Source organism: Peribacillus acanthi (assembly GCF_003073175.1).
In the GTDB taxonomy this organism is placed as follows: domain Bacteria; phylum Bacillota; class Bacilli; order Bacillales; family DSM-1321; genus Bacillus_BN; species Bacillus_BN acanthi.
In genome coordinates this window covers 144,103-201,773 of the sequence record NZ_QBBX01000001.1, presented here as the reverse complement: position 1 = coordinate 201,773, position 57,671 = coordinate 144,103, and the positions used below count along the sequence as shown (strand labels likewise).

At 37.9% G+C, this 57,671-nt stretch carries 54 protein-coding genes, 1 pseudogene and 1 riboswitch (1 of these 56 running past the window's edge); of the genes and pseudogenes, 16 read left to right on the top strand and 39 right to left on the bottom strand.

Translation table 11 applies throughout. The features are described from left to right. The 3 genes from DBX25_RS01080 to DBX25_RS01070 all read right to left on the bottom strand — a co-directional run. Nucleotides 1-524, bottom strand: the beginning of a protein-coding gene (locus tag DBX25_RS01080) for a glycosyltransferase family 4 protein (protein ID WP_108668933.1). Its footprint begins 565 nt before the window's first position; the window shows 524 of its 1,089 coding nt (coding positions 1-524); its start codon is at nucleotides 522-524; the stop codon falls past the left edge of the window. A gap of 113 nt (nucleotides 525-637) precedes the next feature. Continuing rightward, a complete protein-coding gene (locus tag DBX25_RS01075; protein ID WP_108668932.1) occupies nucleotides 638-1,354 on the bottom strand; it encodes a WecB/TagA/CpsF family glycosyltransferase in 717 nt (238 codons plus the stop codon). Next, nucleotides 1,354-2,637: a nucleotide sugar dehydrogenase gene (locus DBX25_RS01070; protein ID WP_108668931.1), complete on the bottom strand. Its 1,284-nt coding sequence runs from the start codon at nucleotides 2,635-2,637 to the stop codon at nucleotides 1,354-1,356. Before DBX25_RS01070 ends, DBX25_RS01075 begins: the two co-directional genes overlap by 1 nt. 184 nt (nucleotides 2,638-2,821) lie before the next feature. Here DBX25_RS01070 and csaB point away from each other — a divergent pair, with 184 nt between their 5' ends. The 3 genes from csaB to murJ all read left to right on the top strand — a co-directional run bounded on the left by csaB (nucleotide 2,822) and on the right by murJ (nucleotide 6,979). Continuing rightward, nucleotides 2,822-3,928, top strand: a complete 1,107-nt coding sequence (gene csaB / locus DBX25_RS01065) for a polysaccharide pyruvyl transferase CsaB (RefSeq protein ID WP_108668930.1) — start codon at nucleotides 2,822-2,824, stop codon at nucleotides 3,926-3,928. A 15-nt stretch (nucleotides 3,929-3,943) separates the two neighbouring features. Further along, nucleotides 3,944-5,119 carry a glycosyltransferase family 4 protein gene (locus DBX25_RS01060; protein ID WP_108668929.1) on the top strand — a complete coding sequence of 392 codons (1,176 nt, stop codon included), beginning with the start codon at nucleotides 3,944-3,946 and terminating at the stop codon, nucleotides 5,117-5,119. Between the two features lie 327 nt (nucleotides 5,120-5,446). Continuing rightward, the gene (gene murJ / locus DBX25_RS01055) at nucleotides 5,447-6,979 is read left to right on the top strand and encodes a murein biosynthesis integral membrane protein MurJ (protein ID WP_108668928.1); all 1,533 of its coding nucleotides are present in this window, start codon (nucleotides 5,447-5,449) and stop codon (nucleotides 6,977-6,979) included. 396 nt (nucleotides 6,980-7,375) lie between these two features. Here the strand turns inward: murJ and DBX25_RS01050 are convergent, their stop codons facing one another. From DBX25_RS01050 to DBX25_RS01015, 8 genes are all read right to left on the bottom strand, one after another. Then, nucleotides 7,376-7,780 carry a hypothetical protein gene (locus tag DBX25_RS01050; RefSeq protein ID WP_108668927.1) on the bottom strand — a complete coding sequence of 135 codons (405 nt, stop codon included), beginning with the start codon at nucleotides 7,778-7,780 and terminating at the stop codon, nucleotides 7,376-7,378. Nucleotides 7,781-7,799: 19 nt separating this feature from the next. Continuing rightward, complete coding sequence (locus DBX25_RS01045; RefSeq protein WP_108668926.1) at nucleotides 7,800-9,788, bottom strand: S-layer homology domain-containing protein; 1,989 nt, start codon at nucleotides 9,786-9,788, stop codon at nucleotides 7,800-7,802. A 237-nt stretch (nucleotides 9,789-10,025) separates the two neighbouring features. After that, complete coding sequence (locus tag DBX25_RS01040; protein WP_108668925.1) at nucleotides 10,026-11,021, bottom strand: C40 family peptidase; 996 nt, start codon at nucleotides 11,019-11,021, stop codon at nucleotides 10,026-10,028. A gap of 216 nt (nucleotides 11,022-11,237) precedes the next feature. Beyond that, nucleotides 11,238-11,621: a hypothetical protein gene (locus DBX25_RS01035; RefSeq protein ID WP_108668924.1), complete on the bottom strand. Its 384-nt coding sequence runs from the start codon at nucleotides 11,619-11,621 to the stop codon at nucleotides 11,238-11,240. Nucleotides 11,622-11,818: 197 nt separating this feature from the next. Continuing rightward, nucleotides 11,819-12,172, bottom strand: coding sequence for a hypothetical protein (locus DBX25_RS01030; RefSeq protein ID WP_108668923.1), 354 nt, complete (start codon nucleotides 12,170-12,172; stop codon nucleotides 11,819-11,821). A gap of 40 nt (nucleotides 12,173-12,212) precedes the next feature. After that, entirely contained in the window at nucleotides 12,213-13,106 is an 894-nt protein-coding gene (locus tag DBX25_RS01025) for a helix-turn-helix domain-containing protein (protein WP_108668922.1), read from the bottom strand. Nucleotides 13,107-13,320: 214 nt separating this feature from the next. Beyond that, nucleotides 13,321-15,264, bottom strand: coding sequence for a S8 family peptidase (locus DBX25_RS01020; RefSeq protein WP_108668921.1), 1,944 nt, complete (start codon nucleotides 15,262-15,264; stop codon nucleotides 13,321-13,323). Nucleotides 15,265-15,331: 67 nt separating this feature from the next. Further along, a complete protein-coding gene (locus tag DBX25_RS01015; RefSeq protein ID WP_108668920.1) occupies nucleotides 15,332-16,720 on the bottom strand; it encodes an N-acetylmuramoyl-L-alanine amidase in 1,389 nt (462 codons plus the stop codon). Between the two features lie 350 nt (nucleotides 16,721-17,070). Here DBX25_RS01015 and DBX25_RS01010 point away from each other — a divergent pair, with 350 nt between their 5' ends. The 5 genes from DBX25_RS01010 (at nucleotide 17,071) to DBX25_RS00990 (ending at nucleotide 22,030) form a co-directional block, all read left to right on the top strand. Next, nucleotides 17,071-19,338, top strand: coding sequence for an S-layer homology domain-containing protein (locus tag DBX25_RS01010; RefSeq protein WP_240620112.1), 2,268 nt, complete (start codon nucleotides 17,071-17,073; stop codon nucleotides 19,336-19,338). Nucleotides 19,339-19,486: 148 nt separating this feature from the next. Next, entirely contained in the window at nucleotides 19,487-20,485 is a 999-nt protein-coding gene (locus DBX25_RS01005; protein WP_108668918.1) for a copper resistance CopC family protein, read from the top strand. After that, nucleotides 20,482-21,183, top strand: coding sequence for an Ig-like domain-containing domain (locus DBX25_RS01000; protein WP_108668917.1), 702 nt, complete (start codon nucleotides 20,482-20,484; stop codon nucleotides 21,181-21,183). The genes DBX25_RS01005 and DBX25_RS01000 overlap by 4 nt, the downstream gene beginning before the upstream one ends. A gap of 29 nt (nucleotides 21,184-21,212) precedes the next feature. Beyond that, the gene (locus tag DBX25_RS00995; RefSeq protein WP_108668916.1) at nucleotides 21,213-21,512 is read left to right on the top strand and encodes a hypothetical protein; all 300 of its coding nucleotides are present in this window, start codon (nucleotides 21,213-21,215) and stop codon (nucleotides 21,510-21,512) included. 197 nt (nucleotides 21,513-21,709) lie between these two features. Continuing rightward, the gene (locus DBX25_RS00990) at nucleotides 21,710-22,030 is read left to right on the top strand and encodes a helix-turn-helix domain-containing protein (RefSeq protein ID WP_108668915.1); all 321 of its coding nucleotides are present in this window, start codon (nucleotides 21,710-21,712) and stop codon (nucleotides 22,028-22,030) included. A 130-nt stretch (nucleotides 22,031-22,160) separates the two neighbouring features. Here DBX25_RS00990 and DBX25_RS00985 read toward each other — a convergent pair whose 3' ends face one another. From DBX25_RS00985 to DBX25_RS00955, 7 genes are all read right to left on the bottom strand, one after another. Continuing rightward, nucleotides 22,161-22,295, bottom strand: a complete 135-nt coding sequence (locus DBX25_RS00985; protein WP_108668914.1) for an anti-repressor SinI family protein — start codon at nucleotides 22,293-22,295, stop codon at nucleotides 22,161-22,163. A gap of 31 nt (nucleotides 22,296-22,326) precedes the next feature. Next, nucleotides 22,327-22,414: riboswitch (cyclic di-GMP riboswitch) on the bottom strand. A 270-nt stretch (nucleotides 22,415-22,684) separates the two neighbouring features. Beyond that, entirely contained in the window at nucleotides 22,685-23,740 is a 1,056-nt protein-coding gene (locus DBX25_RS00980) for an LPXTG cell wall anchor domain-containing protein (RefSeq protein ID WP_157950826.1), read from the bottom strand. A gap of 126 nt (nucleotides 23,741-23,866) precedes the next feature. Next, nucleotides 23,867-24,664, bottom strand: coding sequence for a TasA family protein (locus tag DBX25_RS00975; protein ID WP_157950824.1), 798 nt, complete (start codon nucleotides 24,662-24,664; stop codon nucleotides 23,867-23,869). Nucleotides 24,665-24,743: 79 nt separating this feature from the next. Next, nucleotides 24,744-25,259, bottom strand: a complete 516-nt coding sequence (locus tag DBX25_RS00970; RefSeq protein WP_108668911.1) for a TasA family protein — start codon at nucleotides 25,257-25,259, stop codon at nucleotides 24,744-24,746. Between the two features lie 80 nt (nucleotides 25,260-25,339). After that, complete coding sequence (gene sipW / locus DBX25_RS00965; RefSeq protein ID WP_108668910.1) at nucleotides 25,340-25,906, bottom strand: signal peptidase I SipW; 567 nt, start codon at nucleotides 25,904-25,906, stop codon at nucleotides 25,340-25,342. A 68-nt stretch (nucleotides 25,907-25,974) separates the two neighbouring features. Continuing rightward, nucleotides 25,975-27,126, bottom strand: coding sequence for a hypothetical protein (locus DBX25_RS20450; RefSeq protein ID WP_157950822.1), 1,152 nt, complete (start codon nucleotides 27,124-27,126; stop codon nucleotides 25,975-25,977). Between the two features lie 133 nt (nucleotides 27,127-27,259). Then, nucleotides 27,260-27,562: a hypothetical protein gene (locus tag DBX25_RS00955; protein WP_108668908.1), complete on the bottom strand. Its 303-nt coding sequence runs from the start codon at nucleotides 27,560-27,562 to the stop codon at nucleotides 27,260-27,262. Nucleotides 27,563-27,856: 294 nt separating this feature from the next. Here DBX25_RS00955 and DBX25_RS00950 point away from each other — a divergent pair, with 294 nt between their 5' ends. Together DBX25_RS00950 and DBX25_RS00945 are read left to right on the top strand one after the other, a co-directional pair. After that, a complete protein-coding gene (locus tag DBX25_RS00950; RefSeq protein ID WP_108668907.1) occupies nucleotides 27,857-28,189 on the top strand; it encodes a helix-turn-helix domain-containing protein in 333 nt (110 codons plus the stop codon). Next, nucleotides 28,176-28,778 (top strand): class D sortase, encoded by a 603-nt coding sequence (locus DBX25_RS00945; RefSeq protein WP_108668906.1) that lies wholly within the window; start codon nucleotides 28,176-28,178, stop codon nucleotides 28,776-28,778. The genes DBX25_RS00950 and DBX25_RS00945 overlap by 14 nt, the downstream gene beginning before the upstream one ends. A gap of 68 nt (nucleotides 28,779-28,846) precedes the next feature. On the opposite strand, the gene DBX25_RS00940 is transcribed toward DBX25_RS00945, so the two are convergent. Together DBX25_RS00940 and DBX25_RS00935 are read right to left on the bottom strand one after the other, a co-directional pair. After that, on the bottom strand, nucleotides 28,847-30,307 hold the full coding sequence (locus DBX25_RS00940; RefSeq protein ID WP_108668905.1) for a magnesium transporter CorA family protein: 1,461 nt from the start codon (nucleotides 30,305-30,307) through the stop codon (nucleotides 28,847-28,849). Nucleotides 30,308-30,692: 385 nt separating this feature from the next. Further along, a complete protein-coding gene (locus tag DBX25_RS00935; protein WP_108668904.1) occupies nucleotides 30,693-31,343 on the bottom strand; it encodes a nuclease-related domain-containing protein in 651 nt (216 codons plus the stop codon). A gap of 654 nt (nucleotides 31,344-31,997) precedes the next feature. Here DBX25_RS00935 and DBX25_RS00930 point away from each other — a divergent pair. From DBX25_RS00930 to DBX25_RS00920, 3 genes are all read left to right on the top strand, one after another. Further along, nucleotides 31,998-32,879, top strand: a complete 882-nt coding sequence (locus tag DBX25_RS00930; RefSeq protein WP_170110106.1) for a helix-turn-helix domain-containing protein — start codon at nucleotides 31,998-32,000, stop codon at nucleotides 32,877-32,879. A gap of 114 nt (nucleotides 32,880-32,993) precedes the next feature. Beyond that, on the top strand, nucleotides 32,994-34,577 hold the full coding sequence (locus tag DBX25_RS00925; protein ID WP_108668902.1) for an SWIM zinc finger family protein: 1,584 nt from the start codon (nucleotides 32,994-32,996) through the stop codon (nucleotides 34,575-34,577). After that, nucleotides 34,570-37,380, top strand: a complete 2,811-nt coding sequence (locus DBX25_RS00920; protein WP_108668901.1) for a DEAD/DEAH box helicase — start codon at nucleotides 34,570-34,572, stop codon at nucleotides 37,378-37,380. Before DBX25_RS00925 ends, DBX25_RS00920 begins: the two co-directional genes overlap by 8 nt. Before the next feature lie 18 nt (nucleotides 37,381-37,398). Here DBX25_RS00920 and DBX25_RS00915 read toward each other — a convergent pair whose 3' ends face one another. Beyond that, nucleotides 37,399-37,791 (bottom strand): hypothetical protein, encoded by a 393-nt coding sequence (locus DBX25_RS00915; RefSeq protein ID WP_108668900.1) that lies wholly within the window; start codon nucleotides 37,789-37,791, stop codon nucleotides 37,399-37,401. A 247-nt stretch (nucleotides 37,792-38,038) separates the two neighbouring features. Between DBX25_RS00915 and DBX25_RS00910 the strand changes: the two genes are divergently transcribed. Further along, a complete protein-coding gene (locus tag DBX25_RS00910; protein WP_157950820.1) occupies nucleotides 38,039-38,431 on the top strand; it encodes a helix-turn-helix domain-containing protein in 393 nt (130 codons plus the stop codon). Nucleotides 38,432-38,995: 564 nt separating this feature from the next. Here the strand turns inward: DBX25_RS00910 and DBX25_RS00905 are convergent. The 3 genes from DBX25_RS00905 to ssb form a co-directional block, all read right to left on the bottom strand. Further along, entirely contained in the window at nucleotides 38,996-42,787 is a 3,792-nt protein-coding gene (locus tag DBX25_RS00905; protein ID WP_240620099.1) for a S8 family serine peptidase, read from the bottom strand. 269 nt (nucleotides 42,788-43,056) lie between these two features. Next, on the bottom strand, nucleotides 43,057-43,308 hold the full coding sequence (locus DBX25_RS00900; protein ID WP_108668897.1) for a hypothetical protein: 252 nt from the start codon (nucleotides 43,306-43,308) through the stop codon (nucleotides 43,057-43,059). Nucleotides 43,309-43,322: 14 nt separating this feature from the next. Next, entirely contained in the window at nucleotides 43,323-43,679 is a 357-nt protein-coding gene (gene ssb, locus DBX25_RS00895; protein ID WP_108668896.1) for a single-stranded DNA-binding protein, read from the bottom strand. 310 nt (nucleotides 43,680-43,989) lie between these two features. On the opposite strand from ssb, the gene DBX25_RS00890 reads away from it, so the two are divergent. Then, nucleotides 43,990-44,424: a YwpF family protein gene (locus tag DBX25_RS00890; RefSeq protein ID WP_108668895.1), complete on the top strand. Its 435-nt coding sequence runs from the start codon at nucleotides 43,990-43,992 to the stop codon at nucleotides 44,422-44,424. 56 nt (nucleotides 44,425-44,480) lie between these two features. Here DBX25_RS00890 and DBX25_RS00885 read toward each other — a convergent pair whose 3' ends face one another. The 9 genes from DBX25_RS00885 to DBX25_RS00840 form a co-directional block, all read right to left on the bottom strand. Continuing rightward, nucleotides 44,481-44,873 (bottom strand): hypothetical protein, encoded by a 393-nt coding sequence (locus tag DBX25_RS00885; protein ID WP_108668894.1) that lies wholly within the window; start codon nucleotides 44,871-44,873, stop codon nucleotides 44,481-44,483. Between the two features lie 254 nt (nucleotides 44,874-45,127). Further along, nucleotides 45,128-45,349, bottom strand: coding sequence for a hypothetical protein (locus DBX25_RS00880; RefSeq protein ID WP_240620098.1), 222 nt, complete (start codon nucleotides 45,347-45,349; stop codon nucleotides 45,128-45,130). A gap of 433 nt (nucleotides 45,350-45,782) precedes the next feature. Then, on the bottom strand, nucleotides 45,783-46,220 hold the full coding sequence (gene fabZ / locus DBX25_RS00875) for a 3-hydroxyacyl-ACP dehydratase FabZ (protein WP_108668892.1): 438 nt from the start codon (nucleotides 46,218-46,220) through the stop codon (nucleotides 45,783-45,785). Between the two features lie 27 nt (nucleotides 46,221-46,247). Continuing rightward, nucleotides 46,248-46,508: a DNA-directed RNA polymerase subunit beta gene (locus DBX25_RS00870; protein ID WP_108668891.1), complete on the bottom strand. Its 261-nt coding sequence runs from the start codon at nucleotides 46,506-46,508 to the stop codon at nucleotides 46,248-46,250. A 20-nt stretch (nucleotides 46,509-46,528) separates the two neighbouring features. Next, nucleotides 46,529-47,365: a flagellar hook-basal body protein gene (locus tag DBX25_RS00865; protein ID WP_108668890.1), complete on the bottom strand. Its 837-nt coding sequence runs from the start codon at nucleotides 47,363-47,365 to the stop codon at nucleotides 46,529-46,531. 39 nt (nucleotides 47,366-47,404) lie between these two features. After that, on the bottom strand, nucleotides 47,405-48,244 hold the full coding sequence (locus tag DBX25_RS00860; RefSeq protein ID WP_108668889.1) for a flagellar hook-basal body protein: 840 nt from the start codon (nucleotides 48,242-48,244) through the stop codon (nucleotides 47,405-47,407). 697 nt (nucleotides 48,245-48,941) lie between these two features. Beyond that, nucleotides 48,942-49,943 carry a rod shape-determining protein gene (gene mreB / locus DBX25_RS00850; protein ID WP_108668887.1) on the bottom strand — a complete coding sequence of 334 codons (1,002 nt, stop codon included), beginning with the start codon at nucleotides 49,941-49,943 and terminating at the stop codon, nucleotides 48,942-48,944. A gap of 278 nt (nucleotides 49,944-50,221) precedes the next feature. Beyond that, complete coding sequence (gene spoIIID / locus DBX25_RS00845) at nucleotides 50,222-50,488, bottom strand: sporulation transcriptional regulator SpoIIID (protein WP_108668886.1); 267 nt, start codon at nucleotides 50,486-50,488, stop codon at nucleotides 50,222-50,224. A 575-nt stretch (nucleotides 50,489-51,063) separates the two neighbouring features. Beyond that, nucleotides 51,064-51,942, bottom strand: a complete 879-nt coding sequence (locus tag DBX25_RS00840; RefSeq protein WP_108668885.1) for a stage II sporulation protein SpoIIQ — start codon at nucleotides 51,940-51,942, stop codon at nucleotides 51,064-51,066. 162 nt (nucleotides 51,943-52,104) lie between these two features. On the opposite strand from DBX25_RS00840, the gene DBX25_RS00835 reads away from it, so the two are divergent. After that, complete coding sequence (locus tag DBX25_RS00835; RefSeq protein WP_108668884.1) at nucleotides 52,105-52,527, top strand: VanZ family protein; 423 nt, start codon at nucleotides 52,105-52,107, stop codon at nucleotides 52,525-52,527. A 211-nt stretch (nucleotides 52,528-52,738) separates the two neighbouring features. Here the strand turns inward: DBX25_RS00835 and spoIID are convergent, their stop codons facing one another. The 6 genes and pseudogenes from spoIID to DBX25_RS21010 form a co-directional block, all read right to left on the bottom strand. Then, entirely contained in the window at nucleotides 52,739-53,773 is a 1,035-nt protein-coding gene (spoIID, locus tag DBX25_RS00830; RefSeq protein ID WP_108668883.1) for a stage II sporulation protein D, read from the bottom strand. 142 nt (nucleotides 53,774-53,915) lie between these two features. After that, the gene (murA, locus tag DBX25_RS00825) at nucleotides 53,916-55,220 is read right to left on the bottom strand and encodes a UDP-N-acetylglucosamine 1-carboxyvinyltransferase (protein WP_108668882.1); all 1,305 of its coding nucleotides are present in this window, start codon (nucleotides 55,218-55,220) and stop codon (nucleotides 53,916-53,918) included. Nucleotides 55,221-55,252: 32 nt separating this feature from the next. Beyond that, nucleotides 55,253-55,975, bottom strand: a complete 723-nt coding sequence (locus DBX25_RS00820) for a YwmB family TATA-box binding protein (protein ID WP_108668881.1) — start codon at nucleotides 55,973-55,975, stop codon at nucleotides 55,253-55,255. Nucleotides 55,976-56,117: 142 nt separating this feature from the next. After that, entirely contained in the window at nucleotides 56,118-56,357 is a 240-nt protein-coding gene (locus tag DBX25_RS00815) for a DUF1146 family protein (protein WP_108668880.1), read from the bottom strand. A 127-nt stretch (nucleotides 56,358-56,484) separates the two neighbouring features. Further along, entirely contained in the window at nucleotides 56,485-57,270 is a 786-nt protein-coding gene (trpA, locus tag DBX25_RS00810; protein ID WP_108668879.1) for a tryptophan synthase subunit alpha, read from the bottom strand. Continuing rightward, nucleotides 57,267-57,671 (bottom strand): annotated as a pseudogene (locus DBX25_RS21010) (tryptophan synthase subunit beta); the annotation flags it as partial. The pseudogene DBX25_RS21010 and the gene trpA, both read right to left, overlap by 4 nt.

The window sequence follows — 57,671 nt, the reverse complement described above, 5'->3', positions numbered from 1 at the left end:
GACAGCAATGGTTCGACAAAGTCTATTCCATTATATATGACGGAGATTTTGTTTGAATAGATTCCCAGTTGAATTAAATTATTTTTAAATCGTTCGGTAACCGCAAAAAAATGGTCGATTTTGCTGAAGGTGAATAGATTCAGTTTTGTAAATATCCGACCTTTGATGCCGCCTTTCATGAAATCTAGGGTCGGATCACTATGGATGGTTGTTACCCAAGTGGCTTTAATAGAAGACTTTATTAATGACATATAGAGATTCGATCTCGGTCCATGAGAGTGGACAATATCAAAGCCTTCTTCGTTGATAAAGTTAGTAAGGCGCTTTAATACACGGATATCGTAACGAGAGTATTGAGATAATAGTTCGACTCGGACACCTAAATCACGCGCTTCCTGTGCAAGCGCTCCTTCCTGGAAGACAAGTAGGCAAACTTGGTCACGAGGAAGTTTATCGAGTAAAGTTGTCACGTGCTTGCGTGATCCCCCAGTTTCTCCTCCGCTGATGATGTGTAAAACTTTCATGGTACACCTCCTATTTAAAAAGCGTTAATCGGGATAATGGCTGAAAAAGACTGTATTCAAAACAATAACCCTAGAGGAATTCCCTCATAGGGTTATTCAAAGACCGTTCATTATTATTTTTTCGAAACAAGTACTTTCAACAAAAATTTCGGAAGTGCCATTTGTCGTTTGAGACGGTGTGGCTCCTTCATTAAACGGTAAAACCATTCTAAGCCGAGGTTTCGATAAAATTCAGGCGCGCGTTGAACATGGCCGGCGAACACGTCAAAGCTTCCTCCTACACCTTGGAAGACCTTTACGTTTAACTTAGGCATATGTTCACGAATCCAAAGCTCTTGTCGTGGGCTACCCATGGCAACGAATAGCATATCAGCTTGTGATTCGTTAATTTTATGGACTAGAGCATCCATATCCTTAACGTACCCATTTTCATAGCCAGAAATGGTGATGGTCGGATATTTTTCTTCTATTTTTTCTTTTGCCTTTTTTACGACTTCTTCTTTGGCCCCGTAAAGGAAAACTTTATAGCCTTTTTGGGACGCAAATTCAAGAAGTTTATCCATCATATCGACGCCTGTGACTCGGGATGTGATATTTCCTTTTTTTAGCTTCGATGCCAGTAAAATACCAATCCCGTCTGGAATTTGATAGGTGGAATTATTGATTAATTCACAAAGCTGTTCATCTTCTTGAGCTTTCATCACTTTTTCTGGATTTACGGCAATGATGGTCGATTGTTCATTTTTTAACATGCGACCTTCAATATCCTGCAGAATTTCATCGTAGCTGAGTGGAGACACATTGACTCCAAAATACGTTTCCTTCTGCATTACTCAACCTCTTGAATTGCTTGTAGGTTTGTTAGGTTTCCGATTCTGTGGACTACAAATTGAGTGTCGTGAATCGTTGCACAGTTACGCGTATCGAAAATAACAGGCGTTTTCATGTTTTCCAGTAAGAATGGCTCGTCCCATTGCTTGAATTCATTGTGGTCAACAAGGATGACTAATAGATGAGCACCTTTCACGGCTTCTTCTAATGAAGACAGCTTGAAGTTCACTTGCTCGTCTCTTACATGTGGATCATGAATGCGCACATCGTAACGAGAGTTAGCCATTAACATTTCTGCGATTTCGATGGCAGGACTTTCACGAACATCATCAATATTTCCTTTGTATGTTAAGCCACAAACAGCCAATACAGGCTTGTCTAATTCACACGTCATGCGCTCGATTTGGTTGGTTACGAAATGAGGCATAGAGTTGTTAATTTTGCGCGCTTCTTGAATCAACGGTGATTCTTCTGTCGCTTTTTCAATAATGAAATACGGATCGACAGCTAAACAGTGACCCCCAACACCTGGTCCTGGTAAATGGATATTTACACGAGGATGCTTGTTCGCAAGCTCGATTACTTTATGAGCATTCACGCCAAGACGTGCTGAAATTTTTGCCAATTCGTTTGCAAGTGCAATGTTTACGTCACGGAATGTATTTTCCATTAACTTAGACATTTCAGCCGTAACAGCTTCTGTTTCTAGAACATCCCCTGTTACAACGGCACGGTATACGTCACCGGCTTTTGTAGCTGCTTCTGGTGTTACTCCACCGACGATTCGTGTGTTTTCAATTAACTCAATTAAGATGCGTCCTGGTAATACACGCTCAGGACAGTGTGCAAGGTATACATCCTGGTATGGATCGATGCCTGCTTCTTTTAAAATTGGAGCAACTACGTCATCCATCGTTCTTGGTGGAATCGTGGACTCAACGATTACTACGTTTCCATTTTCTAAGTAAGGAACGATTGCTTTCGTAGCTGATTCTACGTAATCCACGTTTGCAGAGTAGTCTTCATGAATTGGAGTTGGAACGGCAATAATAAAGACATCCGCTTGTTCTGGATGTGTGGAAGCTTTTAACTTTCCTTTTTCCACCACCTGTTTCACAAGCTCTGGTAATCCAATTTCTTCTATATGAATTTCACCTTTATTTAATAAATCAACAACTTTTTGATTTACGTCTACACCTAATACATCATAACCCGCTCTTGCGAATACGGCTGCAGTCGGTAATCCGATGTATCCTAAACCGACGACACAAATCTTTTTCATATGTTAAAGACCTCACTTAACTTTTTATATTATCTTTTGCAACTTTTCAATTTCTAAAATAGTATAACAAAAGAAATCCATCGTTGCATTAATTACGTTGATAGGGGTATTGTGGAATGATAAAATAGATGGGTCGTGGGGGAGTTTTTATTTTCTCTACATAACAAAAAGGAGGAACTCTTACTTGAAAATCGTTATTTCTGGCTTTTATGGACTAGGTAACACTGGTGACGAAGCCATCCTGGAATCTATTATAGATAATTTACGCGCGGAGCTTCCGTCTCCTGATATCACAGTATTTTCTCTTTCTCCAGAGCAAACGGCAAAGGAACATAATGTTAAAACGGTATACCGTGGCTGGAGACATGATAATAAAGGAAAAATTAAAGCATTGAAGGATGCAGACTTATTGATTAGCGGCGGTGGCGGATTGTTACAGGATGCTTATCCGACGAAGTTCTTATTCGGCCCGCTTCCTTATTACTTATTGATTGTTTTACTTGCAAAGCTTTGCGGGGCGAAAGTTATGTTTTTCTCTCAAGGGATTGGTCCTGTAACCTCCACTTGGGGAAAAATTTTGATGAAGCTTGCGAACTTAGCTGACTTTATTACGATTCGTGATCAATACTCTAAGGACTATTTGCACAAACTTGGAGTCAATCGTCCTGAATCCGTAGTGACTTCCGACATTGTATTTGCTTTTAAACCGAAAAAAGATGATGCTTGTATCAAGAGCTTGCCTTTACAGGGTGACGAGAAGCTCGTAGCTGTATCGATGAGACCTTGGTTCGAGCATGTGAAGCAATTTGAACAAACGGCTCACATTTTAGACCGTTTAATAGAAGAAAGAGGCGTAACGCCCGTATTCGTTCCGATGGAAGGACACCATGATACGACTGCAAGTAACCATGTCATGTCTCATATGAAGCATGCGGACAAATGTATTATGTTGGGTGAAAAATTCACACCTAATCAATTCTTGAACTTTATCAGCGAGTGTCAGTTAACAATTGGGATGAGATTGCACGCCCTTATTTTCTCTACTCTTTCAGGTGTTCCCCATATTGGAATGAGCTATGATAAGAAAGTAGAAAGCTTATTGAAGCGCAGTGGAATGTGGCCATACTCTTCGGATCTATTTGAAATTAATCCAGACAAATTGACTGAAAATGCGATTATGATGCTGGACAAGCATGATGAGTTTGAAGCGATTGTGAAGCAAAATGCAGAAGTGATGCGTCAGGAAGCATTGCGTAATGTGTACTTATTAAAAGAGAACTTTGAAAAATAAAGGAGGCTGTATCGCATGAAAATTTTAATTGCAACTGCCTACGATTATCCGCATGCTGGTGGCTTGTCCACGCATGTCGCGACACTTCAAGCAGGACTTGAAAGCATGGGCCATGAAGTCGATGTCCTTTCCTTCTCGGACGTCTCGCCTTTATCTCGTAAAATTTTGGCTCAAGGACCTAGTTTTTTACTAAATAAAATGAAAAAAGGTAAAGGAATCATCTGGAGCCATAAAATGCGCCAGCGATTCCTTAAAGCCTTGATTGAGAAAAATAAAGATAAGAACTATGACATTATTAATGCTCAAGATCCGTTTACGACTTTGGCTGCGTTGGAAAGTGGAATTCCGACAGTTTCGACAGTTCACGGATATATGACGTTTGAATCCATTAGTAAAGGTTCGATGGATGAAGGCAGTGCTGAAGCGAACGAAATGCAACGCGTAGAGGTTGAAGCGTATAAAGGCACTCGTAAAATTATTACGGTGGATACTCGATTGAAGAATTACGTGAAAGACTTATCTGGTGTTGAAGGAACAGCGATTCGTAATTTTATCGATATTCATTCCTTTAAGCCTAATGCAGCTCAGAAAAATGAGTTTCGTCGTAAACATGGCATTGCTGAAGATGCGAAAGTGTTGTTCTGTCCACGTCGTTTGACGAAGAAAAATGGGGTTATCTATCCTGCTCTTGCGTTGCCGGCTGTTGTGAAGAAATATCCGGATGTTCATTTGATTTACGCGGGTAGCGGTGAGGCGATGAACGAAATTAAGGAAATCGTCGCGCGTGAGAAATTAGAAAAGAACGTGACGTTGCTTGGTGCAGTTGCCCACGATTTAGTAAAAGAGTATTATGCGTTGTCAGACGTTGTACTTGTTCCAAGTGTTTACTCCGCTGGGGTTGAAGAAGCGACTTCAATCTCCGCTTTAGAAGCAATGGGTTCTGGATCTCCGTTAATCGCCTGTGCGGTTGGTGGGTTGAAGGAAATCGTCGATCCGGATGTGGATGGCATTTTGGTTGAGGAGAAAAACGTCGAGCAGCTTTCTGACGCGATTATCCGCTTGTTGGACAACCCTGCAGAAGGCGCAGATATGGCGGCAAAAGCCCGCACGAAGATTGAACAGGAATATTCCCATATTGCTGCTGCGAAAAAGTACTTAGAAATCTACGAAAGCGCCCTATCTGGACGTTAAGTTTGACAGGCCCTGCTCTCTTATGAGGGTTAGGGCTTTTGTTTTGGATGGATTTGCGGGCTTTTTGAAGCTTTTCATTGATTCACTTTGATTTTTCTTTTGATTTGTATTTGTTTTTCGGATTTTCGATTCTTAGTGATGATTTACGTTTTTTAGAGAAAATTTCCGCTTCATACTGGGTTTTTTCGTTTTTACTGGAGATTTGCGTTTTTTTAGCTTAGGTTTTCTTTTTTGATTTGCGCTTTTTATGTGTCTTTATATTACTGGTTTCGATTTTTAGCACTCGATTGTGCTTTTTACCTTACTAAAAGAGAGGTGCGATTGCACTTGTCCACTTTAAAAAAGACGGCCATATGGATTACCTTATTGGCCTTGTTTCTAAAGCTTTCTGGCTTTTTGCGTGAAAGCATTGTTGCACGTCAATTTGGTGCAACGGAGTTTACGGATGGTTATTTATTGGCATTTTCTTTCATTACTTTAATTGTTGCGATGATATCTGGCGGATTTAATAACGTTTTCCTGCCGATGTATGTGAAGCATAAAAAGGATCGTGCGGAGGAAACGGAACGGAATGCAAATGGCGTTATGAATGCGACTGTAATGATCTTTTTAGTCGTTTCAGTAGTTGGTGCGATTTTCGTTCCTTATTTCGTTCCATTTATCTTTGGTAATATGAGTCCTACGACAGAAGAAGTAGCTGTCAAAATGACTCGCTTATTCTTTTATGCGATGAGTGGGATTGCGTTGAACGGGATTCTAGAGTCATACTTGCAGGGTCGTAGAATTTTTGTACCAGCACAGATTTCTAAGATTTTAGCAACTCTGATGGGTGCAGTATTTGCGATTTTGTTCTCGGAGCAGATGGGGATTTATAGCCTTGGATATGGTTTTATTTTCGGAACTGTCGTTGGGATTTTCATTCAATTTTATTATTTATTGAAGAGCGGATTTAGTTGGTCACCTACTTTACTAGTAGAGACTGACTTCAGAAAAGCCTTCATTGCATTGATCATTCCATCTTTATTGAATTCTGTCGTTGGACAAATCAACATGTTCGTCAACAAAGCTTTTGCTTCAGGAACTGGTGATGGCGCCGTTACGTATTTGAATAATGCTTCATTACTTGTGGCGATTCCTAATACCATTTACGCTACCACGATTGCGGCAATCATTTTCACCTTGTTATCTGAACAAGTCGATGACAAGAAAAAGTTCCAGAATACGATGCATATGGGGATGATGATTTCCCTGGTTACATTACTACCAATTGCGGTTGGATTGTTCTTGCTTGGTAAAGAGGCACTAACCTTCATCTATCAAGGTGGAGAATTTACAGCGGCTGATACGCAAAATACGTATATTGCACTTGTATTGTACTTGCCGATGATTGTGGCTCAAGGGCTGCAGTTTATTGTATCAAAATCAATGTATGCACGTGGAAAAACGGCTACAATCTTTAAGATTTCTGTTACGACGATTGCGTTGAATGCATTGCTGAATTGGTTGATTGTAGATGATCTTGGATACCCCGGACTTGCGGTGACGAGCTCAGCCGTAGCCATTTACTATTTAACGATTTCCAGCATTGTAGTTTATAAGGACTTTGAGCGAAGTGAAATTACTCGTTTGCTGACACTTTTCGTTCGAGTATTAGTACCAACACTTCTAATGGCTGTACCGATCTATTTATTGAAGGAGTTCACGATTGTTGGAGAACTTCATTACTTGATTCGTCTTGTTGGTTTAGGATTGTTGGGAGTTGTGCTTTATGTGGCAGGTTTATACCTGTTCTATCGTGAGGCGTTCCGACAATTGTTAGCATTGGTTAGACGGAAAAAGGGACAACCAAATAAGTCCTAGAGGTGTAAGCGCGGGGTTTAGGATCCCGCGCTTTTTTCGTTTCGGGGGGCTATTTGGTAAAATATAGTGCTGGTTCGGTAATAAATGGGGACGGTTCGGTAATAAAACTGCTTGGTTCGGTAATATATCTAGTGGGTTCGGTAATTTCCAAGTCCCTTCATGGATATTGCACAGTCAAATAAGTCACAGAGGTGTAAGCGCAGGGATTTAGACCCCGTGCTTTTTTCGTTCCGGGGGGCTATTTGGTAAAATATAGTCCCCGTTCGGTAATAAATTGCGACTGTTCGGTAATAAAACTGCTTGGTTCGGTAATATATCTAGTGGGTTCGGTAATTTCCAAGTCCCTTCATGGATATTGCACAGTCAAATAAGTCACAGAGGTGTAAGCGCAGGGATTTAGATCCCGTGCTTTTTTCGTTCCGGGGGGCTATTTGGTAAAATATAGTCCCGGTTCGGTAATAAATGGCGACCGTTCGGTAATAAAACTGCTTGGTTCGGTAAATTATCCAGTGGGTTCGGTAATTTCACCGTTCCTTCATGGATATTGCACTCAAATAAGTCATAGGGGTGAAAGCACGGGGTTTTGGATCCCGCGCTTTTTTTGTTCTGAGGGCTATTTGGTAAAATATCGTGCCAGTTCGGTAATAAATAGCGTCCGTTCGGTAATAAAACTGCTTGGTTCGGTAAATTATTCAGTGAGTTCGGAAATAACCTCGCCCATAAATCGAAAAAGGTCCCCAAAGCCAAGCTTTCGGGGACCTTTTCTACAATTTTTGACAAAATTCGGGTGGTGACAGGCACCTACAAGGGCACCTAAAAATTACTTCACATACGAAAGCTCTTTTACGTATAGAGAATATGTGTATCCGAATTCATTTTCGTTTGAGTCGGATAGGATTTGGTGCCAGATTGAGCCGTCTGATCTTGTTTCGTTTGCCAGTATTGCTACTGGATATCCAGGAGTTGGGTAGGCAAATTGGATGTTTCCAGTTTCAACAACAGGAGTATTTCTCACTTTTAAGTCATTGGCTGTTGTTAAACCGATTTTGTATGGAGTTGGATTGTTTAATAGATCCTTTCCACCTAGTTCTTTATCTAGTTTGAAGATGTGTCCTGCTGCTTTTTGTCCCCAGTACGGGTCAGACGCGTAGCGAACATTAATACCTTTAGCTTTATTTCCTAGCATTCCACCGTTTGCGTAAGCACCTGTTAGTGGAATGTAGTTTTTGTTTAAGAAGCTTGTAGCTAGTGTAGTTATATTTTCTTGAATCGAAGTGAAGTACTTACCAGTAGGATCACTATCATATACGTATAAACCTATGATGTTGTTTTTCACCTGAGCCTGAGGCGACATCCCAAAATCACTTTCATTGATGGCAATTCCCAGAACCATTAATCCATTGATTTTATACGTTTTTTCGAACTCTTTTAAGATAGAGCCGATTCCGATTAACTTACTTAGCTTGGTAGCATCCTTATAACGGATGTATGCAACTGGGTCACTATTGTAAAGGTTTTCTTTTTCAATCAGCTTTTGAGCAATGTAAGTATCGATTTCTTCAGCTGTATAGTTGGTTTTTGTACGAGCAGGAAGCATGCTGAAGTATTGATATACTTGCGTTCCAACCGCTGCTCCATTTTCATTAGTAAAGTTTGACCCATCCCAGCTATAGTATTTTTTCCCTTGTTCTAAGAACGATGGTGCTTTTCCAAATACATAAGCTACATAGTTATTTTTTTGCTCTTGATATAAATGATGAACTAATTCCCCACTAGCATTCACAGAATAGTATGAGCGTCCCTTCATCATTGCCTTAGGAACAAGATTCGCTTCTTCGTGCTTGATATAAGCCGTTTTTCCTGCAATTTTTACAACTACTTTTTTTTCATCAGAGCTAATGTATTGCAACTCAGTGCCTTTTTCTACACCGCCATTATGAGTCTTTAAAGCATCACTTGTATAAAGTAAAGTCACTTTTTCTTTTACTGTTGGAACGGAAATGACAATTCCACTCGACATTTTGATAATTTTGTCATTATATGTAATGACCTGAGTGCTCGCATTTGTTATGGCTTTATCAGCTTCTGCGAACGTCCCGTATTGCTTTGTACCGATTGTTATTTTCCCATCTGAACTGACAGTCGATACACGATATGTATTTAATCCATAATCAGGATTAGATTCCTCATCATCCTTCTCAGCAGCTGTAATCATACGTGCAATAAAAGCGGCCGCTTCTGCTCTTGTAGCAGTCTTTTTAGGAGCAAAACGGAATGTTCCATCTTCATTTGGGATACCCATAATAATCCCAGATCCAACCATATATGTAATTGCCCATTTAGAAATGGAGGAAGTTATTTCGTGATTATCTGAAAAATTCATGGTTCCTGCAGTTTTGGAAATCTTAAGGTAATCCAAAGATTTATTAATCATTACCGCCATTTGTTCACGTGTTACAGGTTGATCAGGTCCAAATTTCCCTCCTGATAAGCCTGTTACGATACCTGATTGTGCCGCAGCATTTATGCCGAATGCAAGATTAGATGTAATCGCCACGTCTGTAAAAACATGGGGTCCTTCCGGAAGCTTTAATGCACGTGCTAAAAAAGTGGCAAACTGCCCTCTTGTTACTTCGTCTCCAGGTGCATATTTATCGGGTCCATACCCATAAATGATGCCTGCCTCAATCATGGCGCGCATTTCTTTCTCAAGCTTGATTCCTGTAATATCATCTGCAAATGCTGACTTAGCCGGCAACAGTGAAAGTAATAGAGCAAAACTCAGAAACAATGAAGCTAGTTTTCTCATTTCCTTCTCCCTTCATGAAGCTTTCTCTTTTTTTATAACGTTGTCATTCTATTTTTCTATCGACAAAGTTCTACTACTATTTTAACAAAAATTCCATTTCTGGTAATAGTAATTAATGGAATTTATCAGAAAATGAGGTAAATAATACTATATTCGAATAAAAAAGAATGCCAATGAATGGCATTCTTTTTAGGTCAGGCTTTATTATTTTACGAGTTTACGAAGGTGGTTTTTTTATTAATGGACACTTATAGCATTGTAAATCCCCGCAGAGAATTCTCCACGTAATGCAGGATCCGTTACACGGAATGTTTCTGTTTTGAAGCCATTTGTTTTATCAATATAATTCATGATTACGATAGCGTTATATGCCCAATAGTTTGGGTTGATGTCGGAATATGTATTTGGCATCGATGATATCGTAACAATTTCATTTAAATTAAAAGCATTTTGGATAATGACTGCCATTTGTGCTCTTGTCATAGTTTCGTTAGGACGGAATGTTCCATCTGGGAAACCATTAATCACACCTAATTCTTTAATGGCTGCAATGTCGTTTGCAAAACGATTGGAGCTTGGAACATCTGGGTAAGAAACTGAGTTCTTAGGTTTGTGATTTAAAACTCGATTGATAATGGCAGCAGCTTGTCCCCTTGTCACTTCAGCTTCAGGGCGGAAAGTTTGATCTTCAAATCCACCAATGATTTCTTGGGAACTTAATACTTTCACTGCTTCATATGCAAAATGTTCAGACGTTAAATCTTTGAATTCTCCACTAATATTGCCGTTTAGTGCTAACACTCTCTTTGCACCTGTATACTTTGGACCCCAGTAGGAGTCATTCAAGGATGCAATAGAAACACCCTTACTTGTTGTTGCACTAATAAATTTATTATCTCCCACGTACATTCCAGAGTGGGAAATTCCTGCTTTGTATGTATTAGAGAAAAATACTAAATCTCCAGGCTTTAAATCCTCTTTTTCTACTTTTGTACCTACTGTGAATTGATCAGCAGCTGTTCTAGGTAGTTTTATCTCTAATTGTTTGAATACGTAAACTAAATATCCGGAGCAATCAAAACCACTCGTAGTTGTTCCCCCCATTTGATAAGGAACACCTAAATATTGTTTTGCGAGAGTTACTACTTCATCCTCTGTGTTCGCCTGTGTAACGATTGGTAGTTGTGCTAGTAAGAATACGACGGCAAGAATCGCATACAGATGTTTTTTCATAGTATTTTTTTCACTCCGTTTTTTATCAATAATTTTCCGTTTATGTAGAAATACATTGAATTGTACTATTATTCTATCAAATGATGTATGTCGATTACTTTACGTTTGTGTTACAAATAGTAGAATTAGGATTATTTATAGTAAATGCGGGTAATTGTTTTATTTATTTTAGAAAAAAATAAAAACCACGCTTCTAACTTCTTCGTGGCGCACATATCATTCCGCTCTTACCAATTTAAAGAAGCTCTTAAATCTAAATCCTAGCTTTTTTCTCATATCGACAATTTCGGAAGATTCAGCGTGTAAGTATCCACATGAAAAGCAGCATCCTTTAAAATCGATTACTTGTATCATTTTATTGATCAAATCATTCTCATTTTTAAAATTCAAGCTCATTTCATTTTCCACTGTCCTTCTAATCTTCATCAACAAATCTAATGGGGCATTTCTCAGAAGTAAAATATCTTCTACATTGTATAAAAAATCCGCATGATTTGATTGGATTTGATATTTAATAGAATGAACACTCTCTTCAAAATCACTTTTCCGAAACAAGACATCATAACATTGTGGACAATACTTTTCATGGAGACTACTCAACCGTCACCCTCCTACCCAACTAATTCGATGTGAACAATTTCATAATAAATCATATTTCCTAATTTATTCTAGGTAAAATTGTCCTATTATTTTAAAATTCTGATAATAAAAAGGGTAACTCTTCCCAGTATCTGACCTCACTTGATCAAACACCTTAGAGTCACCCTCAATAAATTTCTTCTAAAAAATACAGACTATTAAACTAGAGTACTAGCTATTGAAATACTATGACGCGTTGGCATTTCTGCTAGTTGAATGCTTGGTGTTATGCTGTGGCGTGTCGGCATTTCTGCTAGTTGTATACTTGGCGTTATGCTATGGCGTGTTGGCATCTCTGCTAGTTGTATACTTGGCGTTATGCTATGGCGTGTTGGCATCTCCGCTAGTTGTATGCTTGGCGTTATGCTGTGGCGCGTTGGCATCTCTGCTAGTTGTATGCTTGGTGTTATGCTATGGCGTGTCGGCAATTCTGCTAATTCCACTCGACTCGTACTTGCTGTTCCTAAAATACCTAATGCAAGTGTGGAAACTAATAATATCTTTTTCTTCATAAAAAAATCTCTCCTTTTTTTAAAAAAATGAATTTAATTACTATTTAACTAGGTTTTCTAAATCTTGTTTAACTATATTGCCCAAATTTTCATTTTGTTGTAATTCAAAGACTTGAAGAGATTTTGTGAAATTCTCCCTTGCTTTGTCTATATCTTGGAGATTGACAAAATTCAGTCCTGATTGATAAAGGAATTCACCAAACAGATACAGGTCTTCATCGTCAATGCATTGAATAATTCCTTTTTCACTATAGATAAGTGACTCTTCAAATCTAGTCATTCTAGATAGAGACTGAGATAAGCCAAAAAGTGCCCTTAATCTTATTCGAGGATCTGATAATCCTGGAATCATCTCCATGTTATCTAGTACTTGTTTAAATATATTAATAGCCTTTTCAAAATTGGAGTCGTCTTTTTCAATCAGTGCTATCGCCAATAAAATCTCATTTTCTCTTTCAGTTAGCCCTTTTTTATGGGGGTTTGTGATTTCTATGGCATCGTATAGCATTTTAATTGAATACTCTTTATCCCTTTTTCCATGCTCTGAAAGATAATACAAACAAATCGCTTCATGCCATAAGAGAAATTGCTTATTAGATGGTATTCCGAATAAAGGGTTCTCTTTTTCTTTTTGGACAATTTCATTAATCGCATAATAATTACGTTCTCGCTTATACTTAAAAATTAAATTTATAACGGCAGTTACATAATTAATAGAGCTTGCAGAGGCATATACAAAAAAGTCTGTAATTTCGACATTTAATTTATTCGCGAACTTAAACAGCTGTTCAATGGTTGGATCTTTTTTTCCTTTTTCAAACCATTCAAGTTCGTCTTCTTCACAAATTCCTTCTGCTAGCTGTGGTCTGCCTATTTGCTTATACTCTCTTAATGACCGTAGTATTTCACCAATGTTCCCGTAGTTTTCATTCATTAAGTTTTGCTCCTTTTTCAAAGATTAGATAGTCGGAACAATTACTAGTCTTTATTGCTTTAATATTCAAAACTTTAAATCTATTTTATCATACCTTTTCCCTATCGCTACCGCCATTTGGACTATTATTTGGAATCTTATATACAAAATGACTAAGTCTTTATACCTATTTCAATACAACAAAAAGGACCCCTTACACTAGGGGTCTCTCTAACTATTTAAATACGGGTTCTATCGCTTTTGATAAAAATACCGCATAAGTCGAACGAGTCATATATTCGTATGGTCGGAATGTTCCATCCGGATAACCTAGTGTAATGCCTGCCGATGCGATTTTTTTGATAGACTCATTTCCTGACACTTTTTCATTTACGTCTGAAAACGAAGCTGTTCCTTCTGACAGTTGAAAGGCATTTGCAATGAGTATACTCATTTCCGCTCTTGTCACGTAACTATTTGGACGGAATGTTCCATCTGGGAAACCATTAAGAAGTCCCTCTTCAAATGCGGACTGGATCATCCCCGAAGCAAAGCTTTCAGAAGATACATCTTTGAAGTTTGTGTTACGTTTTGTCCCATCATATTTTAAATGATTACCCAGCATCATAACCGCTTCTGCACGAGTCACGTTCTTATAAGGAGCAATTTCTCCATTTTGATATCCGTTCATGATTTTCATTCCGTTTAAAAATACGAGATTCCTTGTGAACCATAAATCATTTGTCAAATCTGGAATGAATGGATCATCAAGCGCTACAGTCAGATTACGGGTTTGTGATTTCATTTCTCCACTTTGATTTACTGGTACAACCGAATAATTAACGCTGCCCTTCACACCATAATCCAGAACCTCTTGATCTTCATTATTTTTATATATCATTTGTCCATTTCGATAGAGATTATAAGAGAATGCATCTTCTGGTAACGCTGTGATTGTAAGCTGGATTTTTCCATTAGGACTTAAGGTTGCTGCAGCATTTGTTATTAGTTCTTCTTTAACCTTTGTATCTGGTTGAACCAAGCCAAATCCATATTTCACATCACGTCCAGGGCTACCTAAGTCTTGTGCATTGTTTTGTAATAATTGACGAATCTGTATATTCGTAAACTCGGGATATTTTTCACTATATAATGCTGCCATCGCAGTAACAAAAGGTGATGCCATGGAAGTCCCTGTCATTCTAGCATATCCGTCTACTGGTCCACTATCATCTACATTTAATGGAACGGTACTGATAATACCGGAACCTGGTGCTGTCAATTCTACTTCTTTACCTACTGAAGAAGATGTTAGAATTTGCTTATTTGAATCAATAGCCGATACACCGATTACTGACTCAAATTTAGCAGGATAAAGAACATTTTCTTCTTTTCCCGTTGTATGTTCTTCGTTCCCTACTGCTGCAATGACTAGAAGCCCTTTTTGGTAGGCCTTATCAATCATTGTTTTCATCGCACGATCTTGATTGGGTGTTGTTAAGCTAAGATTAATGATATCCATTTCATTTTTTATAGCCCAATCGATTCCTGCCATGATGGTCGAACCGCTACCTATTCCCTTCTTGTCTAACGCCTTTATTCCATATATGCTCGCATTAGGGGCAACGCCAACGATACCAATCTCATTGTTCTGCGCTGCAATAATGCCAGCCACATGTGTTCCATGACCATTTTCATCCATGTATGAATTGTCACAAGCAGAAGGTGTAAGGACTGTATCCAACACACAGATTCCACCTGCAATTTTCAGATCTGGATGGTTATAGTCAACTCCTGAATCAATGATAGCAATTTTGACACCTTTTCCCGTTAAATTTGCGGGAACCATACTCTTGACGTTTATCGCAGTATGCCCCCACCCAACGGTTTGTCCTTCTATTTGAACAAGCTGATCTTCTTTAATCTCTATAATAGAATTCTCGTTCTTTAGATTTTCCCAATACAATATAGGTACATCAGCTGTCACAGCACTGATAGACTCATATTCATTCAGTATAGTAGCGTTATATTTTTGTAACAATTCATGATTGATACTTTGTTTAAAAAGGATGTTTGCTCGAATCGTATCCTGTTCTGCAGATAGAGCTGGAGCGGGTATTAACGATAGCAAAAGCAATAAACAAAAGTTGATTAGGATGCATTTAGACTTTTTCATCATCTATCTTATCCTTTCATGGCGATTACAGAAAAAGGAGCCTATTATAGTAGACTCCTTTTCTTTCATTTTATTGTACTACATTATAAAGTTTTGAAACATCATGTCCATTATATTTATAGTAATCTAGTATTCCTAAGTAAATGCCTTCAGCTGCTCGCTGTCTCCATAGAGGTGAGCGTAGCTTGTCATTATCAGGCTTGTAGTCGATGAAACCAAGCTCGGTTAAAACAGCTGGCATTGTATTTTCACGTATGACATGGAAATTGCCTCTTTTTACACCACGATCATTTAATTCTAGTGCTACTAGCAATCTTTTTTGGATAAATGTAGCTAACACTTTGCTGTCCTCTGCATATGGATTAGTAGCTGCAGCGCTATAATAATAAGTCTCGGTTCCATTTGCACTTCCGTTATACGCATTTGCATGAACGCTTACAAAAATATCTGCATTGACTCGTTTCGCAAATGCTACACGGTCATTTAATTCAACCTTTTCATCCGTTTCTCGTGTTAATTTTACAGGGAAAGGCGTTTGTAACAGAAGCTCTTTTAATCGTAAGGAAGTATCTAAAACAACATTACTTTCAAATATACCAAAACCTACAGCACCTACATCCGGATATCCATGGCCAGGGTCAATAACGATGGTTTTCTTTGCAATTGCTTGTTCATAGTCATCCGCCAAGTATGCTCCATGAGCAAAACCTTCACCGGATTCCGTTTTAATATACAGCCATTCTCCTACTTTATATGCCACTTCAACCTTTGTTTTTGCTAAAATGTTCGTCACCTTTGGATATTTCGTTGAAGGGCCCGTACGAACATTCAAATCAGAAGAGATGACATATTTTTCACTTGAAAATGAAACCGTAGGGACGAGTCGTAATTTGTAATCTATCGATCTAGCTAAAAACACCGAGAAATCCCCACGGACGATGGGCATGTCTGCACCAAATGAACCGTCGACCATTCCTTGAGCAATTCCTCTCGTTTTTAGGGCCGAAGCTGCACCTGAAACCGTGTTATTAAATGAGTAATTGAAAGCTTTGCTAATCATAATTGCCATTTGACCTCTGTTGACTGGGTCATTGGGATGGAAGGTTCCATCTTTATAGCCTGTAATGATTTTTTTCTCAACAGCTGATTGTATGTAACCAGAGGCAAAGTTTCCAGGACCGACATCTTTGAACTGAGTAGTTCTAGGGTCTCCATTCAAATTGAGCGCTCGCCCAATCATTGCCGCTGCTGCAGCTCGTGTGACGATGCTATTTGGCTTAAAATAGCCACTCGTATTTCCAGTGACAATTGCACCTTGGGACAAATACATAATTTCCTTGTATGCCCGATGAGTTGTGCTCACATCTTTAAAAGTTGTGGCGGCCTTTGACGAGTTATTGAACGACAGAGATAGTACTGCAGCAAGAAGAAAGCACAGTAGTAGTCTTGCAGTTTTCATCTGTTTATCTTTTCCTCCCTTAACTATTTGTTTCCATCATAGCACAGGAATTGCCGGAAAAAATGTACCTTTTTGGCTATATATGTCTCATTATGTCTATTAATGGGTAATTTACCACTGAAAATTAGTATCATAGGAAAGTAATTTTGGTGGAATTTGTTAGAGTTATAGTTAATTAATTCTATTTTATAATAGTTTTAAGGATTCTATTTTACTAAACATGTAATTATTACCAGTCTAGTTTTATTGGAATAATTTTCACATATAATAATACTCTTCCATCTATTAAACTGTGATTAGACCTTGTCATAGAGGGATTTTATTTGAGGGAGAGAGAGCAAGTGCGCCACATGCGATTGTTTTGGTTATCGCTTTTTATCTTAGTTGGTTTTACGCTTCCCATGCCAAATGACGAAGCGAAAGCAGCTAATAACCAGTTTATTGATGTAAAAACGTTTAGGGATGAAATTCTGTACTTAGCGGATAAAGAGGTTGTGTACGGCTATGATCATGGCCTGTATTTTAAACCAAACGATCCAATCAAACGAGTACATGCTGTATATATGCTATTGAGGGAATTAGGTATTACTCCATCCAACCCTAAGGATCCCGGGTTTTCGGATGTAAGACCAGGAAGTCCAGGGTATGAGGAAATTGCTACTGCCGCAAACCTTGGCATTATCAATGGTCTACCTGATGGAAGATTCAATCCGAATGGTACATTGACACGCGGGCAAATGGCTAAAATCGTTACGGATGCCTACCATTTAAAAGGAACATACCATACTAATTTTAAAGATGTGAGCACTTCCCATCGTTTCCATTCTTATATTCAAGCTTTAGTAGCCCATAATATTACGGCCGGGTATCCAGATGAATCATTCAGACCGAGTGCGAACATAACCCGCGGGCAGTTTTCTGCATTTTTAGCTAGACATTTAAACGATGAGTTCAAGCCTGTCGATTTTACAGGTGCACCTACTCTATCGTTGGAAGATGTGATTCAAAAAGAACAAAGCGTTGTTATGGTTGAGGTGTATGATGCTGAAGGTGAAGTTATTTCACAAGGAAGCGGATTTATTGTGGCTAATGATTTAATTGCGACTAATCTACATGTTGTGCAAGGTGGAACGAGAGCAGTTGCAATTACACCCGATGATCAAGAGATTGACATCAAAGGTGTTTATGCGTTTGATGAGTATGCGGATTTGGCTATTTTGAAACCGGAAAAACAAACGGGCCTTCCAAGATTGCAAATCTCACCTTTTGAGCTTGTGAAAAAAGGACAGAAAGTCGTTACAATCGGTAGTCCGCTTGGATTGCAAAATACGGTTACCGATGGGATTGTCTCTGGTTTACATGACTTTGGTGAAGACGACGAAGAGCTGAACGTATTACAGATTACGGCACCGATTACATTCGGTAGCTCGGGCGGTCCTTTATTTAATATGAAGGGGTATGTTATCGGAGTCAATTCGTTTGGTATAGAGGATACAAACTTTGCTGTGTCAGCTGACTATGTATATGGAATGGTTTCAGACGTTTTCGGTATACCATTTAAGGATATTCCAGCTGACGATTTAAGTGTGCTTCCAGCTCTACCGGAAGAGGAAGAACCCACTCCAGAAGAAGAGCCTGACTGGACGGACGACGTGATTGAAGAAGAAATTTTTAAGAATGCGGTTGAACTGCCTTTAGATGGTGAGCGATTCTACTTCGACGATTCGATTTATGAAGCAGTCCAGCATCCAACTGAGCCTATCATTTTTGCGATTAATGATGATGGGAAAGTGGTAAGAATTAATTATGCAACCAAACAAATAGATCGACTGGATTTAGGATACCCTGCAGATAAAATGGTTTATTCGAAAGGTGAATTACTTGTCACATTGATAAAACAAGAGCCTCATTCGAATCGTCCGGAAAATTTCCAAAAAGGCGGCGTGGCTATTATTGACACTGCTACTTTTACAAAAAAGAACGTGTTTGATGTTTCGATTGATCCTTATAGCATTGCCGCAGATGATCAGTATTTCTATGTATCTTCTGCTTCAAATCAATGGACGTATGTTATGAGTTTTGATCGTGCAACTGGCGTAAAAAAATCTCAGTCATCTATTAGACAGCAGAGCATGCTACAAATGCACGCTTCTCAAAATAAAATCTATGCGATTACTTCGGATTCAACGCCGATTGATATGAGTGTCTATACCATTGAAGATGGAGTCTTTACATCGACATACGATTCCCCTTATCACGGAGAGTACGAATTGGAAGAATGGATTCATACTTCGCCGGATGGTAAGTATTTGTTTAATACTATTGGAGCGGTATTTAAAACGACCAGCTTACGTGAAACGAATATGCAGTTCGTGACAAACTTAGAAACAGACTTCTATGGCCTAGCGTTTAATGGAAATCGATTCTACACTTCATGGGGTAACTATATTACCTCCTATGATTTGAATACGTTTGCGCCTATCGAACATTATAAAACTAGTGCCGAAGTGTTTCACCTATTCTATCAAAACGACCAACTTGTTGTAGTAGGAGAAGCTAAACCAACTGGCAGTAACATCTACAAATCTTATATCCAGCTTGCTGGAAAAGGAATATAAAAGGAACCTAGGCAGCTTTCGACAACGGAGCTGCCTTTTCTTTGTCGAAAATTGAAAATTTATATTTGGAAAATACTAGTTTTTATGGATTATTCAGCTAGCATTCCCTATAATTCAAGTTAGAAAGTACTAGAAAGGATTGAAATCCGTGAAAGCTTCGAGGTTTTTTTCATCTATTGTCATGACGTTTGTGCTAGTTTTTGCTATTTTGATTCCAAATGCTTTACCTGCCTATGCACTCAATGGAATCCTTGTTAAATCATTTCCGCAAAATGGTGCTACAGTAGTTTCGAATGGTGCCGAAATTCGTTTAACATTTAATGCGGATGTATTGAAAGTTGAACCAAGTTTAATCTATGTTTATTTTACACGTAGCGGCATGTCTGTTCCGGTAGAACTGGAAACACCGGATATTGTGGATGCTAAAACCGTGATTTTGACCCCTTCCGAGGATTTGCTAGGAGATAAGAATTATACGATTCAAATTAGACCTGGAGCCGTTACATTTAAAAACGGGGTTTATTCATATCCCTCTTATACTACATATCTAGGATTCAAAACAAACTATCATTCTTTCTATGATTTATTTGTGAAGTATGAGTCTAGATTGACAGGGTTGTTATCTACTCACTTACCACGTGAGATTACTGTTTCAGCTCCAAAAAGATACATTCAAGAAATCAATGTTTTACATAAGAAAAAAGGCAAGTTAAATCAAGCTTCCACCCAAACTTCAACAGGATCTGTCACCAACTTTGACATCATCACAGAAGAAAAAGACGTTTCTTCTGTGGAATTAAGAGTTTCAGTCAAAGGAAGAGACATCAAAAAGACCAATGCTAGAGATTATATCGATGTCGATGGCGGGGACAGCGATGAAAAACTATTTTCACTTGGATTGAATAAGTTACCAGATATATATGATCTACATATAACGGTAAAAGATTCGGAAGGTAAGATTTTAGATAAAAAGACTTTAAAGGTTGTTTCAAACGAACCCATTACGGAAGTGGAACAGCAATACGACTATGAAACGGCTGGGAATACCTATACTCTATATGAACTGTTGAGCGACTCAGGTACTTTTAATACGTTACTTGAGGAAAACGAGATGAGTACCCTTATGGTTCAGGAGTATAAAAGATGAGGAAAAGGTTTGGCATTTTCTTGATTATGGTCTTGGTTGTTTTGTTCGGTTCTCCAGCCAGCATTCCTTTTGCTGAGAAAACCTTGGAGAAAAAAGTCATCTCAAACCCTAAAAAGACTTGGTCCATTACCTTTAACGATCCCGTTGACGAAAAGACAGCCAAATCTACCACGATTTATATTGTAGACTCATCCAATCGAAAGCATCCTACAAAGTTAAGTGTAGAGGGAAAAGGGAGAAACATCCTGACAGTTACACCTGCTCAATCTTATAATTACAAAAAGAATTATACCCTTGTCATTAAAAAATCTCTCCGCTCATCCGATAAAGAGTATTTACGTGAACATATTTATTTGCCTTTTGAGGTGCAAGAAAAAAAGAGCATAGCCAATAAAGAGGTGCGGAATTCGGAAAAGGTAGTTTTGAAGAATGGTAAAGAAAAGACTGAAAAAAAGAAGACTAAAGAAAAAGTAAAACAACTAAAAGTGTCTGTCACCACTCGCTCTTATGTCACCCAAATTAACGTGACCGCACCAGAAACAGTAACAGAACTAAAAGTAAATGGATACAAGCTCCATTATATGGGGAATAATACATTTTCCCTTGGATTGTCCGATGTTGATAAGGGAGCCGAACTTTCATTCGAAGCTTTTACAGGGAAAGACTTAGCATTTGAAGAATTACACCAAGTACCTTAATTCGAACTACATAAAGTAGGTGACAACCATTGAAAAAGAAGGCTCTTTCTAATTTTTTTATTTTTTCTCTATTAATTTCTAATATCATAATATGGCCAGTGCTACTGTCGAAAACAGGAATCATTGATCCGCAGGAATTTCTGGCAGAGAAAAATAATAATAATAATATCCCTTTAAAAGAAAGTGATAAATTTGATATTAGAAGTATCTTAGCTAAATATACTTCCAGGAAAGAAGAAAAATCTAATTCCAACACAAACCGAGATATGGAATCTACCAGTAATTCTTCATCCAAAAAAAATGTGTTTCAAGTAATAGATATACGTTAGAAAGAAAAGTGCTTATCTTGTCATCTTTTATGGCCTTCTAAGCACTTTTTTCATTTCAAGACATAGAGAAAGCCACAATAACATTGTGACCATTGTAAAAAAGAAGTTATTTCTGTTAATATAAAATTAATAAATCTAAAAAAATTTAATGTATAAATACTTTCATTTATATGTGTCACTTTTAGGATGTGATAAATGTGATTGGCGATCGTGTAAAGAGACTTAGAGAAGAAAAAAAGATGTCTATGTCTGAGCTAGCAGATAAGGCTGGCGTAGCGAAGTCTTACTTAAGTTCGTTAGAAAGAAACCTACAAACCAACCCATCTATTCAATTCCTCGAAAAAATTTCTGGAGTATTAGAGGTACCAGTGGATTCCTTGTTACATGATGAACCCAACAAGGATAGTCTGGATGCCGATTGGATGAAAATTGTTCAGGAAGCTATGAAATCCGGGGTTTCAAAGGAACAATTCCGTGAGTTCATAGAGTTTAATAAGTGGAAACTAAAGAAAGATTGAATTATAAAGCAAGGAGCAACTGCTTCTTGTTTTTATTTTATGTCGGCAAAATGAAAATACCTTAAAGAAAAGAAAATAAAACTTAATCTTTTCTTTAAGGAGGAGTTGTATTATTGGTATTATTGAAGATTTATATCGCCTCTTTTTGAATCGATTGTTGCTTTAAGAACTCCATTATCTCTTCTTTTTTTATTCCATTTTCTTTTGCTTGAACAATCAGCTCAATCCATTCATGATCAAGGTCAGAGTTAATAAATGAATTCACCCTATTCTCCTCCTAAAATACCTAGTGTATTTCAGGTAGTCCAGCCATCATAGTAAATACCCTACCTTAGACCCGTGACTTTGCGTCCTTATTTTTCAATAAGTTTGCCCTTTTCTGCTATTAACAACTTGTTTATAAGGTTAGTATATAGCAGCCACTAGGTATATATTTGTCATTTCCTGTCAATCAAATAAAAAATGTTCAAGCTTTTAAATAGCACAAACCCATTAAATTCTACAATATTTTGAAATTTCTTCGGAATATCCTAAACTTTTATTGTAAAAAAACAGGATAAACTATCGAACTTCCCCGAACTAATAATTATAATTTTCAGAATTCGTGGTTGTTTTAATATATGATTACTTATTCCTATTTGTACAGACAAATATTTAGTCAATTTTTTTTCGTTTTTGAATAATAAGTAATACTCCACCTAACATAATCATTATGCTGCCTAGTAATAACAGGTTGTAATTATTTGTGGCTGTATTTGGAAGCTGATCACCAACAGGGATAGACGTACCTTCCTCAATATTTCCTTGATTATCATTACCTTCCAATGGATTCTTAGTATTCGAGTTTCCATCACCGTCTGTTGGCTGCTCTGAATTTGAATTTTCTTCAGTATCGTTACCATCTTCATTTATCGGAGGATTGCAGTTATCTCCCTCTTTGCATTCCTCTTGTGGAGGTGGATTACAACCCTTTGGATCTTTACATTCTTCTACTGGAGGGTTACATCCTTTTGGATCTTTGCATTCTTCTACTGGAGGATTACAACCCTTTGGATCCTTACACTCTTCTACTGGAGGATTACAACCCTTTGGATCCTTGCATTCTTCCACTGGAGGGTTACAACCTTTTGGATTTTTGCACTCTTCTACTGGAGGATTACAACCCTTTGGATCTTTACACTCTTCCTCAGGTGGTTCACATGTATTGGTAACTTTACAATCTTCAGGAGGTGGTGGAGGTGTATTTCTGCCCTCGGCCACAAACTTAAACTCTACTTCGGCTGAAGAACCTTGGAATTCATTTCCTAAGCTTAGTGGCATCTCTAAAGTAAATTTTAGTGTTTCTGATTCCCCATTTCTTAGAAATCTTGGGGGAAAACTAAAAAAATCTTTTAGAGTCCCTACGTATATTAAATTACTGTTCTCTTCAATTATTAAGTTCAGATTTTCATATAAATTTTTACTTGAAGACATTTTCTCTGCATAAGAAAAATAAATAAAATTCTTTTTGCCTCCATTAGTTATTTTGATCTTATTAGAGACTTTATCCCCTGGTGCTAAATTTTCAACTGTGAATAATGATTTTTCTGGATTTATCAATATTTTAAAATCTTCATTGTCGGCAAAGACCGTAGTCGTATAAAATAAATTTATTAATAAAATTAAAATTACAGTTAGTTCCTTAGGCTTTGCCAAAATACCTCTATGCATGGCATAACCTCGCATTCTATAATATTGTGGCTTTTTTAAAAAACAAAAACAAAATTTACAATAATTAACATATAATACTCCACTTTTAAAAAGAGACCGTGATATTTTTATATCACGGTCGCTCTTTTAGTTATTTCTTGCTTGTTGGAACTCATTTGTAAAGTCAATGTTTACAGATTTGCCCATTATTGGATTGTTTGCTATACCAAGATCAGGAAGAGTAACTGTATATCCCATGTATAGCGTATGTCTAGGACTTACCTGAATATTTTTAGATTTAACATCTACTCCACCACTAGATACAAGATCCTTAAGTTCATCTGTATAAATATCCTCAACAAACACTGAAACGTCAAATCCAAATACATTTTTTACGACAAATGTTTTATTTAAGGCAAATTCTCTTGCAACAGCTTCTTGTTCCTGGGCAAGTCTTGCTCCATTTCTAATCCATGACCATCTAGAACTTAGACCAGCTTTAAATGCCTGATCTAACGCTTCATTTAGATTCTTTATTGCAGTAGCATCCATTTCTCCTCCACCCTGACGTCTCAATGCAGCTATAGTAACTACAGCTTGAGAAGTAAATTCAGGAGGTGTTTCTACAGATGCTGTTGCACTGATTTTAGATAGCTTAGCTGTTAAACTTCCTTTATTTTCAAAGAAAATCCCTCTTGTGTGAATATCTTTAGGAGCCCAGAAACCAGTCCCCATTCTTCCACTATCATTATCTTGTGTATAAAACATCGGGCCTTCAATTGGAATATCCTGTCTGTGTCCATCCATATTTATCGTGCCCGCTGTGAACGTGTTTCCTGCATTTGTTGCAGAATCAGTGAATATGGCGTATGTAGCGCCTCCTACTGCTAAACTTACTGCTAAAGCTCCAGTTACAACGATAGTAGCTAATTTTTTTCTAGGCATCCCCATTACTCCTTTTAAAAGCGGACTTAATTTATTAAGCCCGCTCGATAGTTTTATATTCTAGCTTTTTACTAGAAAATTAGTTCCAAGCGTTAGGTCCAGTACCATTGTCATTGTTACGTACTTGGACAGCTTTAACTACTACATCGAATTTTCCAGTATCACCTTGATAACTGTTGTCAGCTGCAAGAGGCAAGTTATACGTAACATTAAATGTAGTTGATGCACCCGGAGCAAGCTTTTTCACAGCTGTATCGTATGTAACCGATAAAGGTGTTCCGCCTCCAAATAAATCACCTAATTTAGTAGCATCTGAAGCTGTATTGTCGATTGCTACCCAGATTTCTAAGTTACCATCATTTTTTACTGTCACAGTTTTCGTTTCAGTGTCTCCAGGCGCTAAATTACCTACTAATAAAGATGAAGCAAATACTTTACCACCAGTCATATCAGTTATTTCTACAGTTCCTGCAGTAAAAGTATTACCTGCATTCGTAACTGTGTCAGAAAATAATGCATATGTTCCTCCACCAACCAAAGCTGCTGCCAATGCCATTGTCCCCATTGCTAAACCTGCACGTTTTTTAATTCCCATTTCTCTTTTCCTCCCAATAATAAATTTAATTTTTTATTAAAATGCTTACCTGCTATTAGCTTGTAAGCATTAAAATCAATTTAAGAAATTTGTTCATCTTTTTGATCATCCATGCGGGCAATATAACGCCATAGACTTCCTAATTGCCAAAGGAACAGTAATGCTCCTGGTACTATCAATAGTGAAATGATTCCTACTTTTGTTTTTGCGAATGCAATCATAGAACCCACTAACGGGATTGTGAAACCAGTATATTTAGCAACTATATTTTCGGCTGGAATTGGTGCTAAATCTTGTGTGTCATTGTTATCGCCTTTAGTGATAAACTGTTTTTTTCCATTATTTGTTTGAATGTCAATGATCCTATGAGTTATTAAAGTATTAGGGTCATCAATTGCTTTAAAAGTAATGACCTCGTTTATCTTTAACTTATCAATGTTTTTTAAGGGTTTTACTGCTATAATTCCACCAGTTTTTATAGACGGTTCCATAGATCCTGATAGGACTGTAAGTAGTTCATATCCAAATATTTTAGGTGTCGCACCGGTGATTTTTGCAGAAATAGCCATGTATCCTACAAAAATAAATATGATAATCAAAAGGGTGGTTAAAATATTCCCTATTGCATTTTTATAAGGGATTTTCAAGTAATTCCTCTCCTTGCTACTTAATTTATTTTATTTAGAATAGAAGTAATGCTTCATTTGTGATGTGATTATGGTTTCTTAGTTTTTGATGAATCTATTTCTTTATCATCTAACCTGGACGACTCTTCTTTAAGAGATTCTGGTTCATTTTTCGAGGAAGATTCCTCATTTAAATCAGCGTCCTGGTCCGTTTCTTCCGGGTCATTAGTTCCATTTTGTTTTTCTGACTTTTGCTGCTCACTAATTAATTTCTCTTTTTCCTGTTTCGCTTTTTCCTGTTTCTCTTTTTCAGCTTTCAATCTTTCTTCTTCTTGTTTCTCTTTTTCAGCTTTTAATTTTTCCTCTTCCTGTTTCGCTTTCTCAGCTTTCAATTTTTCCTCTTCCTGTTTCGCTTTTTCAGCTTTCAATCTTTCTTCTTCTTGTCTTTTTCTTTCTTCTTCTTGTCTTTTTCTTTCTTCTTCGAGCTTGATTCTCAGCTCTACTTCTCTTATGGCATTTTCAGCAGAACTTAAAATCCAAGGTATCTTGTTTTCTATTGAATTGGTATTTGCAATATGAACTACACCTTCGTTGAAGCCTGACTCAACATATTGGTAAACTCGTTTATGAAATTCAACTTTTTTCTGAACAAGATTAATTAATTCCGTTTCTAATGGAATGGTTGCATCGTTACTTGCCAATATATGAATGGGATTTACAGATTCATCTCTTAAAAAAGATTCCAATTTTATTAAGGAACTGACAGAGATATACTCTTTTTCTATATTAATTGTTTGATAAATTTCCTTACCTATTTCGTAATCTGATATTGCTCGATCGTGATACTCCTGTAGTTGATTGAAAATATTATCTAAATCGCTTTTTAATGAAGTAACGGTATTTAGATAATTTTGTATATTGGATGTGTGAGCTTCTGCTTCTGCAACTGTATTTGATGCAGAAATGACAGTTAATTCTTCCACCGCGGCATTATAATTGTTAGAAATTTGAGTGAATATCTGACTTGCTTGATTTTGTAGTGACTGAATCTGTGATGGAAAAACAAAAGCTGCTTTAACTTGATTAATACTAGATTGCTCACTATCCTTAAGCAGTGCATATGTAGAATCCGTTACATAAGGAAGCATAGCAACCGCTAAAAATGATCCTGCAATATACCTGTATTTCTTTTTTCTGATGTTTTTAACTTTTTTATACTTGCGGCCTCTAGAGAGTACCAAATTCACTACTCCTTCCTAGTTTGCGTGTTGTTCTTTTTTGATGAACACTTGAATTGTTTTTATGGATTCATTTAAAGAAATCGTTCATTTTTGTTCGTTTTATCGAACTGATAAGTTGAGTATAGTACAAAGGTTATAGTTTTGAAAAAGTCCAAAATTGGTCATTTAATTCTTCCACCGCGGCATTATAATTGTTAGAAATTTGAGTGAATATCTGACTTGCTTGATTTTGTAGTGACTGAATCTGTGATGGAAAAACAAAAGCTGCTTTAACTTGATTAATACTAGATTGCTCACTATCCTTAAGCAGTGCATATGTAGAATCCGTTACATAAGGAAGCATAGCAACCGCTAAAAATGATCCTGCAATATACCTGTATTTCTTTTTTCTGATGTTTTTAACTTTTTTATACTTGCGGCCTCTAGAGAGTTCCAAATTCACTACTCCTTCCTAGTTTGCGTGTTGTTCTTTTTTGATGAACACTTGAATTGTTTTTATGTATTCATTTAAAGAAATCGTTCATTTTTGTTCGTTTTATCGAACTGATAAGTTGAGTATAGTACAAAGGTTATAGTTTTGAAAAAGTCCAAAATTGGTCATTTTTTACATAAAAAGAACGTTTTTCGTTCGTTTTCACGAAATACCTCTTGTTTTCTCATTATTTCGTATTTTTTAAAGAACGATTTGTTCTTTATAATGTATTTATATTGTAATTAAGGAGAATAATCTATGGTAGGAGATTATGTAAAAAAACAAAGGCTAAAAAAAGGATATTCCCTCAATAAATTAGCCGCTTTGACTGGATTATCGAAATCATATTTGAGTTATATCGAACGGGGCATCCAAAAGAATCCATCCATACAGGTACTCTCTAAAATTGCTGATTGTTTGGAGATTACTGTAGAAGATCTCCTAGGATCAGCAACTAGTCCTATAGAAATAGATTCAGAGTGGCTAGCATTATTTCAGGAAGCTATCGATCAGGATGTCAGCAAGAAGGAGTTTCAATATTGGTTAGAATTTATTAAGTTCAAAAGAAATGGTGCTTATGAAGAAGATTAAAAAAAGTTTTGTGCCTTTAATACTTGTAGTTGTTGGAATATTGATTATAATCATAGCTTCAAATGATGTTTATAATCAGAAAATCCAACAAACCGAGATGTTGAAATTAGTTAAAAACAATATTCAAAAGAGAACAATTAAAACAGATTTTTCATCCCAAATAGTAGGACAAGAGGAAAGCATTAAAGAGTATGCAGTCGGTGATGTGATAGGGGTGCTAAATATCCCTACCATACAAAAAGAATTACCTATAATAGAAGGAGTCAATGAAGATGAACTTGCAAAAGGGGTTGGTCACCTACCCTCAACGGCTTTACCTGATGATAAAGATCAAATTGTATTATCTGGTCATCGAGACACGGTTTTCCGAAAGGTTGGTAAACTAAAAATTGGTGATGAGTTACAAATATTAATGGAGGAAGGAGTTTACATCTATAAAATTAGGAACACATATATTGTGGATAAAGATGACAGAACCATTATAAAACGGACTTTTCCTAAAGAAATTTTATATTTATCCACATGCTATCCTTTTTCTTTTATAGGCAATGCTCCACAAAGGTATATTATTGAAGCCGAGAGAAAATAAAACCTATAAAATAAACCCCTAAATGAGTATGGATCTCAATCCAAATACATTTTAGGGGTTTATTCCTATTAATAAAGTTCATTTTTACTACTTTTCCGCTCTTTTATCCACTTAGTTAATGCCGTTAATCCTAGCACGGTCCCTACTGCAATTCCACTTATGGCAACAATGAGCGAGATCCATTCAAACAAAGTGTACCCAGGGATTTTCCCCCACTTGATTTTCCCTTCCCAATCCTTGATGACAAGATTCATACCGTATATACCCGATATAACTGTGTAAGTGGTTAGGATTTGTAATAAGTAGTTATTTCGTTTGGCGGCTAGTTTCTCCTGGTTTTGGTAAAGAGTTTCCAGCGTTTTTTTGACGTGTTCATAGAGATGTTCAATATGGTATACATCTTTGACGATTTGAAAGATCTCTTTTCCAGAGGTCCTGCTGTTTACTTCAGGGAAGAAATACTTCGCTGAAAATTCCGTAATCATCAGGATAATTTTTTCCAAGCTAGATTGATCTTTTTCTATATCAATCTTTGAGTGTTCATATGTGAGTTTCATGAGGACAATTTTATAGTAAAAGTACAGCAACAAAGCGTAGAAGTGTTGGCCATACATTTGAGACGCCAATTGGTATTTCATTTCTTTTGTTTCGGTTTTTGTAATACAACAAAAAGTATAATCACTTGCAACGTAGTAGGTTTCGTCCCCCCAACGGTCGTAAACATTCCGGTCGTAGTAATGCTGGATGTATGTTTCATTAAGGGCACCCGCTACTGGATTTCCTTCCCGATCATATCCGTTTAATTGCCCGATTCTGAATAAATCGACTTTAGTAATCTCACTTTCTGGATTTACAGCTAGATAACCGAGTACATACATCCTCTCGTCTATAAAGAATGGTAGACTGCCGAAATATGGAGAATTCTTGTTGTGCTGCTCCATATAATCAACCATTAATGGACATAAAGATTCGAAGATAAAATCCTTCATTTTTGTAAAGACTTTATCTCCACAGCCAACCTTCATATTTTCTTCATCTTTTACGATGGGCTCCATGACACGGAAAATGTCACCGAACTGAAGGGCATCTGAGACGGATAATCCGGCTGGTAACTCCACGCGTATATTCATGATGCCGATATGAAATGGGCAAATGAATATATCAAAGGAGGGTATATGAAAACTAGTGTTTAAATGTTCTGAAGTCAGTTGACAATCCAAATCCATTCTCTTGGAAAGACGTCTGAATCCTTCTCGGTCCCTATAGGACTTTGGAAAAAGGATTGGCTCTATATTGGGCAGGAAATATTTTTCCAGGCTCCGATGAGAGATTGAATACTCCCCATAATACTTTCCTTCTTGGTCTAAGTCCTTCAAATTAAAAAATTGGAATCCTTGTTCAAGCATAGCCTTAATAAAATCTTCCTTACCATTATTGTGGAGTGAAAAAGGAAACATGAATTGAAATAACGTTTTTTCAGTTTGGATTCTATGGGTCAGTCCCCGATTTGTTTCTTTATATTCAACCATGTCCTGCCCTCCGCGAAAAAAAATTAATCTACTTTTAACTTTCCCCTACTGGCAGGATTTCAAACCAAGGTGACTGTTTGTTAAAGATTAGATATATCGTAAAACGTTCCTTTTTTCGAGCCGATTGAGGGGAATTTCATAGATTGGAGAATACGAGTGGCGAGGTTTGGAGAAGAAATCTGAAGAAAAGAGCGGAGTTCCTTGCTTGTGATTTTGGAATGAATTAGATAATTATAATCTTTTAACGCTAGAATGTGAGCGTCTTTATTGCTTTGGTGGCAGTTAGTACAATACCATGTTCCATATATTCTCAACATAGTATAGCTTTCGCAAGCTGAGCAATAAACTCCGGCTAATAATTCTTCTTTTCTTATTTGGTAACGGTCTAGGATTGAGAAGTGTGGGGATGATGTTGTTTTACTATTTTTCTAGAGATACTTTTCATTTCTTTTTCAAGTAGTACATTATTGACATAACTTCTTTCAATTTGTTTGATTTTTTCGGGGAGGTAATCACTATGAATCACTTTATTGGACAATTCTATAGAGGAACGTATGAGGGTATACGGACTGCTTATTACAACAAGAGATTGGATGGGGACGTTTGAAAACCCATGCTGGATAAGCCAATTTTTCAAGAGAAATTCATGCCGTTTGGTTTGGATAACGGGATCTGGAAAGGCTTCTTCACGTTCGTTTTGTTTCCGGACAAGCTGGTGATAGTTTTGATCGAAATATAAAGTTCCAGCGATATTCTTTATTTCTAGTATTAGGATGAATTTAGAAGATATTAAGAGACAATCCATTTGAAAATAGAATTCATGGACTTTAAGTCTGAGGTCATGGAAAATGAAGTATTCTTTCTCTGGTAAAAAGCTTAATGGATATTCTATCGCTAGTTCTCCTTTGTAACCAGCTAGTTGTTTTGAGAGATTTTCTTGTATTTGAGGATATTTTGGATGTGTTACAGGGGTCCTTCTTAGTAAAGCTTGTAATTTTAGAATAGATTCGGGTATTTCACGTTTTTTTATGTTCATTTCATCACTCCTTTTGTGTATTCGTATGATAATTCCATATAGAAAATGAAAATTCCTGCTTAAACTGGAGCGTGAATCTGGATTTTCCCAACTTCCCGGATGTTAATCCCAACTTGGATGCATATATTCCCAACATCAATGGTTATTTTCCCGACTTTCACCCCCATATTCCCAACTTGTCGAATCCCCTCTCCCTTCCTGTGAAACATTCCCGTGAAACAAGATTTTTCGGGGCGTGACAGGCACGCCCCGAATACCGACAGGCACGCCCCGAATAAAAAAAATCCCACAGAAAAGGTTCTGTGGGCAATTAGGGATTAAGGAGGCAAGCGCTCCTCAGGGGTTCCCTACATAATCGAGAACTAGAAACTATGAGTTCTAGTTGAGAGGTTAACTTCGATTTGAAATTTAACCAACCTAATAAAAATCGATATTAGGTTTTTTCCAATTTCCAGTAGGATATTGGAAAAATTTATTAAACATCATATAATGTATTAGGATAAATCTATTAAAACATATATTCAGAAAACATTAAAATCTCATTTTTATGCGTTTTCAGTCATTATTAGACGGATTTTCACTTCATATTCATACATTTATTGAATTATTATAGTCTTTCATAATTATATGAATAAGTTAGAGGAGTTTACATACATGAATTTTACACTAATTGGTAACAAGATAAAAGAGCTTCGTAAGTCCGTTGGCTTTTCCCAAGAAGAAATAGCAGAAGGGATTTGTAGCCAGGCCCAAATTTGTAAGATTGAAAAAGGCGAGGTCACACCTTCGGCAACCACCCTTTATTTAATTGCAGAACGCCTTGGTGTAGATATCAATTTTTTCTTCGATACTGCTAAAACTCCTCGTTTGGATTATGTTCAAGAGGTTGAGTTTCAATTAAGAAAAGAAACGAGAAGCCATGATTTTAAAGCAGTGAAAGAAATTGTACAAGCAGAATTAAACAATCCTCTATTCACTCAAAACAAAGAAAATTTTCAATTGTTACTTTGGCACAAAGGATTTTCAGATCATGCTACTGGTACACCTTACTCTGAAGTCCTTCAAACTCTAAAAGAAGCACTTTCTTTGACCCATCAATCAGAGAAGGTTTGGTCTGAAAGAGAAATCGATATTTTGAATGCCATTGGCGTCATCTATATGAAGGAACAATTATATTCTGATGCTTTGAAAACTTTTGATAATGCGATTAAATATATCCATCGTAGACCTATTATCCGTGACGATTCGCTACTTGTTAGAATTTTATATAACAAAGCGATGGTTCTTACGAGATTAGAAGATTATGAAGCATCCATTAAAATGTGCGAACAAGCAATTAATTGTTCCATTAAAAATGACAGCATGTATATTTTCGGTTATCTCTATTATCAAATGGGCTACAACTACGAGTTAATGAAGGAAAATAGACGTGCCATTCATTATTTAAATAAATCCATTTCATTTTTTGAAATACAAAAAGAACACAAATTTCTTGACTACATTAAAGAACGAATTGATAATTTGGAAGCTGCATAACTCGCATAAAAATCTGGAACATTTCTGTTTCAGATTTTTTCATTTTATAATTTGGGGTATAATTAAATAATATGGATTTTTTGGACATCTGTCTTTTTAAAGGAGGTTTGTGGGATGAATGATTTGTTGCATATGGGTGAGATTTTGCAGGATGATTTGAATGCTCAGGAGTCCGATGATGTTCAGGTTGTTCAACGTGGACTTCTTATATATAGACAAGGTTTGGTTTTTAAGTTAGATCACCTGGAAACAGTGATCGCTGCCAAGGTTCAAGACGTAACTCCAGTCGAGGTGAATTTGGATTTACTGTTTCCTGCAAACAGTACTTGCAGTTGTAATAAAGAAGGATTTTGCCGCCATGTACTAGCTGTTTTCTTTCAAGCATATGAAAAGGTTGGAAGCGTCACTGAATGGGTTGAAAAGTGGAAGTACGGAAAACGAGCAACTTTTGAGCTAAAAAAAGCTCATACCCTCTTAGATTCAGCTGCTGCACTACCGAAAACTTATGAAGCCTGGAAAACCTACATAAACGAAAGTTTCAAAGAAAACATACTATCATTCGCCCACTCAGGATACCCTAGCTATGTTCTTCATGAGAAATGGAAGAATTATATACATAAATTGAAACAAAAGGCTCCTTTAGAACGGGAGTGGAAAACCCTTTACCTATTTATTATCCATTTTCAAACCCTTTTGCTCGCTTTTAAGGAGATAGGTAAAATCGAGAACCCGAATTCATTTAGGATTTTTATCGAAAACGAGCTCGAGGATTTGACGGACGGAATGTATGATTATGTCGCTCTTCTTTCCAATCAAGCTCGTCCGTTTGCGTTTGACGAATTTTTTAAAGGCATTCATCAAGATACTCATTCCTTGATGACAGAAGAAGAACTTTTTTATCAACAAGTGGACTTATATCGTACAATTTGGACTGTCCTTTTACGCAATCAAGAATGGCGTAAACAAGAGCTGAAATACCTGAAATCTATCATCCATGATTCCGATAATCAACCATTGTTAATTGCTACGATTCATCTTTCACTCTTGAATAACCTTCATGAAGAAGTCGTGACTTTATTGAATCGTTTAGATGCAAGCGCATGCCCTTATATGTATTTCTGGATTACTTCGTTGAACGATTTAGATGAGGAAATGAAAGCATTGCCGTTTGTCGAGTTTATCATTCAACATGTGAACGAGTTTTTGAGCACTTCTAGAAATTACTATGAATCGATGGATTTTGTCCGAAGCATCACATCTCCTATTACGGTTTTTTGCAAAAAAACAAAACGGTACGATTTATTGGAGAAATTTTATCGAATCTCTCTCCCATTCAGTTATTATCCCTACGCTCAGTTTTTAATTGAAAGTGAGCAATACGAAAAATGGGTAGAGCTAGTTACCTATATGGATATTGACGCTGACCAAGTTGGAACAGATATTCTTAAACGCGTTCATGCCCAACAACCTGCCGTGCTTCTTCCATTGTACCATCGTGTCGTGGAGCAATCGATTTCTTCCAAAAACCGAGCAAGCTATAAACACGCGGTTCGCTATTTAAAGAAGCTCCGTACCGTATACAAAAAATTAAAGCAGGAAGACGCCTTCCTTTCCTATATCAACCAGTTGCAAGAATCGACAAAAAGGTTACGAGCCTTCCAAGAAGAACTACAAAGGGGAAAACTAATCCATGTTTAATCACGTGCTGATCAAGACTACATTAGCGGCGGATGGGCAGTATTTAATTAGCGCCTTTGATCGAGACCATTTTCCGCTACAGGCCAGAAAGGTTTTCCCACAATTATTCCTATGGGATCAAGCCAGTTACTTTGGAACCCAGCTTCAGTACGATGATCAACAAAATGGTGTGATCGTGGACGCTTGGGGATTGTTATCTCTGTTTTCACAGGAACACTTTCAGTCATTTATTGAATGGGAATGGGATGAAGCCTCTTTCCTTTGTTTATCGATCGCACCCGTTTTGGCGGAATCCATGCAAAACGGGCTTCCTACTCCTGACTTCAGCCAGCTTCGGGAAGGCAATATTGGTTGGAATTTACCGGAGGACGTGAAGGAAGAGTTTGAACCATCATTTTGGGGTGATTCAGTAGACGTAGGTGAAACCATATCTAACACCGACTTTGTTCAAGCCTGGTTCAATGGAGCCGCAGAATCTTATCTTAGAAAATATTCGAATCACCATGATCAGTGGAACAAGGCGATGGATGCATTAAAGAATGCCCAGTTAGCTCCTGAAGAACTCCATGCCTATTTTACACAAGATCGCTGGAATAAATGGCTCGGCTTTCAAGAAGACGAGCGTCCCTTTACAACAGGATTGCAAATTGTGGAGCCCGCTGACGGCGAAGGACCATGGACTTTAGAAGTGGTCTTGCAATCTAAAAAAGATGATACGATCGTGACCCTCTCCCAAGGAATGAAAAAGCTTCCGCGCGGATGGAAAAATTACCTTGAGACAGTCGATGAAGATTTGGCTGGATGGCTAGAACTTGTACCGTGGCTTGGAGAAAACGGAGCTTTGAAAGACGAATTAACGGAAGCAGAAGCTTGGGAATTTTTAACCGAAGCAAGCGAAAAGCTGTTGTTTGTTGGAGCGGAAATCCTCCTACCTTCTTGGTGGACCGCTATACGTGATTCACAAATTAAGCTAAAGGCTAAAGTTAAGAGCACTTCTTCAAGAGGCCCATCTTATGTTGGACTCCATGCGTTAATGGACTTTGACTGGCGCTTCTCCATGAACGGAGCAGATTTGTCGGAGGATGAATTTAATAAACTAGTCCAAGAAAAACGACGACTTGTTTATATTAAAGGTCAATGGGTCAAGTTAGATCCTGCCATGATTAAGCAACTACAAACGATGATGAAAACGGCCGATCAAAAAGGGATTCCGTTAAGTGAGATGTTTTACCAGGAGCTGTTAGATGAAGCACCAGAGGAAGACGATTTAGAGGATGATTTATTAAAAATCCAATTCGAGCTTAATCAAGACTTAAAGAAATTAATGAGTTCGCTGAGAGAAACAAAGAGCATTCCAATTACCGAGGCACCAGATAGCTTGCATGGGTCCCTTCGCCCCTACCAGACACAAGGACTAAGCTGGCTCATGTATTTACGTAAGCATGGATTTGGAGCTTGCTTGGCTGATGACATGGGGCTTGGAAAAACCGTTCAGGTCATTAGTTATTTGTTGGCCGTAAAAGAGACTAAGGAAACGACTGGTCAACCTACTTTGATTATTTGCCCTACTTCTGTTTTAGGAAATTGGCAGAAAGAATTGGAGAAATTTTCGCCTTCCTTAAATGTGTATCTTCATTATGGAAGCAATCGCAAAAAAGGGGAGGATTTTGCTCCTTTTATAAAAAAATACGATGTCGTACTGACCTCCTTTGGAATGGCACACTCCGATTTTGAAGAGCTAGGACCGATTGAATGGAACAGTGTCATTTTGGATGAAGCGCAAAATATCAAAAATCCTGGGACGAAGCAATCGAAAGCCGCTCGTAAGTTGAAGGGCCGCCACCATATCGCGCTAACGGGAACCCCTATGGAGAACCGATTAAGCGAGTTGTGGGCGATTTTTGATTTTATCAATAAAGGGTATCTTGGTACATTGCGTCAATTCCAAGAAAAATACGTCAACAGCATTGAGAAAGATGGCAAGACGGAAAAAATCAAAGAACTGCAAAAGTTGATTCAGCCCTTCTTATTAAGACGGACGAAAAAAGATGAAGATGTGGCATTGAACTTACCGGATAAGCTGGAACAGAAAGAGTATGTTCCCCTGACCTCAGAGCAAGCCTCGCTATATGAACAGCTTATCAAGGATACTTTTGCCGAAGTGGAAAAGTTGTCAGCCTTTGAACGTAAAGGACTGATCCTTGGCATGCTGACTAAATTGAAGCAGCTATGTAATCACCCCGCCCTGTATTTGAAGGAACAAAAGGTATTATTGGCTCGGGAGCGGTCTGCTAAGCTCGACAAGCTGTTTGAATTGACGGACGCTGTGATGGAGCAAAACGAAAGCTGCCTTATCTTTACCCAATACATTGGTATGGGTGAAATGATGCAAGAGCTGTTGCAGCAGGAGTATGGCATTAAAGTTCCGTTCTTGAACGGGAGTCTTCCTAAAAAGCAGCGTGATGAAATGATTGAGTCGTTCCAAAATGGCCTGTATCCAATTTTCATCCTTTCTTTGAAAGCGGGAGGAACGGGTTTGAATTTGACCGCTGCCAACCATGTGGTCCATTTTGACCGTTGGTGGAATCCGGCGGTTGAAAATCAGGCAACTGACCGTGCTTATCGAATCGGACAAAAGCGATTTGTGCATGTGCATAAGCTGATATGTACGGGTACGCTCGAAGAAAAAATCGATAATATGTTAGAAAAGAAACAAGCCTTGAATGATGAAATTATCCAAAGTGATAATTGGATTACTGAGCTATCTACAGATGAAATTAAGGATTTGGTTTCATTATCATAGAATTTAAGCCTTGGGATGTTAAGACTGTAAGGAAGGTAATTTCTTGCATGATTGACTATCCTGAGGTTTTTTTCGTTTCGTTCGTGAAACAGGTTGTTGCGAGTCCATAGATGGTACGAAGAATGTGACTTTAGATTGTTTTTCAAACATGAAATAGGGTAGAACGTTCTCTAACCTGTTAGGAGCATATGTTTCACGCTGCTCGTAGATATTCGTAAAATCAATGACCTTTGCTATTTCATATTGACTGTGGGTTAAATTTTTTAACGACGTGGTTTCAAAGTTATGACTAGTGTTGTGCCTTATATATTGCAATGCATCGTAAAATGTATTTTTTAATAAAGTTTTGGACTCTTTCTTTTTCTTTCTTACAATAATACGATCTGCATTGAAAAGATAAACAAACTCCATTTTCCCTATCTCCCATCAACACTTGTTTAGGAATAATTTTACATATTTAGACAAGAGAATCTATCATTTTTTAGCCCGTGTTTTTCATATGTTTAAAGTGAAAAATTGATTTGACTATGTTTGGTAATTTAATATGTTCCAAATAAGAACAGAACAATTTGTTCTTTAAACTATCAAAACGCCCTTTATAGCATTAATCATTGTAACGTGGAATTAAACGACAATGACTGATGAACGGGGAATTTACATGTCATTACCTGAAAAAATCCGAGCATTACGTAAAGAGCGGGATTGGCCACAACGCCTGGTTGCTTCCAAATTGAATATTAGCCGTTCCGCTATCGGCAAGTATGAAACGGGCAAGCAAGAGCCAAAGGAAGAAATACTTCATAGGTATGCCGAATTATTCAATGTGCCTCTTAGTTACTTCACGGATAATACACCTATTGGAGAAACAGGAGAACAAAAAACAGCCTATCGTACCTCGAATGGGGATCTACAAACCATTCAAGAATTACTGCAAAAAGTACCCAAATTGAAGCAATCCCTATTAAATCTGGACCAATACCCTTTAAAAGAACAACAAAAAGCAGGAGAGTTTTTGGAGACATTCGTATCAGGTTTGAGAAAATCGAGATAAGTGAATTAAATCCACCCTATTGATTAGGGTGGATTTGATTTTTTTGGTTTAATTGTGGCTTTTTATTATAGAGACTGACTCCAGTTTCTCTGGATTGATTTTGTTTTTTACTATTTGCGGGGCGGGGGGCGGGGCTTTTTTACCGTTCAGCCTCTGTTTTTTACCGAACTCATCGGTTTTTTTACCGAAATGCATGATTTTATTACCGAACGCGATAGGTTTTTTACCATTTGCGGGGCTGGCGGGACTTTTTTACCGTTCAGCCTCTGTTTTTTACCGAACTCATCGGTTTTTTTACCGAAATGCATGATTTTTTTACCGAACGTGATACTGGTTTTTTACCATTTGCGGGGCTGGCGGGACTTTTTTACCGTTCAGCCTCTGTTTTTTACCGAACTCATCGGTTTTTTTACCGAAATGCATGATTTTTTTACCGAACGTAATAGGTTTTTTACCATTTGCGGGGCAGGGCAGAATTTTTCTCCAATCAGCCTCTGTATATTACCGAACTCCAAGCCTATATAAAAGGGACTGACCTCAAAACGGTCAGTCCCTCTCTGCTTATTATTTCCCTTTTCCTTTTGGAGCTTGTTTTGTAATTGTAATTGTTTTTGTCGTTTTGTTACCCGCTAAGTCGGTAACTTCGAAAGTGAAGTCGTTTTTCCCGGTTACAAGCGGTAGTTCGACATCTTCAATCACTTTACTGAATGCTCTCATCGCGTATGGCTCTTTGAATGGCTGGTAGAAGATCTCGTTGCCATTCAGATATAGACGAATTTCATCAAAGTTGTCTGTTACTTTCACGTCTACTTTTGGATTCGGATCGGTTGCACCGACTGTGTTCTTTTTCGGAAGTCCAGTGATGCTTAAAACTGGTACTGTTGAATCCACAATGACAGAACGCTTGAATGCGATAGCGTTGTCTGCGTTATCGACTGCTTTGACCTCAAAGCTGTGAACACCGTCAGCCAATGTTAGAGTCGTGGAGAATTCATATTGACCCTTTTCCTCATTGTACGTTAATGCAACAGGCTTACCAGCGATCGTGAATTCTTTTAATCCTGAAGGCTCAACAATATAGCCGTTGACGGGAACAGTATTGGTGTTGTAAGTCGATAGCGCTGCAGGATCATTTACGAATACAGACGGAACCGTTTTATCCTCAACTGGGACTTCCCCGCTTCCAGCTGTCACCGTTGCAGTTGCCGTATTTCCAGCAAAGTCAATCGCTACAACTTCCACTCTTGCACCTGCTTTTACCGTTTCAGGTAATACAAACTCTGTCGTATCGGCAGCTAAGGGAGCTGTTAAGATAGAGTTTCCATCTACCAAGATATCTAGGTAGGAAACTCCCGCTCCACCCGTTGTATCAGCCGCTTGGATAGTCAGCGTACGTCCAGTCGCATCTCCCTTAGCTGTTACAGTTGGTTTCACCGTATCTACTAAAACAGGAATCTTATAGCTTTGGAATTCAGCACCCTCGTAATCTACTGCAGCCTTCGTTTCGAAATAGTATTGGCCGTCTTTTGCTACTAGGTTATTGATTTTTCCGTCCCACTGGCGTGCAGGGTCTAATGAATAGTTCGCACTGCGTCCACCATCGTAATAGTTTTTACGTAGTTCAAATTCAGTACGTAGCTTACGGACTGCTTTGCTATCTTGATCTAGTACATTAAACTCTACTTGTTTAGCATTTCTTAAGAATGATAGTACTGGGATTAATTCATCCTGTACGCCATCTCCGTTTGGAGAAATAGCAATATATTGGCCGTTGAACGAATCATCTACTGGATTATATCCTAAGTAATTATAAGTATCAGCAGATTTGGAGACTGCGCCTGCCATGCCATAGAAGGAGCTCTCATCATAAATCGTTCCATCCAATACAGGAGCCTTGTCCCACTCACCTTTGAACCCTGCGTATGGCACATGAAGCTCTGCGTTTAAATCAGAAGAATCTTTCAATGTTACATACCCTTCCACAAAGTATCCATTCGGGAAAACTTTATTGATGTCGACAGGTGTTGTCCAGCTTCCTGTGATGGAAGGCTCCACCACTTTAGCTTGAGAAACATCTACCGTAACCTCGAAGGTAACAGAACCATTTGCTGGAACTGTGATGACTTTAGAGTCTTCACCGTTTATTTTAACGATTGCATCAAGAATTTTTTGCGTTTCCAGGACGTTTGCACTGTATCCAAGTTGACCTTCGATGGCAAAGTCCGTTTGTATATTAGCCGCTACATCATATTGGGCATCCGTGCTGCTGTAGTTTTGTGCTTTTAGCGTAAAGGAGAATTGATTTCCCACTTCTTTTAACGCGACTTTGCCTTCATTTGTATTCGCCGCTGTCACCACAACAGGAGTTTGAAGCGCTGAATGTAACTGCATGACTCCTGCACCTTGTTTTCTTGGTGAATATGGTAGGTTCCATTTGAAAGCGTTGTTTACAGTTCCTTTATCGATAAGTGGAGCTGCCGTATTCATCAATAGGTTTTTCACTAAGTTCACTTTTTCTAGACCATTCACATTTTTAAAGTCTTTTTCCACTCTTTGAAGAACAAGAGCTGATCCACCCGCTACGTGTGGTGCAGCCATCGAAGTACCGCTCATCATGCCGTACTGATCATCATTTAAGGTAGAATAAATTTGGCCACCCGGTGCTGTGACTTCTGGTTTGAAGTCCAGGTTCGGTGTCATTCCCCATGATGAGAATGCACTCATTTTTCCTGCTTCAGGGTTTGCTGATTTGGCTTTTTCGCCATTAAAGGAGATGGACACTCTGTTTCCAGCCACCAGTTGAGCTTGAAGCTTGTCACCGTCAGATTTCAGCATAAATAATTGTGGAATCGTGATGCTTGGGTCAGATGCCATGCTTACATATCCATCCGCATTATTGTAAATGATTACTGCTGCCGCTCCTGCAGCTTGGGCATTTTTTGCCTTGTCAACAAACGCCAGCTCCCCACGCTTGATTAAAGCAATTTTCCCTTTCACATCTACAGACGCTAGTTCTTCCGGTTTTCCTAGTCCTGCATACACTACATCGAACGTTTTCTGCTCTATGTCATTAGGATGAATGCTGCTTGCGGATAAGAAGGGTGCCACTCCTGTTACTCCGCCACTTGTAGTATAGCTAGCTCCATCTAGGTCCATAAAGTTATTCTCTACAGATGCTACCTGCAAAGAATTGAATGATACACCTGGAGATCCTGATACACCAATATCCGGGTTGGATGCTAATGGGTTAGCAAATCCATTTCCAAAGTGTGCAGAGTTACCCGCAGAGATAGACATTAAGATTCCATTGTCCACTGCACGTTGTACCGCCGCTTGTTCAGGATCTTCAGGACGAACGAATCCAGCAGTCGATCCTAAGCTCATATTCAAGACATCTGCCCCTAAAATGATGGCTTCATCAATGGCTTTTACATAGATGTCACCCCATGTAGAAGGCATATTTGGGTCATTTCCGAATACTTTTAATGCAAGTAATTGTGCTTCTGGAGCGACTCCTTTAATACCTTTGTTCTCTTCATCACCGTTTGCACCAACTGTACCCGCTACGTGCATTCCGTGCATCGAAGCATCCGGACCTAAATCCAGAATTTCTTCATTATCATCCATGTAGTTATAGCCGTAAGGGACTTTTTCCGAGTAGAATTTACCCATCAAGCCATTAGCAGATTTAACACCTGCCACCTCTGCTGATGAAATTTCCCCTTCCACTCCTTCACTTAACACCATGTCTCGGTGGGATGGATCGATACCTGTGTCAATGACACCGACTACCATTCCTTCCCCTTTATATCCATAGTCACGCCAAGCTTCTTGCGCTTGAACAAGCTCTTTACTATAAATCATTTCGGGTTTTTCTAAAGGGCGTTGGTACTCATTTGCAATATGTACGTTGGCTACTTCTTCAATGGATGCTAGAGCTGTAATATTCTTATATTCCGTTTCAACGCTGAATCCGTTGACAACGGTTGTGAAGCTTTCTAGTTCTTTAAAATTAACATTCTTCGATTTTGCTTTATCCTTTACTTTCTTTTGACCAGCTTTTTTTTCAGCGTGGAGCTTGTTTTTTGTATTTTTATCAAGATCTTTATATCGTTTTCCTTGTTTTTGGGCAAACTCGATGGCAGATTCTTCTTTCATTTCCACAATGACACGTACTTTTTGATCTGGTAAATAAATTTTTTCTTGCTCCTGTTTCTTAACTGCTACTACAGTCTTTGGAGTTTGCTTAGCAGTATGCTTGTCCAATTGTGTTGGTAATGCAGCAGCCGTTCCTGTCCCTGCGCTTGACAATGCAAGCAACGATGCACACAAAATTGCAAAGTGTTTTTTCCTCAAAATTGGTAACCCCCTAGTATATTGTCAGAAAATTATTAATATACTAAAAATCTACCATATTAGTTTCCTAGCAAATAAGGTCAAATAGTCCCCATTATCCCTTTAGAAGTATAGGTGATAATAACTAATTTATAGTAATTTATTGAAAAAATCATATAATAAAAAAAGCTGCAAATGCAGCAAATAGTGAGGGCGGGTGTATCGCGGGAAATCAATTTACGTAGAAATATTGTATTTTTATCGGAGACTATGAGGCTAAACTATGAGGATCATCTATTTGAGAGGAGCAAATATTGTGTTTGTAGGGAATTTGATTTGGATGTGCTTCCAATCATTCCAGGAAAAACATGACATTCCACATGTTCTAATCTGTTGTCTATATTCACTAAAATTTTTCGCATGGAAACTAATATGTCATCATTTCTGCTCGATTTCACATGACTTTTAGCAAGGATTCGAATTAAATCACTTAATAATTCTTCGATTCTTTCCACTCTTACATTTTCTTCTCTCATCAACATTTTCGCCCTTTCCTTTAAATTTCGATTAATTCTCTTTCTTTTGGTGAAGAGTTTACCTTACTGAAAAATTTCACCCCTTCGGCTACCACTTCCGTTACGTACACTTTCTTTCCTTCTTGATTGGAATAGTTACGTGTCTGAATCCTCCCTGATATTCCGACTAAGGATCCTTTTTGACAATATTGAGCCAGGTTTTCAGCGCTACGCCTCCAGATGGTACAATGAACAAAATCTGCTTCATAATCACCATCTGCATTTTTGAAATTTCGGTTTACGGCCAAGGTAATATTGGAAACTGCTTTTCCTTCTGGTGTATAACGCAATTCGGGATCCTTTGTCAGTCGCCCTACTAAAATTACTTGATTGATCATTTTGTTTTCTCCTTTCGTCTTGTTATCTTGATGTTACTCGGAGAATAAATTGTTGTAAAATTAGCAAAAATTTAATTTTCAACTGATTTTTTAAGGGAAATATTCATTTTGCTCTTGGGAAATAATGAATTTCAAACGAAACTTTGACAATTTCTTTCAATAAAATTCAATTTTAATAAGTGTTCGACAAATTTCGGGAAAATGGCTCATTTTTTATCAGAGATGTTGTAAAAGTGCTTTTATCGTTTAATATGCTATAATGGATGTACCAATTGGAACGTATCAAGATGTTGAAGAATGGAGGGATTATATGAAGTCATTTAAACTTGTTTCCTTTCAAATCATGACAGGTATAAAGCAAACCGAGGATGTGGAATTACAGGATGGACTCATTATCAATAAAGAGGATGAGCATAATAGATGGTTACTGGAAGCGTTTGTTACGGAAGATGAATTTCAGAGAATTGGACCGTTCTTAAAAGAGGATAACATTTGGATTCAAGTTGTGATTACTAAAAAAGAAAATGATCCTGCTGCATTTGAAACAAAAATTCTTCACAAGAAGAAAGTTCAAAATTATTACAGCATCTTATTTGAAGGTCATTTAAAAAACTTAAAGATTGAGTACGCGGAGCTCTTACTTGAAAATCTTGTTCAGCAAGGAGTACAAGGTGAGCAACTTGTTGAAGAATTTAAAAGAAAGATTCGTATTAGACCAAAAATTTCTTCAAGCTCGAAAAAATAATAATTTCATTACAAATAGAAGGTGCTCAAGCTAGAGAGCACCTTTTTTTATTTAAATTATTGTTCTTGAAGTTGGCTGTTCAATTTATCAATAACATATCTTGCTTCTGCTCGGCAAGAATATGATGGATCCTCAATCTTTAACTGTTTAGCTAGCTTTTCAATTTCTTCTATTTGCTCAGCAGTTGGCTCTTCAGTAAGTATTTTTTCAATCGTTTCATTCATTTTTACTGCAAGCTCTTCATGGAAAGTAGGGTTGGCTTTAGTTTGATCATCCACTTTATCGTACCAGGATGCATTTTTATTTATATATTCTTTCCAATCATTCGCAAACTCTTCTATATTAGCTTTATCCTCGTCCCATTCGATTTTATTCATATACTGTTCAAAAGCAGTTGAAATCGAGCGGCTGATGCTAATCTTTATGCCTGATGAAAGTTCTTTCAACATGTGTAGAATGTACCTCCTAAAATTAGTCCTCTACCTTTTTAAAATATTATCATAAAATATTTATAAAACATATAATAATTACGATGAAATTAAAAACGTAACGAAGTATTGTAATAATAACCCTATTATTGCGTTGGAAAAATTATATTATTTTTAAAAATTCTAAATGTTTGCTCAGTATTGATTGTACCGTATTAGTTTAATGCTTTCAATATAATAAGGCAAGAGCTTAAGCTCTTGCCTTATTATTTCTACTATTCGTCTTTATTATCCGCGTCTTTGCGGTCAATTTCATCTTCTACTGCATCTTCTTGATTAGTATTTTGATCCAACGCTGGATCACCATCACCAGGTACGTTTGTATCGTTAGTTGTTCCATCCATATCAGCATCATTATCTAGGTCAGTATCAAGATTATCATTCATGTCTTGATCTTCGACGTTTGTGTCTTCCTCCGGCGGCGGGTTATCGTTCACATTACAACCTGTTAGTAGCATTGCAGACAATAGAGAGCTTCCGATGATGCTTAATAATTTTTTGTTCAAAGTAATTGCCTCCTTTGTTATTGTTTGGACCTTAATGTACGGTCAGTTCGTATTTTGCCCAACCAAAGGAGAAATGTTGCATGGTTATTTATTTTAATTAATTATACTCAATTTTAAAAATTGAGAAGGATAAAATTATTCTCAAGGCAAAAAAAAGTGGTCAAGCAATAGCTTAACCAAAACAAGAAAGAATGAAATGGCTTACCAGACCAATAATATTCATTCGTAATACAAGTAAATTCAACTTGTTAGTATATAATTTACACTATATTAAAATAAAATAAACACTCCTAATTAAAAATGAATAATTGGTTTGACCATTTTACATTTCTTGTATTATCATGACGGTCTTAAGACCTGTTTATTACTCTTCCTTTTTCCCACCTAATGCAAAAGTCAGTTCAGCTTCACATGCCACTTCGCCATCAACTGTTGCTACTGCCTTTCCTTTTCCAATTGGGCCTTTTAATCGGATGATTTCTACTTCTAAGCGAAGTTGATCTCCTGGCTTGACTTGGCGTTTGAATCGACAATTGTCAATTCCAGCAAAAAAAGCAAGTCTTCCTTTATTTTCTTCCTTAATCAACATGGCTACTGCTCCCACCTGAGCAAGTGCTTCAACAATAAGGACTCCTGGCATTACTGGATAGTCCGGAAAATGACCATTAAAGAACTCTTCATTTGCGGATACGTTTTTAATTCCTACCGCTCGTTGACCTTCTTCTAGTTCAAGGATTCGATCAACTAATAAAAATGGGTAACGATGAGGAATAATTTCCTTAATTTGATTAATATCGTACATAAATACCTCCAAAAAGTTTTTTATAGATTAGATATTTTTGTTCACTAAATCTATAATATGAGTCCATGTTTCTTTTTTAAAAACGTCTTTCGCATCTCCGTCCCCAAACATGCTATATCCAACATATGCACCTGCTAATAAAGCTAAAGCAATAAGAATGGTACCTATGATTAATCGTAACCATATTGGAATAAGCCTAATCCGAACAAAGCGTTTTTGTATTCGTTTTTCCGCACGTTTTTCTTTTCTGTATGCATCTCTTGATATTCTTTTTTGTTCTTGATCCATAATGAAATTGCCACACTCCTTTAACGAATTCCGTTAATCAATCCCATCATTTGATCGGCCATTGAAACAGAACGTGCTTGAAATTGATAGTGGCGTTGCACATTGATTAAATCCGTCATTTCTTTTGACATGTCGACATTTGAATTTTCTAGTGCTCTGGGTTGTAAGGAAATATTGTTTCGAATACCGCCTGTCACATCAACGAATATGTCTTCTTCATTTATTCCAAGTGCTTGGGCTTCACTTGTTAACCCAAGTGTATTTCCAGTCTTTTGCTCCATGTATTCCGGTTTTTGAATCGAAATCATCCCAATCCCAAATGACTGCGTTCCAGCGTTGTCAGTTTCAACCGTCAGTAACCCTTTATCTGATACGGATAGGTTTTTAATGGGCCCATTGACGACAATTGGCTGGTCATTTTCGTCTAGCACAGGATAGCCGCTGCTTGTAACTAACATTAAATCATCTGAATTAGGTGTAATTGGATTTAAATAAAAAGATCCATCTCTAGTGAATTGAGTGCTGTCATCCACTCGTACCTTAAAGAATAAATCTTCCTTTGTCAAAGCCATGTCTAAATCACGGCCAGTCGCCTTTATACTTCCCTGATTCAAAACTAATCGAGCTTGGCTAAGTTTAGCCCCTGTTCCTTGTCGGATTCCATTCGAGGTAATCCTCCCTATTTCAAGCTTGTCATGCCGTTGATTATTAAATTCTTGGAATAGTAATTCGTTAAAATAGCTCTCTTTTCTTTTATACCCATTTGTTTGAACGTTCGCCAAGTTATGACCGATTATGTCCATTTTATGCTGAAGCTGGCTCATAGTATTCGTTGCCGTTATCATCGTTCGATTCATGGTTATTCCTCCATCTGAGATATTTTAGTCATATAATAACTAACTTAATCTCCCGACTTCATTGACTGCTTTTTCTAAGCTACGATCATACGCTTGCAAAACCTTTTGATTGGCTTCAAATGCTCGATAAGCTGTCATCATATCGGTCATCGTTCTTGCCGTATCGACGTTTGATTGTTCGATGAAGCCTTGTTGCAGTTTAAATTGTACATTTGCGTTTCCGAAAGCATTTTCCAGAGGGGTACCATCATTTGTCCGATACAGTCCATCCCCTTCTTTTATTAATACATATGGATTTTCCGCAAAAGCTACTCCCAATCGTCCAATCACCTGGTCGTTCTCTAGAATTACCCCATTCTCTTGTACGACAAAGTTATCGCTCTTTAACTGGATTCTATTTCCTTGATCATCTAGCACAAAGTGACCACTTGGATTCGTCAAATAGCCTTGTTGATCTAAAGTAAAGTTTCCGTTACGAGTATAACGTGGCTCACCATTACCGTTTAGGACAGAAAACATAACGGTGCCGCGTTTTCCATTCTCTTCGTTCAGAGGCAGAAATAAATCAACCAAGGCTATATCTGTTTTATTATCTGAAGCCGTAATATCGCCTTGCTTGAAAGCAGGAATCGCTTCTTGCATATAAACTCCCGTGCTAAGAGACCCTACTGTAGGCTGAAAAGGCAGGTTTAGCTTTTTCTCTGTCGGGATTGAAGTCTGATCCATGCGCTTTAAAAGCATGTCTGGAAAAGCCCGAATGCTTGATTGATCCGCTTTAAATCCTGGTGTGTTCGCATTTGAAATATTATTTGTCAGCATCTCAGTCCTGCGTTGCTGAGCAAGCATCCCTGAAGCAGCCGAATAAAAGCCTCTTAACATGGTTTTCACCTCTATGTAATCCGCAAATTTGCAGTCTAGTCCCACTTTTTAATCAATACTTTCATTATATACAACTTATCGGCTACACTCATAGAATTTTTTAAGGTTTTGAGAAAGTAATAGAGGGAAGTATGGTGGTAATTTATAGAAGAAATGAATGTTTGGTGGATAATCTTTTCTTTGTGCAAGACTACGATGTGAGGTTATTGTTTGTATAATTTACAATTAGGCCTCTGGGAAATGAAAAAGGGGTCACTGTGTATTGTAAAATTAGGTTTTTTACCGAACGGGGGTGCTTTATTACCGAAATTTCATGTTATTTTACCAAATGCAGCCTCTTTATTACCAAAATATCACGTTGTTTTACCAAACAGCTCTCGCCTGGACTTTTTGATTAGAAAAATGGTCATTTTCTGGCTTCATGAGGACTCACGAGATACCTTTCAGACCTCTGCATACCCGAAAAAAGCACCATGCAGATAATAAAATTATTTTTTTACCAAAAATGTTGGTTTTATTACCGAATTACCTTCTTTTTTTACCAAACCGAGCCACTTTATTACCAAAATATCACGTTGTTTTACCAAACAGTATCATTTTAGGGCATGAGCCTCAGAGAATTATGAACCCCTCACCAATAAACCCCAGTCCAAATACAAAAAACCCCAGCTTTGCAAGCAAAGCTGGAGTTTTCTAATTATCCAAATCGTCTCTTAGAGATTCGATCGATGTTTTCAAGCATGATGCCTGTTCCAATCGCTACACAATCCATTGGATTTTCAGCCACAAGGACTGGTACTTTTAGCTCTTCTGCTAATAGTAGGTCGATTCCGTGAAGGAGTGCTCCTCCTCCAGTTAGGATAACGCCGCGGTCGATGATGTCGGCTGATAATTCTGGTGGAGTACGCTCAAGGACGCTTTTCGCCGCTTGTACGATGACTGCAACGGACTCGCGTAATGCTTCCTCTACTTCTTCGGAATGAACAGTGATTGTTCTTGGCAAGCCAGATACCATGTCACGTCCGCGGATGTCGATGGATTCAGAACGAGATCCTGGGAATACGGTTGCAACTTTAATTTTGATATCCTCTGCAGTACGTTCCCCGATCAATAATTTATATTTGCGTTTGATGTAATTTAAAATTTCGTTGTCAAACTTGTCTCCAGCCATTTTGATAGATGAAGATGTTACGATGTCACCCATGGACAGAACTGCTACGTCGGTAGTACCGCCACCGATATCAACAACCATGTTTCCACTTGGTTGGAAGATATCCATGCCTGCACCAATCGCAGCCACTTTAGGTTCTTCTTCTAGGTAGACTTTCTTTCCACCGCTTTTTTCAGCAGCTTCTTTAATGGCTTTTTGCTCGACGCTCGTAATGTTCGTCGGGCAGCAAATCAAAATACGTGGCTTCGATAAGAAACCCTTTACATTCAATTTATTGATAAAATGTTTTAACATTGCTTCTGTAATATCAAAGTCAGCGATGACGCCATCTTTCAATGGGCGGATGGCTACGATGTTACCTGGTGTTCTACCTACCATGCGACGCGCCTCTTCACCTACTGCCAATACACGGTTTGTATTTTTATCGATTGCGACGACGGATGGTTCATTTAGGACAATCCCTTTACCTTTAACGTGGATCAATACATTGGCTGTCCCAAGATCTATTCCAATATCTCTTGCAAGCATGATTAATACTTTCCTCCTAAAACGTACAATATGACGAACTTCTGTCCTAATTGTATATTTTATCACAAATAAATGCTAGGAAGTAAGCCGAATTTAAAGTGATTATTTATTATTTGTGAACTGCAGAACACTCGCTGATTGGCTGGCCTTAAAGTGAAGATTTATATATTATTTATTCTAAAAATTGACCACTTACTCGCCGTTAAATATATGATAAAAAACAAAAAGAGAAGCTTTGCCAATTGTTGTTTTCTTTGGCAACAGCCTCTCTTTTCTCATCATTGGTTGATTGCTTCTTCAGGTCTTTGGTATTTCATTTTTGTTGCTTCTCCACCACGAAGATGGCGGATGGATTTATGATAATCCAATATTTCCTTTACTTCGTTTGCCAAGTCCGGATTGATTTCCGGTAGTCTTTCGGTTAAATCCTTGTGGACAGTACTTTTGGATACACCAAACTCCTTCGCAATTACGCGAACCGTTTTCTTTGTCTCCACGATATACTTTCCGATCTTGATAGTTCTTTCTTTGATGTAATCGTGCACACCACTCGACCTCCCCAAATTGGATGTGAGAAGTGTGAAATGAGATTCGCTTTTTATATGTTTAGCAACTGTGCCCAAAGCAACGTAGAAAGATATCCTCAACTAAATCCCCAAAAAGTTATAAACGATTCCTCACCTCAAACACTCTCTTTTTAAGGTTTGTATCAGTTTATTAGCTTGGTTAAGGGAATATGCACGAAAATCATAAGAAGGACAAGGGATTGGCCATGTTTTTTTAAAAATATCAGATTTTTGAAACTTTTCACAGTCTATCTTCGTATTTTCTAAATGGAGAAACTTTTATGAGTTTTCATTTCCACTCTACATACTTGAGATTCAAGTTGCATTGTACGGCATTTTCCACTCAGCTTGCCAATATGCAATTTTGAGTCTTTTTTTAAAAAATTCTAATCGTAGCCTATCAATCACTGTCGGAAATATTATTTCCCGAGAAATTTGTCGTTTTCACACGAAAATAACGACCACCCGTAATAACGGGTGGTTTTCTCTCTACAATAAAAAACCCGTCGGGGGAGACGGGTTTTTGTTTCAGTTATTGTCACATTGGGAATGTGTTAGTTGTTTTGGTTTTCTTGATCATCATCTTCTGAAGGTTGATCGTCTTCAGAAGTTTTTTCGTCTTCAACAGCTGCATCGTCATCTGCGTTAGCATCGTCCTCTTCGCCAACTTCAGTGTTTTTGTCTGCAGCATCTTCTTCTTTATCTAGAGCAGATGCTTTACTGTTTACAACCTGTGCTTCTTTAAGGGCTACTACATTTTTGTCCATAAATTCAATTGGATTGACAGCCACTTGGTCTTTACGGATTTCAAAATGAGTATGGATTCCAGCTTCACTGTTTAACAAGCTTTGTCCAGCTTTAGCTAGGGCTTGTCCTTGTGTTACTTTGTCACCGACTTCGACAGCAATTTCTTTTACAGATGAGTAACGTGTAACGATTCCTTTTTCATGCTCGACTTCAATCAGGTTTCCAAGGATTGTGTCATCTTGAACCTTTGTGACTGTACCGCTCATGGAAGCAACTACGTCAAACGTTTCCCCGTTTTGCATCGCAATGTCGATTCCTTTGTTTGGCTCGTATTTATTATTGTAGAATACTAGAGCCGCTTCTTGTGCCTCTTTACTACCATTTACATCGTAGAATTCCTTCTTGATGACCGCGGAGTCTTCATTCAATACTGGCATTTTGAAATTTTCTACTTTGCTGTTGACTTCAACAGCTGGCTCACGATGACCTTTTCCAACTATGTCATCATTGTCACCATAGCCTACATTAGGTGCAGTTGATTCACTGTTACTGTTTTGGAACCAAAGAACACCCGTTAATAAAGCAGCTGCACAACCTAAGTAGATTGCCGGTAGTGCCCAACGCTTAGCGATGAAGCGTTGAATTCCAGATTTTTGAGAAGTTCGTTTCTTTTCTTCCTCTCTCATGATTATCACCTCAGCAATCATTCTGAACAGATTCAGAAAATTATATACATGAAGTGAAAAAAATTTTTTTGTCTTATGTTTTGCTATGTCGGAATCATTTATTCATCGATTTGAAAAATAATGGTACACTTTTGAGTAGAAGTAAAAATAAGAGGGAGATCTATGAAAAAACTAATACGCTATGCACTCACAACTCTACCATTCCTATATATGATTGCAATTTGGATTATGTCCAGCCTACCTGACAACGCGGTCGTAGAGTTACCAGATTCTTATTGGGACCGAATGATTAAAGAGAGTCTTCATTTAGTAGAGTTCGGTCTATTATATTTATTTTTCGTAGTTGCTCTCGTCGTAAATGGAAGGTTAACTCCTAAATGGAGCTTGATTGCCGCTATCCTTGCAGGACTCTACGGAATTACGGATGAAATCCACCAATCCTTTGTTCCTTACCGTTCAGCTACCCTTATTGATGTAGTAAAAGATTTGATTGGAGTAACGGCAGCCTATTTCCATGTGCGTTTTCATTATTTTAAGAGGAAAAAGAGTGTGTTAAATAAGTTAGAGGCACGGATTAAGGGGTAGTTCTAACTCTAGGGCAATCTATTTTTAGGAAAAGAGGCCTTAAATGTAGATTTATTACCGAACGCGGTGGTTTTATTACCGAAAATCTAATTTTATTACCGAACGGACTACCTTTATTACCAAAATCGCCTCACATTTTACCATATGTAAAAAAAGGGACATCCCACACGAACCACGGCATGTGGAACGCACGGGAGATCCCTTTCTTTCTTTATTTATTTGCAACGACTGTATTCAAGAATGCTGTAGATGAGCTGATTTGGACCCCTTGATAGTAATACGTTACGATGTCGCGGTAGTTTTTCCCTTCCTGAGCCATTCCGTTCGCACCGTATTGGCTCATCCCCACTCCATGGCCATAGCCTTTTGTAGAGATAATGATTTGATCTCCTTTTCGTTCCCACGTAAAGTCCGTAGATTTCAGCTCTAAGTTTTCCCGAATTTGTTTTCCGGTTAATTGTTTTCCATTGATTTTTACTGCGCCTACGCGTTTTCCAGGTGTTCTTTCAACTATTGTACCGATTTCATTTCCTTTGGAGAGCTTCACGCCCAGTTTAGCTTCGAAGTCTTTTATTGAAATGATTTTACGATCGTAGAATTTTGGTGAGTCTTTATCCCACGGACTTTCGACACTTTTTAAATACGGAAATGAATTTTTCCAATAGGCTTCAGAATTTTCGGTAAATCCATTGCTAGTTGAGAAAAAAGTGGCTGTGATTGGTTCGCCATTATAGGTAAGGATCTGGTCCTTTGTCGCCAATACCGCTTTAGCAATTTTTTCTTTCTTCCAGGTGTAGTCCCCACCCCACAACTTCTTTAGTTCAGCATCACTTTTAAACACTTGGTGAAGGACTGTATCTGTGACATGAGCTCCTTTCGGTAAACCTACCGTATCTTTTTCGGACAATTGATTGATTATGTAAGTTCTAGCGGTTAGAGCTTGAGCTTTTAATGCTTCCATTTCAAAATCCGCTGGCATTTCAGCAGACACCACACCTGCTACATATTTTTCAAGTGGAAACGATTCGATTTTTTGTTGCTGAGAACGATAAACCGCCACTTCCACGGAGGATTCATTTAATTGGTCTGCTACACTAGGTTCCTGCTGCTTCTTATGGGTCAGGTTTTCCATTAGCTTTCCTTTTGTTCCATCAGACGAAAATGGTAGGACGAGTAAGGCGGGAATAATGACGATGGCAACGGCTACTGTGATTAGTACGGCAATGACTGGTTTCATAGATTTCATGTATGGAGCCTCCTCATGCAAATTGAATAGACAAATTGCTAATTCTCTATTCAAATCTATGGGAATGGACAAGCATTTATGACAATAGTTTTAACTCCAAATAAAAATCCCGCACAGTGGCGGGATTTCACATTTTTTCATATTATGCATTCATGTCTGCTACGAAAGATTCGCTACCAGAATGATCTTCTTCATTGATACGTTCAATATCTGCACCAAGGCCCGCAAGCTTTTTATGGAAATCCACATAGCCACGGTCTAAGTGTTTCAGTTCAGTTACTCGTGTTACTCCTTCTGAAACTAGACCAGCAAGAGTTAGAGCAGCTGCTGCACGTAAATCAGTTGAAGCTACTTCTGCACCTTGAAGGTCAGAAGGTCCATTGATAATTACAGAGCGTCCTTCGATTTTAATATCCGCGTTCATACGACGGAATTCTTCCACGTGCATGAAGCGGTTTTCGAATACGGTTTCCGTAATCATACTAGTTCCTTTTGCATGTAAAAGAAGTGCCATCATTTGAGATTGCATATCTGTCGGGAATCCTGGATGAGGCATTGTTTTAATATCGACAGCTTTTAGGACGTCAGGGCCGATTACTCGTAGACCATCCTCTTCTTCACGGATTTCAACGCCCATCTCCTGCATTTTTGCAACTAGGGATGTCATGTGTTCTGGAACTGCACCTCTTACAAGTACATTACCCTTTGTAATCGCAGCTGCGACCATGAATGTTCCTGCTTCAATACGATCCGGAATAATATTGTGTTCAGCTCCGTGAAGTACGTCTACACCTTCAATTTTAATAGTAGCAGTACCTGCACCTTTAACTTTTGCACCCATTTTATTCAGATAGTTTGCTAAGTCTACAATTTCCGGTTCTTTCGCAACGTTTTCAATTGTTGTTGTTCCTTCAGCAAGAACAGCAGCCATCATGATGTTTTCCGTTGCTCCAACACTTGGGAAATCCAGATAGATTTTTGCACCTTTAAGACGACCGTTCACTTCTGCTTCTAAGAAGCCGTTTCCGACCTTAACCGTAGCACCCATTGCTTCAAAGCCTTTTAAGTGCTGATCAAGTGGACGTGAACCGATTGCACAACCGCCTGGCAATGCAACACGTGCTTTACCGTTTCTTCCTAATAATGAACCCATTACAAGTACAGAGGCGCGCATTTTGCGAACATATTCAAATGGAGCTTCTACAAATAACTCTCTTGATGCATCTACAGTAATCGTATTATTATCAAACGCAACATCTGCATTTAAGTTGCGCAACACTTCATTGATTGTATATACATCGGAGAGAGTGGGTACGTCTTTAATGACGCTTCTTCCATGACTTGCTAATAATGATGCAGCGATAACAGGCAAAACTGAGTTCTTTGCGCCTTCTACTTTAACTTCCCCGCTCAGCCTGTTTCCGCCGCGGACGATGATCTTTTCCAAAAGTATTCCCCTCCGCGTCCAATATCTCTATATTAATATTCAAATGTAATGATGGGTGTGCCAACTACGATAGTCGTCCGCCCGCCCATTCCTTGAGTTCTCATGGCAATTTGCAAGTTCAATTGTTCTTCATTTAAAAACTGTGTAAAAAGCGGAGAGTGTGCAGAAACTGAAACAAAGTTTTCTTCTCTTAAACTCTCAACTTCTTTAGCTTGGAACCCTTCCAAAATAGAATCTACCTTAGAAGATAAAACCTTTGCTAGCGTATCATTGATTTCCCCTTTAATACAAGTGAAAATTGTGGGATTTTGTCTAAATATGTCTTTTATCCTGTTTTTGTAATCCTTATTAAGGTGCTGAAGCTCTACTAGTTGTGCGTTTCCTGTTACCTCATAGAGGATATACGAATTCTCTTGGGAATTTTTAGGGGTAGTCATAATTTCTAGCTTCTCTTTGATGCCAGATTGTTGGCTTAGGCCAATAGCCTTCCAGCCATTTTTATCTTCGGTGATCTCCCATTCTATATGGGGAAGCTTTTCTTTCAGACTCGAAACATAGTTTACTAGACTTTCTTTCGTACGAAGGATGTCAGCTTGCCCTCTAGCCAAAATTGACCATTCTTGGATGGAGACGTTCTCAGATTGTAATACTTCAACTAACTTCATGAAATCAGTACTGCTATTTGCTTCTGTCTTACTATTCCCTGCCACAATCAAAACAAAACCAATTATAACCAAATATATCATCTTTTTCATAATAGTCCATGCCCCCTTATTCCCATTGTTGCCAATTAGGAACAGGACATACTGAGGAAATTTCGTCAGATTTAGACATGACTGGTTAGGACAGTTGGAATATTGTTCAGAATTTCACAAATTTACTGAAAAAATAATTAGTTTATTCCTTATAAAGGAAAGGTAATTGATTGGACCATGCCAAATAGTCTAAGAAAAAACCACTGACTGTTGATCCGATGGCAAGAGTTAATAAAATGATCAAAACTCTAGCTTGAATCACTTTATTTGCACGAAGAATCTTATCAAAATTTAAAGACTGAAGCGCCCACCATGTAATGGCGATAAAAAACAAATGTGACATGATGCCAAACATAGCCTGCTGACCCAAGTTTTCAAACATGAAAAGTCCTCCTTTTCTCTATATCCAAAACATAATTTTATCATGAATAGGTTAAAGATAGAACTATTTTTAATAAAACTGATTAAAAAAGAACCAAGGTTATTAGCCCTGATTCTTCATTCTTCTATTAATATGATTTTACTAATAATCGACCATTCAAGAGCTGGTGAATTTTTTCCTTCTCTCCGTTCTTAAAATGTTGGATGATTTGGCTACCTACCACTACTCCATCACAAAATTGAGTGATTTCCTTTACCTGTTCGGGTGTTGAGATGCCAAATCCAGCTAACACGGGGATGGTGCTCATTTGCTTGAGCCTTTGCAGGAACTTTGTTACTTCGTCTTCAAAACCACCGCGAGCACCTGTTACCCCTTTCACCGTAACGGCATATAAAAATCCTTCCGCATCTTGGCTGATGGTTTTTAACCGCTCTATTGGACTCGTTAAAGTTGCTAAGCGGATTAATGTTATATCAGCTTGCATAAGTACTTGCTTTATTTCCCTCTCTTCTTCTGGCGGGAGATCGGGAATGATGACTCCATTTAATTCTATACTTTTACTCACTTCTGCAAATTCTTCAATACCGTAAGATAAGATAGGGTTTAAATAAGTCATGAAGATTAACGGAACAGTGACTGTTTTTCTTACTTCACTCAAGGCTGCCAAAATGCCTTTTAATGAGGTTCCATTTTCTAGAGCCCGCTGCCCTGCCGCTTGAATAGTTGGCCCATCTGCAACGGGATCTGAAAAAGGAATGCCAATCTCAATGATGGTGGCTCCCGCTTGTTCTAAAAACTCCAATCGTTCTACTAACGAGTCTAACCCTCCATCACCAGCCATTATATAAGGAACAAATGCTTTTTCCCCCTTATTCAATGCATGTTGTATGGAAAGTTGAATTTTATTGATCATGATAGGCTTCCTCCTAAATAGTGTCTTACGGATTCAACATCCTTGTCGCCACGACCAGACAAGCAAACAACAAGGATTTCATCTTCTCTCATCGTTTTTGCCAATTTTATTGAATATGCAATCGCATGTGAGCTTTCCAATGCTGGAATGATTCCTTCTTTTCTAGATAATAACTGGAATGATTCCAACGCTTCAGTATCAGTAACAGACATATATTGAACACGTCCTTCATCTTTTAAGAAGCTATGCTCGGGTCCTACACCTGGGTAATCCAACCCCGCAGAGATGGAATGCGCTTCTTCAATCTGTCCATCCTCATCTTGAAGGAGATACATTTTTGCTCCATGCAAGACGCCTACTTTTCCTTTCGTAAGCGAAGCTGCGTGCTTATCGGTGTCGAG

Excerpts from the sequence above, each read along its gene's own strand:
- ssb (WP_108668896.1), bottom strand. The coding sequence starts at position 43,679 with ATGATCAATCAAGTAATTTTAGTAGGGCGACTGACAAAGGATCCCGAA.
- DBX25_RS00950 (WP_108668907.1), top strand. The coding sequence starts at position 27,857 with ATGGTAGGAGATTATGTAAAAAAACAAAGGCTAAAAAAAGGATATTCC.
- DBX25_RS01040 (WP_108668925.1), bottom strand. The coding sequence starts at position 11,021 with ATGAAAAAACATCTGTATGCGATTCTTGCCGTCGTATTCTTACTAGCA.
- DBX25_RS01075 (WP_108668932.1), bottom strand. The coding sequence starts at position 1,354 with ATGCAGAAGGAAACGTATTTTGGAGTCAATGTGTCTCCACTCAGCTAC.
- DBX25_RS00970 (WP_108668911.1), bottom strand. The coding sequence starts at position 25,259 with ATGGGAATTAAAAAACGTGCAGGTTTAGCAATGGGGACAATGGCATTG.
- DBX25_RS00885 (WP_108668894.1), bottom strand. The coding sequence starts at position 44,873 with ATGTTGAAAGAACTTTCATCAGGCATAAAGATTAGCATCAGCCGCTCG.
- DBX25_RS00860 (WP_108668889.1), bottom strand. The coding sequence starts at position 48,244 with ATGTTAAGAGGCTTTTATTCGGCTGCTTCAGGGATGCTTGCTCAGCAA.
- DBX25_RS01020 (WP_108668921.1), bottom strand. The coding sequence starts at position 15,264 with ATGATGAAAAAGTCTAAATGCATCCTAATCAACTTTTGTTTATTGCTT.
- DBX25_RS00975 (WP_157950824.1), bottom strand. The coding sequence starts at position 24,664 with ATGCCTAGAAAAAAATTAGCTACTATCGTTGTAACTGGAGCTTTAGCA.
- DBX25_RS00890 (WP_108668895.1), top strand. The coding sequence starts at position 43,990 with ATGAAGTCATTTAAACTTGTTTCCTTTCAAATCATGACAGGTATAAAG.
- DBX25_RS01010 (WP_240620112.1), top strand. The coding sequence starts at position 17,071 with ATGCGATTGTTTTGGTTATCGCTTTTTATCTTAGTTGGTTTTACGCTT.
- trpA (WP_108668879.1), bottom strand. The coding sequence starts at position 57,270 with ATGATCAATAAAATTCAACTTTCCATACAACATGCATTGAATAAGGGG.
- DBX25_RS00870 (WP_108668891.1), bottom strand. The coding sequence starts at position 46,508 with ATGGATCAAGAACAAAAAAGAATATCAAGAGATGCATACAGAAAAGAA.
- DBX25_RS01070 (WP_108668931.1), bottom strand. The coding sequence starts at position 2,637 with ATGAAAAAGATTTGTGTCGTCGGTTTAGGATACATCGGATTACCGACT.
- DBX25_RS00915 (WP_108668900.1), bottom strand. The coding sequence starts at position 37,791 with ATGGAGTTTGTTTATCTTTTCAATGCAGATCGTATTATTGTAAGAAAG.
- DBX25_RS00900 (WP_108668897.1), bottom strand. The coding sequence starts at position 43,308 with ATGTTGATGAGAGAAGAAAATGTAAGAGTGGAAAGAATCGAAGAATTA.
- fabZ (WP_108668892.1), bottom strand. The coding sequence starts at position 46,220 with ATGTACGATATTAATCAAATTAAGGAAATTATTCCTCATCGTTACCCA.
- DBX25_RS00865 (WP_108668890.1), bottom strand. The coding sequence starts at position 47,365 with ATGAATCGAACGATGATAACGGCAACGAATACTATGAGCCAGCTTCAG.
- DBX25_RS00840 (WP_108668885.1), bottom strand. The coding sequence starts at position 51,942 with ATGAGAGAGGAAGAAAAGAAACGAACTTCTCAAAAATCTGGAATTCAA.
- DBX25_RS00940 (WP_108668905.1), bottom strand. The coding sequence starts at position 30,307 with ATGGTTGAATATAAAGAAACAAATCGGGGACTGACCCATAGAATCCAA.
- DBX25_RS01015 (WP_108668920.1), bottom strand. The coding sequence starts at position 16,720 with ATGAAAACTGCAAGACTACTACTGTGCTTTCTTCTTGCTGCAGTACTA.
- mreB (WP_108668887.1), bottom strand. The coding sequence starts at position 49,943 with ATGCTTGCAAGAGATATTGGAATAGATCTTGGGACAGCCAATGTATTG.
- DBX25_RS01060 (WP_108668929.1), top strand. The coding sequence starts at position 3,944 with ATGAAAATTTTAATTGCAACTGCCTACGATTATCCGCATGCTGGTGGC.
- DBX25_RS00945 (WP_108668906.1), top strand. The coding sequence starts at position 28,176 with ATGAAGAAGATTAAAAAAAGTTTTGTGCCTTTAATACTTGTAGTTGTT.
- DBX25_RS00910 (WP_157950820.1), top strand. The coding sequence starts at position 38,039 with ATGTCATTACCTGAAAAAATCCGAGCATTACGTAAAGAGCGGGATTGG.
- DBX25_RS01025 (WP_108668922.1), bottom strand. The coding sequence starts at position 13,106 with ATGAATGAAAACTACGGGAACATTGGTGAAATACTACGGTCATTAAGA.
- spoIID (WP_108668883.1), bottom strand. The coding sequence starts at position 53,773 with ATGAAATCTATGAAACCAGTCATTGCCGTACTAATCACAGTAGCCGTT.
- DBX25_RS00815 (WP_108668880.1), bottom strand. The coding sequence starts at position 56,357 with ATGTTTGAAAACTTGGGTCAGCAGGCTATGTTTGGCATCATGTCACAT.
- DBX25_RS00920 (WP_108668901.1), top strand. The coding sequence starts at position 34,570 with ATGTTTAATCACGTGCTGATCAAGACTACATTAGCGGCGGATGGGCAG.
- DBX25_RS01030 (WP_108668923.1), bottom strand. The coding sequence starts at position 12,172 with ATGAAGAAAAAGATATTATTAGTTTCCACACTTGCATTAGGTATTTTA.
- DBX25_RS00930 (WP_170110106.1), top strand. The coding sequence starts at position 31,998 with ATGAATTTTACACTAATTGGTAACAAGATAAAAGAGCTTCGTAAGTCC.
- DBX25_RS00820 (WP_108668881.1), bottom strand. The coding sequence starts at position 55,975 with ATGAAAAAGATGATATATTTGGTTATAATTGGTTTTGTTTTGATTGTG.
- DBX25_RS01000 (WP_108668917.1), top strand. The coding sequence starts at position 20,482 with ATGAGGAAAAGGTTTGGCATTTTCTTGATTATGGTCTTGGTTGTTTTG.
- DBX25_RS00980 (WP_157950826.1), bottom strand. The coding sequence starts at position 23,740 with ATGCATAGAGGTATTTTGGCAAAGCCTAAGGAACTAACTGTAATTTTA.
- DBX25_RS01045 (WP_108668926.1), bottom strand. The coding sequence starts at position 9,788 with ATGAGAAAACTAGCTTCATTGTTTCTGAGTTTTGCTCTATTACTTTCA.
- DBX25_RS00935 (WP_108668904.1), bottom strand. The coding sequence starts at position 31,343 with ATGAACATAAAAAAACGTGAAATACCCGAATCTATTCTAAAATTACAA.
- DBX25_RS00835 (WP_108668884.1), top strand. The coding sequence starts at position 52,105 with ATGAAAAAACTAATACGCTATGCACTCACAACTCTACCATTCCTATAT.
- DBX25_RS00925 (WP_108668902.1), top strand. The coding sequence starts at position 32,994 with ATGAATGATTTGTTGCATATGGGTGAGATTTTGCAGGATGATTTGAAT.